Source organism: Stappia indica (genome assembly GCF_001696535.1).
GTDB classification, from domain to species: domain Bacteria; phylum Pseudomonadota; class Alphaproteobacteria; order Rhizobiales; family Stappiaceae; genus Stappia; species Stappia indica.
In genome coordinates this window covers 227,380-283,771 of sequence record NZ_MBQE01000002.1, presented here as the reverse complement: position 1 = coordinate 283,771, position 56,392 = coordinate 227,380, and the positions used below count along the sequence as shown (strand labels likewise).

Below are 56,392 nucleotides of genomic sequence, written 5' to 3'. Positions count from 1 at the left end.
AGGCCCGGCTTCGGCAATGGCGGCGATCGATCTGGCAGCGCAGCAAGCAGGCGCCAGCGGGAAACGGCTCAGTCGCGCTCGTTCAGCGAGGCGAAGGTCTTTCCCTCGTCCGCAAGGCGAACCAGCAGCGGTGCCGGTTCCCAGAAGAACGGATCTTCGGCGCTGAGGCGGCGCAGCTCGGCGAGCACCGTGTCGAGGCCCAGCCGGTCCGCATATTGCATCGGCCCGCCGCGCCAACGCGGGAAGCCGTAGCCGGCCAGCATCGTCACATCGACATCGAGCGGGCGCAGCGCAATGCCTTCCTCGACGATCTTCGCCGCCTCGTTGATCATCGCCGCCATGTAGCGCGAGACGATCTCCTCGTCGGTGAAGCTGCGCGGCACGATGCCCTTGGTCTCCCGCTCGGCCGCGATGATCGCCTCGACCTCCGGGTCCGGGCTGCCGCGCCGGGCGCCGGGCTCGTAGAGATAATATCCCCGGCCGGTCTTCTGGCCGAACCAGCCGCGCTCGCAGATGCGGTCGGCGATGCCCACCGTGCGCTCGCGCGGATCGCGCGTCGCCGCCCGCCGCTTGCGCCCGGCCCAGGCGATGTCGAGGCCGGCAAGATCGCTGACGGCGAAGGGGCCCATCGGAAAGCCGAAGGCGACCAGCGCCGCGTCGATCTGGTAGGGGCTCGCGCCGTCCTCGACCATGTAGTCGGCGGCCTTGCGATAGGTGTTGAGCAGCCGGTTGCCGATGAAGCCGTCGCACACGCCGGCACGCACCGCCACCTTGCGCAGCTTCTTGGCCAGCGCAAAACCGGTGGCGACCACATCCGCCGCCGTCTTGTCCGCGACCACCACCTCGAGCAGGCGCATGACATGGGCGGGCGAGAAGAAGTGGAAGCCGATCACGTCCTGCGGCCGCGAGGTCGCCGCCGCAATTTCGTTGACGTCGAGATAGGACGTGTTGGTGGCCAGGATCGCCCCTGCCTTGGCGATCCCGTCGAGCCGCCTGAACACGTCCTTCTTGACGTCCATGTCCTCGAACACCGCCTCGATCACGAGATCGGTTTCGGCGAGCGCCGAGTAGTCCGTCGCGGTGGAGAAGTCGCGCGACAGGATCTGGTCGCGCCGTGCCTCGCTCAGCTTGCCGCGCCGCACGCCGTCGTCCAGCAGCTTGGAGACGATGCCGCGGGCGCGCTCCACGCTCGCCTCGTCCCGCTCCACCAGCGTCACCGGCAGGCCGGCATTCAGTGCTGCGACCGCAATGCCCGAGCCCATCGTGCCGCCGCCGATGACACCGATCGAGGCGACCTCACGCGGGCTCGCCGCCTCCGCTTCCGGGATCTTGGCGACCGCCCGCTCGGCGAAGAAGGCATGGATCAGGCCGGCCCGCTGGTCGGAGGCCATCAGCTCCTTGAAGAGCTCGCGTTCGCGCGCCATTCCCTCATTGAACGGCAGGTCGTAGGCCGCCTCGATGGCGTCGATGGCCACCATCGGTGACATCTGCCCGCGCGCCGACTTCTTCGTCTTCGCGCGCCAGTCGGCGAACAGCGCCTCGTCCTTGGCTCCCGGATCGATCTCGCCCGAGCGCCGGCCGGTCGCCTCGCCATCGGCAAGACGGCGGGCATGGGCAAGGCCGGCGGCCAGTGGGTCGTCCCCGTCGACGACCGCATCGACGATGCCGAGCTTCAGGGCCTCCACCGCGGCCACATGGCGACCGCTGGTGATCAGGTCGAGCGCGGCGGCCGCGCCCGCAATGCGCGGCAGGCGCTGCGTCCCGCCGGCGCCGGGCAGGATGCCGAGCGTCACTTCCGGCAGGCCGACCTTGGCCGAGGCCAGTGCCACGCGGGCATGACAGCCGAGCGCAACCTCAAGCCCGCCGCCGAGCGCCGTGCCGTGCAATGCGGCCACCACCAGCTTCTCGCACGCCTCGATGGCCGCGATCACGTCCGGCAGGAACGGCTCGGCCATCGGCTTGCCGAATTCGCGGATGTCTGCGCCGGCGATGAAGGTGCGGCCAGCGCCGTAGATCACGCCGGCACACGCCTGATCGTCCCCGGACAGCCGCGCGACGGCCTCCGCAAGGCCGGCCCGCACCGCCTGCGACAGGGCATTGACCGGCGGATTGTCGACCGCGATCACGGCAATGCCGTCCTGAACGGAATAGCGTACGGGATCGGTCACGAGGCAACTCCTTGGCATGTGGCTCTGGTCCGCGGCCCGTTCCGGGAGGCGGATTTGGGCCGCAGTTTAGGGAGCGGCCCAACTGTTTCAATCTTAAAATATCTGCGCGCAGACGTCGCCGCGCGCGCCTTACCGCGTGAATGAGATCGCCATGTCGGCAAGCGGAAGTCCGCCAACGCGCGTTTCCCAGCTCTCGCCGGGCGCGACCGGAAAGGCACGCGTCAGCGTGCCCGTCGTCACCACTTCGCCGGCACCAACGGTTGAGGCCAGCGCCGTGTCCGGCAGCCCGTCCACCATCGCCTTCAAGGCACTCAGCGGTCCGCCGAGCACGTTCTCCGCGCGGCCGCTGTCGACCCGCTCCCCGTTGCGGTGGAGATCCAGCGTGAAGGAGGAGAGCAGACCCAGCCATTCGGCCCGGTTCGCCGAGGTGATGGCCGTAAACGGGCGGTGCCGCAGCAGACCGTGCAGGGCGAAGGCGGCAACCGTATCGGCCGCCTGGAACCGCCAGTCCGGATAGACCGACTGGACGATCTCGAAGCCGAGCGCCACGCCGTCGATCCGCTCCAGCAACTGCGCCTCCGAAAGGCCCGCCTCGAGCGGCGCAGCGATCCGGAAGACGATTTCCGGCTCGATCCGCGGCTCCACCAGATGCCCGATGGCCGTTTCCGCCGCCCCTTGCGCGGTCGCCTCCGCCAGCGTCGTGTCGTAGACCGGGCCCCAGATCGGCGCGTGCACGTCGTACTCGTCCCAGATGGTCCGGTTGGTGAAGCCGATCTTCCAGCCGCGCGGGGTCTCACCGCGGGCGATGCGAGCCGCGCGGATTTCGGCCGAGACCTGATAGGCGCGCGCAAGGCCGAAGGCTTTGTCCCCGTCGGTGATCGGCGCGCAGGAGCCCGCATCGCCGACGATCTTCAACAGTGCTGCCGCATGGTTCCTGTCGCCATCCGAAATCTGCAAGGCCGTTCCTCCCGGTTATCCTCGTTGTTCGGCCGACACGATGGCCGCGCGCCGCCCCCATGGCAAGTAGTGTGGCAAGTGGCGTGGCAAGCGCCTCGTCGGGTCGCGAAGCGCTCGCCTTTTCGGCTGCCTGTCGACGCGCTATCTTCGCCACCACGAACGCGTGTTATCCTGAAAGACAACCAGATCCGCTAGCGAAAGGCCCCTTCATGCTGCGACTTCTCCAGGCATTCCTCCTGCTGCTGCCGTTGACCTTGGCGGCGCATGCGGAGGAGCTCCAGATCCGCGACATCGTCACCGGCACCGGCGAGGAAGCCGTGCCCGGCGCCACCGTCACCGTGCACTACACCGGCTGGCTGATGGACGGCACCAAGTTCGATTCCAGCCTCGACCGCGGCGAACCCTTCTCCTTCCCGCTCGGCGCGAGCCGCGTCATCCGCGGCTGGGACCAGGGCGTCGAGGGCATGCGCGTCGGCGGCAAGCGCGAGCTGATCATCCCGCCGGAGCTCGGCTATGGCGCGCGCGGCGCCGGCGGCGTCATTCCGCCGAACTCGACCCTGCGCTTCGAGGTCGAGCTGCTGCGCGTTTCCAAGGCCAATTTCGGCGCGCTCGCCGCCGAGACGGCCCGCGGCTGAAGACATGCGACCGGCACCCGCAGCGGTGCCGGTCGACTTTTCGCAGGTCCGAACTTTCCGGATTGTCGTTTCAGATCAGTCTTTTGCCGCGCCGTCCGCGGCCCGCAGCAGGGCAACCGCCCGCCGCATCCGCTGCACCGACGTCAGATGCGCCAGCAGCGCGTAGATGCCGAGCCCGACGGCAATCGTCGAGGCCGGCGCGATCCCGGCAAGCGACAACGCCCCTGCAACCAGCAGCATCGCGCTGAGAAAAATGATCCGCTCCAGCCGCTCGAAGAAGTCCGGCCACGCCTCGTTGCGGATCGGGATCTCGATGGCCGTGCGTGCCTTGGCGTAGCTGGTCAGCACACCGCCGGAGAAAGCCAGCAAGGCCAAGGCCCAAAGGTCGTTGACGGCCGCAAGGGCAGCCAGCACCGCCAGCTCCTGGTAGCGGTCCACCATCGCATCGAAATAGCCGCCGGACTTGGTGCACATCGAGCGCCGCCGCGCCACCGCCCCGTCCAGCGCATCGAACGCGAAGGCGAAGGCCAGCGTTAGGCCGAAGACCGCCGGATTGCCGTGCCACAGGTAGAGCGCCGAGGTCAGGCAGATCAGGACGAGCCCCGTCGCCGTGACCTGGTTCGGCGTCATCCCCATGCGCACCAGCGGGGTCGCCATGCTCTCCCAGAGCGGGTCGATATGGCGCTTGAACAAGCCGTCGATCATTGGCACGGTTCCGTTTTCGTCAGGATAATTAGCGATATAGAGAAATCAGCTTCGGCCGGTGCCGGTCGAGCAGCGCAGCCCGCCGGTCGGCCCGCGCCACGCCTTCGCCCTCAGGGTCGTAAGTCAGCGCCTCGCCCTGGGTGAGGGTCGCGGCGGCGGCCTCGACGCTCGGATACCAGCCGAGGCCGGCCGCGGCGATGGCGCCCGCTCCCCGCACGCCGGCAAGGCGCGGCTGGCGCACCACGACCTGCAGCTTCAAGGCATCGGCCAGCATCTGCGCGAAATGCGGGTTGACCGCACCGCCGCCGACCAAAGGCAGCGGCAGGCCGGTCTTCAATCCCTTCTGCCGCGCCACCTTGCTGAGCGCCCAGCGCATGTTCAGCGCAACGCCCTCCAGCACCGAGCGCAGCAGCGCGTTGCGGTCGTGGCCGACGGAAAGCCCTGTAAAAACACCGCGCAAGCGGTCGTCATCGACCGGCACGCGCTCGCCGGCAAGCCAGGGCACGAAGAGCGGATCGCTGTCGCGCAAGGGACCGATGCCCGCATAGAGCGCCTCGAGCGAGGCGTCGTCGTCGCGTGCCGCGCCGCTCTCCCCGCCGCCGAACAGCCGCGCGGCCCAGGCAAAGGCGGACCCGGCGCTTTCCTGCGTCGCGATCAACAGCGGCCGATAGTTCACGCTGGAGGATATCGTGGCGTAAGAGTGGAAAATATCGATCCTTCTGGAGGGGAAAAAGCCGCTGAGCCACGCGCTGGTGCCGGCATAGGCGTGCAGTTCCCCGTCTCCGGTCGCGCCCGAGCCGATGGCGGTTGCCACCACGTCGCCCGCCCCGGCGATCACCGGCAGGCTGGCGGCAAGGCCGAGCTCTGTCCCCGCCTGCGGCAACAGGCCGCCGACGGTATAAGTTCCGTCGACGATCTCCGGCAGCCGGTCGAGAGGAATGCCGAGCCGGCCGGCGAGATAGGGCGACCAGCCTTCCCGGCCAGGCCGCGTATCCATCATCCAGGTCAGGTTGGCGCTGTCGGCCGTGGTGACGAAACGCCCCGTCGCCCGGTGCAAAAGCCAGTCCTTGACGTCGAGCAGCCGGGCCGCCGCATCCCACACCTCCGGCTCGTGCTGCTTCAGCCAGAGCATCTTGGCCGGAGGATCCATGCCGTTGTGCGAGGGCGCGCCGTTGGCGATGCGCGTCCAGGTGTACAACTTGTCGAACCGGTAGCCGGCGAGCGAGGGAAATCCCCCGTTCATGGCCCGCGACAGGGAGCCGGCCCGCTTGTCCAGCCAGACGATGGCCGGGCGCAAGGGGCGGCCCGAAAGCTCGACCGGAATGACGCCGCACATCTGCGCGCAGAAGACGAGGGCCGAGGCGCGCGCGGATAAATCGGGGATCTGCGCGGCAAGATCGGCGATCCCCTCGCGCAGCGCCGACCACCAATCCTCGGGCTCCTGCTCGGCCCGGTCGGGCCCTGGCAGGCTCAAGGGGTAGCGGCGCGTTGCCGTCGCAATGGCGGAAAGGCTGCGGTCCAGCGCCGCGATCTTGACGCCGGACGTGCCGAAATCGGCGGAAATGATCAGGCCGTTCTCATTGGAGCCCGGACCTTTTCCCCCTGCTGCGCTGTCGCCGATCACCTGCCTGCCCCAAGCTTCATGCGGGGGAATTGCCCCTTCGCCGGCAACGGGTTTATAGAGTCCGCGACCAAATGAGAACCGGGAAACGCGCGCAGTGCGCTCCCGCAACCGCGTGCCTCGAGGGCCGGATGATCGCAGCAACGGGGCGGGGACAGGCCGAGGACAAGGGCGAGACGGTCGATATCGTCTACACTTGGGTGGACGACAGTTTCCCCGGTTATCGCGAGTTGCTGGCCACTCATGCGGGCACCGCGCATGACAGCAATCCCAACCGCACCCGCGACAATCTCGAGCTTTTGCGCTACTCGCTGCGCTCGCTCGACGCGCATGTCCCCTTCGCCCGCAAGATCTACCTGCTGAGCTGCCGGCCGCAGATCCCCGCTTGGCTGGACACGGATCACCCCGACCTCGTGGTGGTACATCACGATGACATCATGGCGCCGGAGATCCTGCCGACCTTCAACTCCTTCGCCATCGTCAGCCACCTGGCGAAGCTGCCGGGCCTGTCGAGGAGATTCCTCTACTTCGAAGACGATATGCTCGCCTTTTCCCCGCTGAAGCTCGCCGACTTCCGCGGACCGGACGGGCGGACGAAAGCATTCCTGACGGGGAAGGCCTCGCCGGTGCTGGCAGGCCTCGACCCGGAGCGCGCAAGCCCCTGGAACCTGGCCATGGCCAATGCCAACCGCTTGCTGGAACAGCGTTTCGGCCCCGGACGGCGGCGCTATCTCGCCCATGGGCCGCAGCTGATCGACGCTGCGCTGTTCGAGGAAATGTGCGAGGAATTCAGCGCAGTGATCGAGGCGACGCGGGCAAGCCGCTTCCGCGCCGGCCACAACGTGCCGCCGGAATACCTCTACCCGCACTTTGCCGCGGAAAGCGGCCACGCACACGCCGTTTCCCCGGCCGAGACCCGGCGCGCGATGGGCTATGCCTCGCTGGAAAACTTCCTGCCCTGGACCTTCGCGCAGCTTCGCTATCTGGAATGGGCGAAACCGCTGGCGGTGACGCTGAACGACAGCTTCGGCACGGCGCCGAACCCGCGCGTCGTCGCCCATATGCGCCGCACTCTGGAGCGCTGGTTCCCCGTTCCTTCCCGCTTCGAGAAGCGGGGATAGGGGCTCACGAGAGGCCGAGCGCCTCGCGGTAAAGCCCAGCAAAGACAGGGCCCGTGCCGCGAATGTCCGCACCTTGCGCGCGGGCATCGGCCCATGCGGCGAGGCGCTCGCGGGCCGGCCTGTCCCCGGCAAGGGTGACGATGCGCTGCGCCAGCGCGCTGGCATCGCCCGGCGGCACCAGCAGCTCCGCGCCCTCCCCGCTCATGACGCTGGCATAGCCGTCATTCGCCGCCGCGACCGGCAGGGCGCCCGCCGCCATCGCCTCGACCAGCACAAGGCCGAAGCTCTCGCCGTAAGGGGCGGGTGCGGCGAAGATATCCGCGCCCCCGACCAGGGCACGCGCGGTGGCATCGTCCGGCCGGTCGACAAGGCGGATACGTGTCCCGTGAGGGAGGACAAGCGCCTGCTCGACAAGGGGCCGCAACTCGCCGCCACCGGCAATCGTGAGACGGGCCTCCGGCAGTGCGGAGGCGATCTGCGGCCATGCGGCCAGCAGCACATCGAGCCCCTTGCGCGCCTCGAACCGCCCCAGAAAGACGATCTCAAGGCCTTGGTTCTGCTTGGCCTTTCGTGCCTGGCGCCAGGGTGCGAGATCGACCGACGGGGGCACCACCTCCACCCGCGCATTGCGCGCGGCCTTGCCCAGATGCGGCAGCGGTGTCGGCGAGGGAACGACGACGATCCGCGAGTGCGAGAGGAAGTGGCGGGCGGTGAGACGCAGCACCCGCGCGGCGAGGCCGGAGGCATCCGCTGCCGGAAGCGTCGCATGGAAGGTCGTCACGGTCGGCAGCTGCAATCCCCGCCAGACCTGCCAGGCGACAAAGGGCGTCCAGGGCGTGTGCAGATGGACGAGATCGGCGCCCCAGTCGCGCAACTCGGCAATGAGCCGGCGGCGCTCGGCCCTGAAAGCATAGCTCACCTCGAAGCGGGTGCCGAACATCGACACCATCCGCGACTTGCCGCAACACTCTGTTCCGACTGCGCAAATTCCATCCGGTGTGGGCGGCGCGACGATGCGCACCTCGTGCCCCTCGCCCCGCAGCCACTGCGAAAGGTCGCGCACATGCGACTGGACGCCGCCGGGCCGGGCCATCGCGTAAGGGAGGATCTGGACGATCCTCATGCAGCGTCGCCCGGCCAGTTGCGGAAACTTGTCCACACCGCATCCCCGACATCGAGCAGGGCATAGAGCAGAACGAAGATCACCATCGCCGGCACGACGCCTGCGAGAGCCGCGATTCCAAAAAAGATCGGCAGGGCACCGCTCATCCCCGCCAGTGCGCGCTCGGCAAGGACGACAAATCCCCCTTGTGCCGAATGCCCGAGGGGCGCCGCCGTGCCGGGTGCCACTGAGGCGGGACGCGCGTCCCGCACCACCCTTGCATAGAGGCGCAGCCATGCCGCCGCGACCGCCACGACGGTCCAGAACAGGCCCGTCCCCTCGTCTGTCCCGGCCATCCGGTCGGCGACGATGCCGATGCTGGTGTAGAACAGGCCCCACTGCGCCATGTCGATGACGAAATCGAGCGCCGCGCCCTTCGAGGAGCTGCGGCCCGTCGCCCGTGCCAGCCCGCCGTCGACGCAGTCGAGGATCTGGAAGGCGACGGCCAAGAGCACTGTGGCCAGGGCGGCGGCCCCCGGCGGCAACAGCAGGGCGGCGAGCGGCATCGCCAGCGCCACCGGAAGCGCGGCCAGCGTCACCGCCGTCGGAGACATCCCCGTCGGCACCAGCCGCGCGACCAGCCACAGGCTGGGCAGGCGGTACAGCACCGCCACCGCCCAGTCGCTGACGAGCTCGCTGCGGAACCTCTCCCGGCGGTACTCCCGCCAGAGGGTACGAAACGTCGGATCCGGCTGCATGATGTCCAGTTGGTCCCTGCGTGCCTGCGCCCTCGGCCCTCCAGCCAGCCGGCTATTGCCCGCGGCCCGGCGCTCCCCTATTAGTGGACCGCCTTTATCACATTCCGGTCGATCCATGCCCACTATCAAAGCAGTTTTCCTGGCCGCCGGTCGCGGCGTGCGAATGGGCGAGCGCGGCCAGATGACGCCCAAGGGCCTGATCTCGCTCGGGACCCAGAGCTTTCTGGAAGACGCGATCGACACGCTGGCGATGCACGGCATCACGGATATCCGCGTCGTCACCGGCCATCTCGCCGAGCATTACCGCGAGCTGGCGGCAAGCCGCCGGCCCTCGCTCGACCTGCAGCACAACGGCAACTTCGCCACCAAGGGCTCGCTGCAGAGCCTGATGGTGGGGCTGGAGGGGCTGGACGGCCCCTGCCTTGTCCTCGAATCCGATCTGGTGTTCGAGCCGCGCGCCGTCGCCGCCGCCATTGCCGAGCCGGAGACGCCTGCGCTGCTCACCTCCGGCAAGACCGGGGCGGGCGACGAGGTGCATGTGTGGATCGACGACCGCTCCGGTCGGCCCTGCCTGCGCGACATGTCCAAGCTGATCGACCGCTGGCACGACGCGCCTTACGGCGAGCTGGTCGGCCTGACCTACCTGACGGGCGAGGCGGTGGCGCGGATGCAGGAGATCGGCCCGCAGTTGATCGCCCTCGACCCGATGGCCGACTACGAGAGCGGCGTCGTCGAACTGGCGCAGAGCCAGCCGGTCATCGTGCCGCGGATCGACGATCTCGCCTGGGCCGAGGTCGACAACGAGGCGATGCTCGCCCGGGCCGCCGAACAGGTTTATCCCCGCATCGAGGCGGCGCGCCGGAAGGGCTGATCCCCGCCCGAAATTTTGAGACGGATTTTGCAAAATTCCGTCTCGAAATCGCGAAATTTCGAGACGGCCTGCGCAAACCGCTCAATGCGGCCGCGACAGCATCCGCTGCGCCACGAGCACCCCGACGAGCGCCAGGACAATCGACAGCCAGCTGCTGGTGAAACCGGACAGGACCCCGATCTCACCCATCGCCCAGGAGACCTTGGTCGCGACCAGGGCGAGATATCCCGCAAGCGCCAGAACGAGGATACGCAGCGGCGCGACGACGCGCCCTGCCCCCGCCACCGGAGCAAGGCTCGCGCCCAGCAGCGCGTAGGCGCCGGGAAGGAAGAACGCCGCCCAGCGCCGCCACAGCGCCGCGTCGACATCCGGCCCCTTCAGCGGGTTGGTGTCGCGCGCCAGCACCTCGAGCGGGGCCTGCGGCAGGTAGAAGGCGGCGATGTCGTAAAAGGAGAGCACCTCGGGCACGATGTCGAGCCGCAGCTCCAGGCTCGGATACTGGCTGATGAGGTAGAGCGAGGTCTGGGCGTAGGCGGGCGGCGCGCCGTCGCGGCGCGACTGGTCCTCGCCGGGCAGGCGCGCCCACAGGTCGACATCGGTGAAGCGCCAGAAGCCGGGCCGGTCGGCCGGCACGCCGTGGCGCGCGACGATCACGTCGCGAAGGTCGCCGGCGACCACCCCGCGATAGAGCTCGACATCGGCAAGCTCCGGCGCGGCGCTGCGGATCACCCGCGCCTTCAGCACCGCGCCGTTGACGACGAACCAGCTCGGCTCGCCGAGATCGCCGTCGGCAAAGCGCCGGCCGTAGCCGCCGAGCTGCAGCTCGGCCTGGGCGAAGACCGCCGCCGGCCGCCACCAGCGCTCCAGCGAAAACTGCAGCGCGCCGGTGACCAGCGCGAACAGGCAGACCACCAAGAGCGTCTGGCGCGGCGACCAGCCGGCCGCGGCGATCACCGTGGTCTCGCGGTTGAACAGGCGCATCAGCTCGGCCGCGAAGACGCCGATGAAGCAGGCGACGGGAAACAGCCGCGTTGCGATGTCGACCGCGCGGTAGCCAAGATAGGTCGCGACCAGAAGAACGCGCGAGCGCCCCAGCTCGTCGGCCCGCGCCAGCACCCCGTCGAGCGTCTGCGCCAAATCGATGGCGAAGGCGACGATCAGGAACATGGTCATGACCAGCGCCGCCGCCTTCAGGTGCGTCGCCAGGATCCGTCGGCCGATCAGCCCGAAGACGGGCGTGCGCCGCCGGGCTGCCGGCAGGGCGCCGGACGCGAACAGAGGAAGGGCGGAGCCGGGCGCACGCATGGGTCAGGCCCGCTCGTTGACCGGGCGCAGCAGCACGGCGGCGCGGGCGCGAATGCCGGCGAGTGCGACCAGCAGCACCAGCAGGGCAGCGGCAAGGCCGACCATCGCCAGCGCCTGCGGCTGGTCCGCCGCCAGTCGGCCGAGAGCACCGCGCAAGACGATGTCGAAGGCGAGCAGCGCACCGCAGGCAACGGGCAGCGACAGGAAGCCGAAGACGCCGCGCCCGGCGAAGACGCAGGCGAGCAGCGCCAGCAGCGGCGCGACGAAGACGGCAATCGCCCGCGACAGGCGCTCGCCGGCGATCTTCAGCGCCTCGCGGCCGGTCTCGCCGGCGGCCTGGCCCTCGCTCAACGCCTCGAACACGGTCCATTCCTCGGCGACGTCGCTGCGCAGGGCATGATTGAGGATGTTGTCGAGGCTGACCGGCAGCGACACGTTCTCGACCTTGACCTGGGGGAGCGCGGGAATGTTGGCGACGTCCGGCCGGCCGACGGCAAAGAGGTTCGGCCCGCGCCCCTGGCGCAGCATGCCGGCGCCCTCGCGCGTCTCCACCCGGACGAAATCGTAGGCGATCACCCGGCCGAGCCCGAGGCTGTAATTGCCCTCCTCGTCCGGCCCGGCGAGCTTCCAGTCGGCGGCCTGGGTGACGCGCCAGCGGCCCGCCTCGCCCGGCTGGTGGACGAAGAGGCTTTCGTGCGGCGGTGTGACGGAAGTGTCGGACAGGGCCGCGAAGGTCCGCCCGCGAATGGTCTCGACCAGGGTGCCCTCGCTCGGCCCGGTGATGCGGGAAAACAGCAGCTCGCTCTTGAGCTGGAAGATCACGGTGCGGGTGGCATTGCGGGCCAGCGGGTCGATGACGCCGGAGACCGCGAGGCTGGCAAGAAAGGCGAGCGCGCCGAGGGAGAGCGCGACGCGCACCGGCAGACCCCAGGAGACGCCGGCCGCCGACAGGGCGACCAGCTCGCGCTCCTCTCGCGCGGCGACGAAGGCGAAATAGCCGCCGATGACGCAGGCCAGCGCCAGCGCGAAGTCGAAGATCTCCGGCGAGGTGAGGCCGAGAACCGCGAGCGCGTAGAGCAGGTTGCCGCCATTGCCCAGCACCTCTTCGAGGATGCCGGTCAGCTTCTCGGCGAGGAACACGACCTCGATGATGGCAACGACGAGCACCACCCGGCCGAGCACGCGCGCGAACAGGGACCGCGCGGCGAGAGAGGCAAGCGGTCTCACCTTACCCCGCACTCCGTCCGGCAGATCGCCCCGTTCCGCATGTCGCCCTGCATCGCTCCTCGTCGCAATTCATGCTATGGCCCAGCCCGCCGGGCAGGCTCTCTGCGTCGGCGGTTCCGATTCCGATCCTCATCATAGGCCGGCCGCAATGTCCCGTCTTGTCCATAAGCCGAGCCAGCGGCTCGGCCATGTCCTGGCCCTGTCCTTCGGCGCCGGCCTGTCGCCGGTCTGGCCGGGAACGGTGGGCGCCGTCGTCGGCCTCGTCCTGGCTGCCGGCCTTGCCATGCTCTCCGTGCCGCTGCAGATCGCCGGCCTGGCCGCCCTGTTCGTCGTCGGCGTGTGGGCCTCCGGGGTCGTTGCCGACGCAACCGGAACCGAGGATCCGCAGATCGTGGTGATCGACGAGAGCTTCGGCGCCGCTGCCGTGGTGCTGGCGCTGCCGGCCGAGCCGCTGTGGTGGATCGCCGGCTTCGTCGCCTTCCGCGCCTTCGACATCCTCAAGCCCTTCCCGGTGAACTGGGCGCATGACAAGGTGACCGGCGGGATGGGCATCATGCTGGACGATGCCGCCGCAGCGCTCTACGCGATCCTGGTCCTGTGCCCCATCGCCTGGTTCCTCGCAAGCTGACGCAGCTTACGGGGCAAGGCGCAGCAGGGCGACCAATGCCGGGCCGGCGATCAGCCAGGCATCGACGATGTCGAGCAACCCGCCCTGGCGCGGCAGCACCTGCGGGTAGTCCTTGACGCCCGCGGCGCGTTTCAGCCGCGAGCCGGCGAGATCCCCGACCACCGCGGCGACCGCAATGACGGCGGCGGCCGCCAGCGACAGGCCGAGCGACCAGCCGAGCAGCAGGGGACCGGCGACCGCCGCCGTCAGCGCCAGCATCGCCGCGCCGACGGCAAGGCCCTCGACGGTCTTGCGCGGGCTGAGCCGGGGGAACGCCGGATGCCGGCCGAACAGCTTGCCGCCGAACAGGGCGTAGCTGTCATAGGTTTCGACCAGCAGGAAGGCGAGCACCAGCACGCCGGCATTGGCCGGCTCGATGCCGACGGCGACGAACAGCGCCAGCGGCAGGCCGGGAAACAGCAGCACCTCGCCGGCAAGGCGCGCGGTTCCGACCGTCCCGCCGGCACGCAGGTGCCGCCGCCAGGCAACGCTGGCCGCCTCATAGGCGACGCGGACCGCAAGCCCCGCCAGCGCCATCGACAGGACCAGCCCGCCGGCAACGAAGGGCCCGAGCCCGCCGCCGACGATCACCAGTTCCGTGCCGTAGACCGGCCAGAGCGGCCGGGCCTGCGGCGCCGTCGCCGGGACGAGGCTGCCGAGCGCCAGCAGCACGCCGCCGATGGCAAGGCAGACGAGAACGGCAAGCGCCGCGATGTCGAGGGGAACGAGGGCCGGCATCATGGAGGAAGGCGTCATGAGAGCCGAGCTCAGTCCCGGTGCGAGCGGGCAACGCGCGCCTGCCACAGGCGCAGGGCCGGCGACAGCAGGCTGTGACCGCGGGCGAGCAGCTGCATCTGCAGGCCGGGCGCAACGGTGAAGCGGCCCTTCTCGGCGGCGAGGATGATCTTTTCCGCCACCCGCTCGGCCGGCCAGAGGCCGCCGCCTGCGGTGATCGCCTTGGTGGCCGCCGGCTTGGTCTCGTTCTCGGCGACCAGCTGCGGCGTGTCGGTGTCCGGCGGATAGGCGAGCGTCACGGAGATGTCGCGGTCGGCAAGCTCCACCCGCAGGACCTCGGCAAGGCCGCGCATGGCGAATTTCGAGGGCGCATAGGCGCCGTAGCCGTAGATGCCGAAGAAGGCCGCACCCGAGGAGACGAAGATCATCCGCCCGCCGCCCGCATCCGCCATGGCAGGTGCAAGCGCATGGGCGACATGCAGCGCACCGAGATAGTTGGTGCGCATCTGCATCAGATGATCGTCGAGCGGCTGTTCGAGAAAGCGGCCCGGACGGGCAACGCCGGCATTCATCACCGCCCAGCGCGGCACGCCGAGCTCGGCGGTGATACCGGCGACGGCCTCGCGCGCCTGGTCGGCATCGCCGACATCCGCAGTGCGCACCGCGATGCGCGCCTGCGGAACGGCGGCGGAGATCTCGGTGCGGGCGGCTTCGAGTCGCTCGGCCCCGCGCGAGACGAGGGCGAGGTCGAAGCCCTTGCGCGCCAGCGACAGGGCCATGGCCCGGCCGATGCCGCTGCTGCCGCCGGTGATCAGGGCGACGGGACGCCCGGCGGCGCCGAGCAGTCCTGCCCCCGTCGCGGCGGCCGCCATGGTCAGGCCGCCTCGCCGTTGGCGAAGGCGAGCAGGCGGTCGTAGCCCTCGGCATCCTCGATCTGCAGCGGCGGATGCTTGAACAGGAACGCGCTTGCATCCTCGACCGGGCCGGCAAGGCCGCGGTCGGCGGCGATCTTGGCGCAGCGGATGGCGATCAGGGCCATGGCCGCGGCATTGGGGGAATCCTCGACTTCCAGCCGCATCTCGACATGGGTGCGCACGCCGCCGAACAGCCGGCCCTCGAGACGGACATAGGCGACCTTGCGGTCGTTGAGCCACGGCACGTAGTCCGACGGGCCGATGCGGATCTCGCTGTCGGAGAGCCGCGCGTTCATCGCGGTCTGCACGGCCTCGGTCTTGGACTCCCGCTTCATCGCCAGGCGGTCCATGTCCATCATGTTGAGGAAGTCGGTGTTGCCGCCGACATTGAGCTGATAGGTGCGGTCGACCTTGACGCCGCGCATGTCGGCGAGGCGGGCGAGTGCCCGGTGGGTGATCGTCGCGCCGAACTGCGCCTTGAAGTCGTCGCCGACGATCGGCACGCCGGCGTCGCGGAAGCGCGCGGCCCAGACCGGATCGGAGGCGATGAAGACCGGAATGCCGTTGACGAAGGCGCAGCCGGCTTCCAGCGCGCATTCGGCGTAGAACTGCGTCGCCTCGACCGAGCCGACGGGCAGGAAGTTGATCATCACGTCGGCCTTCGCCTCGCGCAGGGCGGCGACGATGCCGGCCTTGTCGAGCGCCGGCGCGCTGGAGACGACGAAGCTGCGGTCGGGCGCCTGGTTGCGCATGAAGGCGGAAACGCCGTCGAGATCGGGGCCGCGCAGCACCGGCGCGGTCATGCCGCCAAGGTCCTTGTGGAAGATCTCGGTGCAGTTCGGCAGGGCAACGGCCGCCTCGCCGACAGTGCGTCCGACCTTGCGCGCATCGACCTCGAATGCGAGCACGATGTCGACGTCTTCCGGCCGGTAACCGCCAAGCACCGGGAACGGCACGCCCACCGCCTCGTCGCCCAGCGCCCGGCAATAGGCCACGCCCTGGACCAGCGAGCTTGCGCAATTGCCGGCACCGACAATCGCGGTGCGGATCGTTTTCGCGGAAGAAGCGCTCATACTGTCTGGTTACCCCCGAACCCTGCCCGGACGGGCTCGCCGTCCGCTCAATTGGATGCTTGCTGCCGGCCTCGCCGGCGCGGCAAGCGTTACTCGATCTCGATCCGTTCGACCAGCGGCTTGCCGCTGTCCGCGTCGTGCCCCATCACCAGCACCTCGCGCACGCTCGGCATCAGCCCGCTCTCGTCGACATCGGCATAGGCATAGGCCATGCGCATGGTGCGCCCGCCGACGGGAAGCAGAAGCTCGGCCCGGCCCGGCTCGACCAGGCGCAAGGTCGCCGGCCGCTCGGAATAGGACACGATGTGGATGCGGAAGACGTCCGGATCGCTGGTGGCGCGCGAGCGCACGCCGAAGGCGAAACTGTCCTCGATCATCTTCAGCGGCAGCTGCTCGCCGGTCGTGTTGAACCGGCGCCAATAGGCGACGAGCGGCTCGCGCGGGTCGAGCTTGCCGTCCTGCGTGAAGCGGGCGGCATAGACCACCGTGTTGGCGTTGCTGGAGCGCTGAAGATAGAAGACCTGGCCCGGATCGCTGGGCACCGGAAATTCCGGCCGCACCACCGGCAGGGTCGCGACCTCGCTGACCACCGAGCCCCGCGCCTTCTGCCCGGAGCCGGGCGTGATGCGGGTTCCCTCGATGGCCTGCGCCGCCGGCGACAGGGCGACAAGCGCGGCAAGAAGCAAACCCGTGAGGCGAAGCGAACGCCCGGCAGGGGTCGTCCGCGGTTGATCCGGCTGGATGCCGGCCCGTTCGTCAGCTGTCATGGCGATGCCAACTCCGCTCGGTGCGCGCCCCGTGCCCCGATTGTTCCGGCCCGGCCGGCGTCAGGCGCCGGCGACGGCCTGTTGCAGCAGCTCCGCCTGCGCCGAACCCTCGCCATGGGCCACCGCGGCGGCAATGGCGATGGCCTTGTCCATCTGCTCGTGCGTATGGGCGGCCGACAGGAAGAAGCGGATGCGCGGCTGGTCCTTCGGCACGCCGATCTGGACGATGGGCGGGGCGTAGACGCCCTGCTCCAGCAGCGCCTGCGAGGCGATCATCGTCTGCATCGGGCTGGAGAACAGGATCGGCACGACACCGCAGCCGATGGCCGGCCCGGTGTTCAGCCCCATGGAGCGGGCATGATCGCGGAAGTAGAGCGAGTTCTCGTGCAGGCGCGTCACGCGCTGCGGCTCGGCCTTGAGCTGCGTCAGCGCGCCATGGGCGCTGCCGAGCGTCGCCGGCGACAGGCCGACGCTGTAGACGAACCCCGGCAGGGTGAAACGCAGCCAGTCGATGACGCCCTGCTCGGCGCAGATGAAGCCGCCGGAGGAGACGAAGGACTTGGACAGGGTCCCGACGGTCAGCTCGATGCGGCGCGGGTCGATGTCGAAATGCTCGCACAGGCCGCGGCCGGTGGCGCCGAGCACGCCGTAGGAATGCGCCTCGTCGACGAGCAGCCAGGCGTCGTGCGCCTCCTTCATCTCGACCAGCCGGGGCAGGTCGGGAATGTCGCCGTCCATCGAATAGAGGCCTTCGACGACGATCAGCACGTTGCGGTACTGGCCGCGCACCTCTTCGAGCTGGCGCTCGAGATCGTCGAGGTCGTTGTGGTTGAAGACCCGATGGTCGTAGCGGCCGTTCTTGGCGCCGACGAAGATCGAGTTGTGGGCCAGCTCGTCGATCAGCACGAGATCGCGCGGGCCCATCAGGAAGTTGATGAGCGAGACGTTGACCAGATAGCCGCTGACCAGCGACATCACGTCACCGACGCCGAGGAAGTCCGCCAGCTCGCGCTCGAAGGCGCGGTGGCCGGCACGCTCGCCGCCGACGAGGCGCGAGGCGCCGACGCCGGTGCCGAGCCGGTGCAGCTCGGTGCTCGCCGCCTCGATCACGTCCGGATGGTTGCTCAGGCCCAGATAGTCGTAATGGGCGAAGCTGATGAAGGGGATGCCGTTGCGCTCGCAGATCTCGCGCTGCTGGTCGACGGGGAGGAAATACGGATTGTGCTGCTCGATGATCGCCTTGCCGGCCAGACGAAAGCGGCGCTCAGCGACAACGGAAAAGCTCGGCCGATCAGGCTTCATTCTTGCTTACCCCCAAGCCCGAACCAGGATCGAAGACCGTTCGAGCTGTCTCAATTTATCAGGAGCCGACACCTGCAGCACAGTCGGCGCGCCTCGGATGGCGACTTGCAGGACATGTCGAGCCCGGCTCCCATATTTCCGGGCAGTCGTCGAGGTCATCGGCATTCCGGCACGGGTGGTACAATGGCGGGCGACTGCCTGCTTGTCCTGCAAGCCCCCTTGCAAGGAGCAGTCTGCCGCCAAGCCCCCACTCAGACGGAAATCGCTAAATAACCGAAAGGTTGGAAACTGTCGAGTAAGCCGACGAAGGGAGAGGGGTGATACGGACGCGGGCCGTCTGCCCGCCGCCCCGAAAGCGCCCGCGGGCGAGCGGGAAAGCCCCCCGGCACGGTGCTGCCGCCGACAGGGGCATCTCGTAACGGAACCTCGCCGGAGCCGTGCTGCGGCAGGACCGGTCCGGACCTTGCGTCTCCACCGGTTTCGCAAGCAAAAGCGCCGGTCGGCACCGCGGGCCGGCCGCATCGGCGGCGCGGGCGGGCGCTGCGCGCATCGCTGCCGGAAGGCGATAACGTACGAAACCGCAACCGGTTCCCGCGCAAGTCCAGATCAGCGGATCAATTTCTGTTTCAGCTCTGTCACAACTGCCTCAGCCGCCGCGAGGAAGCGCTCGATCATGAGAGAATCGATGGCCCCGATCGTGCCGACGCGGAAGGTTCCGAGCGCCTTCATCTTGCCCGCGTAGATGGCAAAGCCGCGCGATTCCAACGCATCGTAGAAGGCGGAAAAGTCGTACCAATCCTCCTGCGGCTCCAGGAAGGAGACGATCACCGGCGCCTGCAGCGCAGGATCGAGCGCCGGGGAAAAGCCGAGGCGGGCCATGCCGGCGATCAGCGTGTCGCGGTTCGCCGTGTAGCGGGCGAGCCGGGCGGCGGGACCGCCCTCCTCCTCAAGCTCCTGCAGGGCCTCGTGCAGGGCCGCGACCACATGGGTCGGCGGCGTGAAGCGCCACTGGCCGTCGCCGGCAAGGGCACGCGCCTGATCCTCCAGATCCAGCGCCAGCGAGACCGAGACGCCGCGGCGGGCGGCGAGTTCGTCCGACCGGCAGACCACGAAGGCAAGGCCGGGAACGCCCTGCAGGCACTTGTTGGAGCTGGCCGCGAGCGCCGAGATGCCCCAGCCGCTGATGTCGACGGCAATCGCGCCGAAACTGCTCATGGCATCGACCAGCAGCCGCCGACCGGCGGCCCGGACCACGGCGGCGATCTCCTCAAGCGGATTGAGCAGGCCCGAGGTCGTCTCGCAATGGACGATGGCCACAGCCGCAATGCCGGGATCGGCGGCGAGCCTTTCGGCAAGCGCCGCGGGATCGTGCGCCTCGGTCTCCGCGACCTCGACCACGTCGCAGGGGCGGCCGAGCCGACGGCAGATCTCCGCCATGCGCCGGCCATAGGCGCCGTTGACCAGCAGCAGCAACTGCTCGTCGGGACGCAGCATGCTGCCGAGCATCGCCTCGACCGCGAAAGTGCCGCTGCCCTGCACGGGAACGCAGACATGCTCGCCCGGCCTGCCACCGGCCAGATCGCGGACACGCTCCAGAACCTCGCCGGCAAGGCGGGTGAAGGCGGGATCGCGCGAGCCCCAGTCGCGCAGCATCGCCGCCTTGACCCGGTCGCTGGTGGTCAGCGGGCCGGGCGTCAGCAGGACGGGGCCTGTGGATGCGCTCATGCGGCACCGGTGAGATGGGCGCGGAAGCGCCGGGCGACCTCGCGCGGGGCGACGGTCGGACGGCCGAGACCGGCGACCTCCTCGGCGGCGACCTTCACATGCACGAAGCGCGGTCCCGGCACGGCGAGCGCCGCATCCAGCGCAGCTCCCGCCTCGGCAAGGCCGCTGGCGCGCGCGGCGAAACGGTAGCCGCAGGCCGCCGCGACCGAAGCGAAGTCCACATGCGCGGAGACCGTCGCCTGGCCGCCGGTCGACAGGTGCCGGCCGTTGTCGAGCAGCACATGGGTGTAGCGGGCCGGCGCCTCGGCGCCGATGGTCGCCATGTTGCCGAGCTTCATCAATGCCGCGCCGTCGCCGTCCAGCACGGCGATCTCGCGCTCGCAGTTGAGCGCGGCGCCAAGGCCGATGGCGCTGGCCCCGCCCATGGAGCCGACGCAGTAAAGATGGCCCGCATGGTCCTGAAGGGTGAAGAGCTCACGCCCGGTATGGCCGGTGGTGGCGACAAGGCCGGCGCTTTCGGGAAGCTTGTCGCGCAGCAGCGCCAGCACGTCCATGCGGCGCGGCAGGCTCGCCCCGCCGCCGAAGTCGACCGGCGCAACGCGCGGTGCCGGCTCGGCCCGCGCCTCGTCGAGCGGACGCGGCGCGATGGCGCCCTTCGGCTGCACCAGCCCGACCGGCTGGCCGGTCGCACGCATATGGGCAATCGCGCGCGACAGCACCGGCTCGATGTCGGCGGCTGCAAGCGGGAACGGCTCGCCATGGACACCGGCGAGCGCAAGGAGCTGCGGCGTGATCTGGCCCATCAGCTCGTGCTGCGGCTCGTCCTTCACCCCCGGCTCGCCGCGCCAGGTGGCGATCACCAGCGTCGGAATGGCGAAGGGATGGTTGAGCGAGGTCAGCGGATTGACCGCGTTGCCGAGCCCGGAGTTCTGGAACATCACCACCGTCTCGCGGCCCGCGCACCAGGCGCCGGCGGCAATGGCCACCGCCTCGCCCTCGCTGGTCGCGCCGACATAGCGGGCCTCGCGGTCGGAGATCACCGCGTTCATCAGGGGCGTCAGGAAGCTGCAGGGCACGCCGGTGAAGAAGTCGATGCCCTGGCGCTTGGCCGCGGAAAGAAAGTCGCCCGCCTCGATCATCGCCCGTCTCTCCCTGCCGCCCGATCAGACCGCATCGCGCGCCTGCGCCAGGTCCATGAGGTCGTTCACGTTTCGCCAGAAGCCGGTGACATAGACGATGCCGATGCGCTCGCCGGCCGCCGCCATGCGGGTCAGCACCGCGCCGAGATCGGCGCCGGCAAGGCTACCCTCGGCTGCCATCTCGTCCAGCGTGCGGCGCAGGCGGGCAGCGCCCGCCGCACTCGCCCGCATCAGGCCGACCCACTCGCCGTCGCCGCCCTCACCAACGAAGCCCTTGAGCAGCGGCGTCTCGGCGTCCGGATCGAGATCGTCGGAGAAGGGAAGCGTGCAGGCGACCGCGTCGCGGCCCGCACGGCCCGAAACGCGCGGATCGACCGCCAGCACGATGTCCTCCTCCCGGTCCTCCAGCATCGCCAGGAAGAACGGACGGTAGAGAATGTCGCCATAGGAGACGATAGTGTCGCCCTCGCCGAGCGCCAGCGACAGGGACTGCGCCTCGCCGCTGGTCTGGTACTCCGTGTTCTCGACCAGCGAGATGCCCGGCGCCTCGACCGCATCCGCCTTATAGCCGACGACGACGCGGATATCGGCAACGCCGTGGCGCGTGAGCGCCTCGACCTGGCGGCCGAGCAGCGAGGTGCCGCGCACGGGCAGCATGCATTTCGGCCGGTCGAGCGTCAGGTCGCCGAGCTCCTCGCCGCGCGTTGCGGCCAGAACGATGGCGCGGCGCGGCGCGGTGGCGGCAAGATAGCGCTTCTCCGCCTCTTCCAGCTCCTGCGAACCGGCGAGCGAGAACACGTCGCCGAGCGGCGCCACGTCGCTTTCGACCTCCAGCAGGGTCTGGTGCTCTTGCAGGGCCGCGCAGGTGTCGCGCATGGCGCGGATCGAGGCGCGCAGGTTGTGGTTCGCCCAGATGATCATCGAGGCGCCGGCCTCGCGCAGCTTCTCGGTCGGCGTGCGGTAATACTTGGTCGGGATCAGGATCACCGGCGCCCGGTCGCCGAACTCGCGGCAGAATTCGATGATCTCGTCCGCGGTGCTCTTCTTGGAGTGGATGACGATGGCATCCGCCCCCGCATCCGCATAGGCATGGGCGCGTTTGAGCGCTTCCTCGAGGCCCCGGCCGGCGATCAGCGCCTCGACCCGGGCGACGATCTGGAAGTCCGGATGGCTCTGGGTGTCCTTGCCGGCCTTGATCTTCCCGCAGAACTCGTCGATGTCGGCGAGCGGCTGGTTCTCGCCCAGGAACGAGTTGGTCTTGGGGAAGATCTTGTCCTCGATGCACACGCCGGCGATGCCGCGATCGCACAGCTTGGCGACGAAGCGGCGGAAATTGTTGAAATTGCCGTAGCCGGTGTCGCCGTCGACAAGGATCGGCAGGCTGGAGGCGTCGGCCATGTATTCCAGCATGTCGAGCACCTGGGTCCAGGATAGCTCGTTGTTGTCGCGCACGCCGAGCGCCGCCGACATCGACAGGCCCGAGGCCCAGATGCCCTCGAAGCCGGCTTCCTCGACGATCTTGGCGGACAGGCCGCTATGCGCCTCCATCAGGAAGGCGAGATCGGGACGCTGCAACAGCTCGCGCAAGCGGGTGAACCTGGAGACCGGCGCCGATGCGCGGTCGAGTGCGACGTGCTTTTGCAAAACAACTCCTTTCGGCCGGCCTGCCGGCGCCCGTTCGTAAGGCGGCTCATTGGTAGCGAAGCGCCCGCCAAAAGAAAAGACGGGGCGAGAGGCCCCGTCCGTTTCTGCACCGGACGTCTGCCGGGGAAACGCCCTCAGGCGTTGACGTCGACGACGACGCGCCCGCGCACCTCGCCGGCAAGGATCGCCTTGCCGAGCTCCGGCAGGTCGGCAAGGCGGGCCGGCACCACCATCCCGTCGAGCTTGTCCATCGGCAGGTCCGCCGCGATCCGCGACCAGGCCCGCACCCGGTCCTCATAGGGGCGCATGACGGAATCGATGCCGAGCAGGTTGACCGCCCGCAGCAGGAAGGGAACGACGGTCGCAGGCAGGGCCGCCCCGCCCGCCAGCCCGACGGCGGCAACCGAGGCGCCGTATTTCATCTGCCCGAGCACCCGCGCCAGCATCGCCCCGCCGACCGCATCGACGCAGCCCGCCCAGGTCTCGCTCTCCAGCGGCCGCTTGACCGTTTCGGCGATGTCCGCGCGCGCAACGATGCGCGAGGCGCCCAGCCCCTTGAGATAGGCTTCCGTCTCCGGCCGGCCGGTCACCGCCGCGACCTCGTGGCCGAGCCTGGCAAGGATCGCGGTCGCGACCGAACCGACGCCGCCGGCCGCCCCCGTCACCAGCACCGGGCCGCCTCCCACCTTCAGCCCGTGATCCTCCAGCGCCATCACCGCGAGCATGGCGGTGAAGCCGGCCGTGCCGACCGCCATGGCATCGCGGGTGGTGAGGCCCTGCGGCAAGGGCACCAGCCAGTCGGCCATCACCCGCGCCTTCTGCGCATAGCCGCCCCAGCGCACCTCGCCGACGCGCCAGCCGGTCAGCACCACCTTGTCGCCGGGCGCATAGCGCGGATCGGAGGAGGTCTCGACCGTGCCGGCAAAGTCGATGCCCGGCACATGCGGCCAGGCGCGCACCAGCCCGCCGCCGGAACCGAGGCACAGCCCGTCCTTGTAGTTCAGCGTCGAATACTCGACCGCAACGGTGACGTCGCCCTCCGGCAGACGGTCTTCCGTGATCGCCTGGACCCCGGCCGATACGGCCCCCGCCTCGTCCTTGTCGACGACCAGCGCGTTGAAGCTCATGGCTTTCCTCCCCTTGAACCTGTCTTTCATCTCTCCGCCCATTGGTACCGGCCAACAGCAAGGATGAAAAGCGGCGCGGCGACGCGGGCACGCCTCTACCTGCCGGCTTGCGCGACGGGGCGGGCCCAGGCTAGGCGGGTTGCAAGCCCGATTTACTGTGAACTCGTCGGGCTGGTGTCATGCCGCAATCTCCGCCCAAGGTGGAGTATCAAAAGACTGGTTTGTAGGAGGCTTAGCTCGTGGTGATATCGTAGTCCTGTTTTTTGGTATTGAGCGTCGCCTCGACCTCATTGGGGAAATCGCCAGCCGCTAGTTCAAAAAGAGCCTTTATCTCCGTCACGGGTATTCGCCAAATAAAGTCATCTTTGTCATAGTCAGAAACGACTAGGCAGTCGCTCCAGTTGCGACTTTTATCTTGCAAAAGAAAGCAAGTTCGGGCGTGGATGAACTGGTTAGCCACATAGGCCGGCGCCTTTCGGCGAGACGCCTCCTGTCTCAAATCGTACAGACGTTCCAAGTCGGTATGATTGAGGGCAGTAACCGACTTACCCGTTGATACGAAAAACAAGTAATCTGGCGCTTAGTGGTGCGGGAGGACACTTTATTTATTTCGATCAACCGCCGCACGATGAAGAATCCCACCGCAATGTCACGCTCAACGATGGCACAGGTTCGCTCTGTCCGACGTGGAGGTCTCGACATTTGCCGCAGTGACTTGGCAATCTGGCCGAGATACTCTTTCCAGTAAATGCTCTCGATCATAGCGAAATCCTCAAAATTCGCAGCCAGCCCAAACTAATCTTCAAGAAAAAACAATTTCATCCGTGACATCAGCAATCATGAGATGCATTTCAGCCATCCTAGGTTCAGCTATCTAGCAAAGACAACACTCGCCATCCCGTTCTGTCCCCTACTGGGCGGAATAGGATTTCTACCGCTTGTCATTGGACGCATGGCGATGCCGGGGCTATGACCGGGGGAAGCCTGCTGCTCTTCATGATGAAGGAAAGCAGGACAGACGTTCAGGAAAGAAGGCGTTTCCCGATCATGACCGCCCCGCTGTCGCATCTGCGCGTGCTCGATCTCTCCCGCGTCCTGGCCGGCCCCTGGTCGACGCAGGCGCTGGCCGACATGGGCGCCGACGTCATCAAGATCGAGCGGCCCGGCAGCGGCGACGACACGCGCGGCTGGGGCCCGCCCTTCGTCGCGGACGGGGCGGCGGCCGGCGAGAGCGCCTATTTCATGGCCGCCAACCGGGGCAAGAAATCCGTCGCCGTCGACATCGCCAGCGAGAGGGGGCGCGCGCTGATCATCGAGCTGGCGAAGAAGTCCGACATTCTGGTCGAGAACTACAAGGTCGGCGGGCTGAAGAAATACGGCCTCGACTACGACAGCCTGTCGAAGATCAATCCCGGCCTGATCTACTGCTCGATCACCGGCTTCGGCCAGACCGGGCCTTACGCCCAGCGCGCCGGCTACGACTTCATGATCCAGGGCATGGGCGGGCTGATGTCGGTGACCGGCGAGCGCGACGCGCTGCCGGGCGGCGGGCCGCAGAAGGCGGGCGTCGCGCTCGCCGACATCCTGACCGGGCTGAACGCCACCATCGCCATTCTCGGCGCCCTCGCCCACCGCGAGCGCACCGGCGAAGGCCAGCATCTCGACATCGCCCTGTTCGACGTGCAGGTCGCCTCGCTCGCCAACCAGGCGCTGAGCTATCTCGTCTCCGGCACCTCGCCCGTGCGCATGGGCAACGCCCACACCGCCATCGTGCCTTACGAGGTCTTCGCCAGCTCCGACGGCCACCTGATCCTCGCCGTCGGCAATGACGGCCAGTTCGTCCGCTTCTGCGAGGTCGCCGGCCGGCCGGAGCTGGCCGCCGATCCGCGCTTTGCCGTCAACCGCGACCGGGTCGCCCACCGGGAGATCCTGGCGCCGATGGTCGCCGAGATCATCAAGACGCGCACGACCCGCGAGTGGATCGCCGACCTGGAGGCCGCCGCCGTGCCCTGCGGCCCGATCAACACCATCGCCGAAGTGTTCGAGGAGCCGCAGGCCAAGGCACGCGGGCTGATGAACCCGGCCCTGCCGCATGGCAGCGGCGGAACCGTGCCGGGCGTCGCCAGCCCCTTGCGCTTCTCCAAGACGCCGGTGAACGACAAGGTCGCCCCGCCGATGCTGGGCGAGCACACCCGCGAAGTGCTGGCCCGAGTCCTCGGCCTCGACGAGGCCGAGCTCGACGCGCTGGAGGCGGGCGGGGCCGTGCAGTCGCGCAAGGGCTGAGGCCCGCCCACGTCTTGAACAAATTTTGAGCACATTTTTGCCGCGATGCACAATTGTGCAATTTCATTGTGCGCTGCGAAATCGGCCAGCGCGCGGGGCGGCTGACGCTGCGTTCCCCGCAAGTCGCGGCGTTTCCGGCATTTTTGCGCCGCAAACGGCGCTCGCGCCAAACTGGCACGCATCTTGATTTTCCTTGTCGTGGCTCTTCCTCCCGGGGAGACGCGACAGAGGGGAAACAGATGACAATGTTCAGCAAGAAATTCTTCGCCGGCATGGCGCTTTCGGGCCTGATGGCCACCACTGCCGTCACCGGCGCCTTCGCCCAGGAGGAGACCATCAAGGTCGGCATCCTCCACTCGCTGTCCGGCACCATGGCGATCTCCGAGACGACCCTCAAGGACGTCATGCTGATGCTCATCGAGGAGCAGAACAAGAAGGGCGGCCTGCTCGGCAAGAAGCTCGAGGCCGTCGTCGTCGATCCGGCCTCCGACTGGCCGCTGTTTGCCGAAAAGGCCCGCGAGCTGATCCAGGTGAACGGCGTGTCCGCCGTGTTCGGCTGCTGGACCTCGGTGTCGCGCAAATCCGTGCTGCCGGTCTTCGAGGAGCTGAACTCGCTGCTGTTCTACCCCGTCCAGTACGAGGGCGAGGAAAGCCAGCGCAACGTCTTCTACACGGGTGCCGCGCCGAACCAGCAGGCCATTCCCGCCGTCGACTACCTGATGAACGAGGAAGGCGTCGAGCGCTGGGTGCTGGCCGGCACCGACTACGTCTACCCGCGCACGACCAACAAGATCCTCGAGGCCTACCTCAAGGCGAAGGGCGTCGCCGAGGAAGACATCATGATCAACTACACGCCATTCGGTCATTCCGACTGGCAGACGATCGTGTCCGACATCAAGGCCTTCGGCTCGGCCGGCAAGAAGACCGCCGTGGTCTCCACCATCAACGGCGATGCCAACGTTCCCTTCTACAAGGAACTGGGCAATGCCGGCATCAAGGCCGAGGACATCCCGGTCGTCGCCTTCTCGGTCGGCGAGGAAGAACTGGCCGGCCTCGACACCGGACCGCTGGTCGGGCACCTGGCCGCCTGGAACTACTTCCAGTCCGTCGACACGCCGGTCAACGGCGAGTTCATCGAGGCGTGGAAGGCCTATATCGGCGACGACAAGCGCGTCACCAACGATCCCATGGAGGCCCACTACATCGGCTTCAACATGTGGGTGAAGGCGGTCGAGAAGGCCGGCACCACCGATCCGGATGCGGTGATCGACGCCATCGTCGGCGTGTCCGTGCCGAACCTGACCGGCGGCTACTCGGCGATGATGCCGAACCACCACATCACCAAGCCGGTGCTGATCGGCGAGATCCAGGAAGACGGCCAGTTCGAGACCGTGTGGGAGACCTCCGGCCTCGTCGTCGGCGACGCCTGGTCCGACTATCTCGACGGCTCCAAGGACCTGATCGCCGACTGGCGCAAGCCCTTGAACTGCGGAAACTTCAACACTGCCACGGGCAAGTGCGGCGGGTCGGGCAGCTAAGCGCCCACCTTCCGCAACCAGAGGGGGAGGGAGGCGGGCGCAGATCTGCCTCCTCCTTACCCCTCCTCTCCTACCGCATGCCGCACCCCAGCCCGGACGGTCCCCCGTGAACGTAAACGCATACGCCCCGCGCTCTCTCCCGGCCCTGTTGCTGGCCATGCTGCTGGCCCTGCTGCCGCTGGCGCTGCTGTCCTCGGCAGCGGGCGCGCAGGACAATGCCGCCCTGCGCCCGCTCATCGATGCACTCGGCCAAGGCTCGTTCGGCGACACGGAGAAGCAGGTCTCGGCTCTGGCCGCCACCGGCGATGCCGCCGTGGTGCCGGCGCTGGAAGCGCTGACCAACGGCGATCTCTATGTGCGCAAGGCCGACAAGGCTGTGGTGATCGGCAAGCGCGCGGGCGGAAGCCTTGCGCTGACCGATCCGCTGACCGGCGAGGCGCTGGAAAGCACTGCGACCAGCGCGCTCGACAAGATCCGCGTCAACAATCGCCTGCGCCGCACGATCCGCGCAGCGCTCGGCGGGCTGACCCTGCGCGCCGCGGATGCGACCACCCGCCGGCAGGCGGCAGAAGCAATCTTCAAGGCGCAGGATGCGGAGGGCATCGAGGCGCTGGACGCGGCGATCGAGGCCGAGACCAATCCGGGCGTCGCGAAGCTGATGCGCGAGGCGCGTGCCGCCGCCGTGCTCGCCTCCGACCGCCCCACCGAGGACAAGATCGCCGCCATCGGCACGCTGGCCGAGCGCGGCGACCGCGACGCCCTGTCGATGATCACGGCGGTGCAGAACAGCGAGGCGAGCGACCTGCACGAGGCGGCAGGCGCCGCCCTTGCTCGCATCGAGAAGCTGCAGGCGGCCTGGGACACGGCCCGCAACGTCTGGTTCGGCCTGTCGCTAGGCTCGGTGCTGCTGCTCGCCGCCATCGGCCTTGCCATCACCTTCGGCGTGATGGGCGTCATCAACATGGCCCATGGCGAGATGGTGATGCTGGGCGCCTACACCACCTTCATGGTGCAGAACCTGTTCCGCACCCACGCGCCCGACCTCTTCGACTATTCGCTGCTGGTGGCGCTGCCGGCCGCCTTCCTCGTCGCCGGCCTCGTCGGCGTCGGCATCGAGCGCGGCATCATCCGCTTCCTGCACAACCGCCCGCTGGAAACGCTGCTCGCCACCTGGGGCGTCTCGCTGATCCTGCAGCAGGCGGTGCGCTCGATCTTCGGCCCCACCAACCAGGAGGTCGGCAACCCGGCCTTCATGTCGGGCGCCTTCGAGATCGGCCAGCTGACGATCACCTACAACCGGCTGTGGATCCTCGTCTTCGCGCTGACGGTCTTCGCCGCGCTCTTGATCGCGATGAAGTTCACCCGCTTCGGGCTGAACGTGCGCGCCGTCACCCAGAACCGGCGCATGGCCGCCTCCATGGGCATCCGCACGCCGCTGGTCGACGCGCTGACCTTCGGCCTCGGCTCCGGCATCGCCGGCATCGCCGGCGTGGCGCTGTCGCAGATCGACAACGTCTCGCCCAATCTCGGCCAGTCCTACATCATCGACAGCTTCATGGTCGTGGTGTTCGGCGGTGTCGGCAACCTGTGGGGCACGCTGGTCGCGGCCATGAGCCTCGGCGTTGCCAACAAGTTCCTGGAGCCCTTCGCCGGCGCCGTGCTGGCCAAGATCCTGGTCCTCGTCTTCATCATCCTGTTCATCCAGAAGCGTCCGCGCGGCCTGTTCGCGCTGAAGGGCCGGGCGGTGGAGGCATGAGCCCCCGTCCCGCCCGCATCCCGCGGAGCCGCCCGTCATGATGGTTCGTTTCCTTGCCGGCGGGTTGACCGGCACCCGCCTCGCCATGCTGGCGCTGCTTCTCGCAGCCGCGGTGCTGGTGCCGGTGCTCAACCTTGCCCTGCCCACGGATCACCCGCTGCACGTGCCCACCTATGCTGTGACGCTGATGGGCAAGTACCTGACCTACGCGCTGCTGGCGCTGGCGCTCGACCTCGTGTGGGGCTATTGCGGCATCCTCTCGCTCGGCCACGCGGCGTTCTTCGCCCTCGGCGGCTATGCCATGGGCATGTACCTGATGCGGCAGATCGGCACGCGCGGCGTCTATGGCGACCCGGTGCTGCCCGATTTCATGGTGTTCCTCAACTGGAAGGAACTGCCCTGGTACTGGAGCGGCTTCGACGCCTTTCCCTTTGCGATCGTGATGGCGCTGGCGGTGCCGGGGCTGCTGGCCTTCGTCTTCGGCTGGTTCGCCTTTCGCTCGCGCGTCACCGGTGTTTATCTGTCGATCATCACCCAAGCGATGACCTATGCGCTGCTGCTCGCCTTCTTCCGCAACGACATGGGCTTCGGCGGCAACAACGGCCTGACCGACTTCAAGGACATCCTCGGCTACTCGGTACAGTCGGACGCCACCCGCGCCGGGCTCTTCGCCGCCTCGGCGCTGGCGCTGGCGGCAAGCCTCGTGCTCGCCATCGCCATCACCGGCTCGAAGCTCGGCAAGGTGCTGATCGCGGTACGCGACGCGGAAAGCCGCACCCGCTTCCTCGGCTACCGGGTGGAGCACTACAAGCTGTTCGTGTGGACCGTCTCGGCGATGATGGCCGGGCTTGCCGGCGCGCTCTACGTGCCGCAGGTCGGCATCATCAATCCGGGCGAGTTCGCCCCGGCCAACTCCATCGAGGCGGTGATCTGGGTGGCGGTCGGCGGCCGCGGCACCCTTGTCGGCCCGATCATCGGCGCGGTGCTGGTCAACTTCGCCAAGAGCTGGTTCACCGCCGCCCTGCCCGAGATCTGGCTGTTCGCGCTCGGCACGCTGTTCGTCGCGGTGACGCTGTTCCTGCCCAAGGGCATCCTCGGCCTTGCCGCATCGCTGCGCGCCCGCCTGCCGAAGCGCAAGGACAAGACCTCACCGGCGGACGTGTCGGCGGGTGCGCCCATCGCCCCCGCCCCCGCTCTTGCCCGCAACCAGGCCGCGGAGTGACACGATGACAGCCACGGGCTCCCTGCTCTATCTCGACGGCGTCAGCGTCTCCTTCGACGGCTTCAAGGCGCTGAACAACCTGTCCTTCCTCATCGGGCGCAACGAGATGCGTGCGATCATCGGCCCGAACGGCGCCGGCAAGACGACGATGATGGACGTCATCACCGGCAAGACACGGCCGGACACCGGCACGCTGCTGTTCGGCGAGAAGCTGGACCTCACCCGCCACGACGAGGCGGAGATCGCCGGCTTCGGCATCGGCCGCAAGTTCCAGAAGCCGACCGTGTTCGAAAGCCACACGGTGGAGGACAATATCGCGCTGGCGCTGAAAGCCTCGCGCGGGCCCTTCGCCACGCTGTTCCACCGCCGCGAGCGCGAGGAGAGCGCGCGCATCGACGCGCTGCTGGAGCTGGTGCGCCTCGACAGCCGCCGCGACGACCTTGCCGGCGACCTCAGCCACGGCCAGAAGCAGTGGCTCGAGATCGGCATGCTGCTGGCGCAGGACCCGCAGCTGCTGCTGATCGATGAGCCCGCCGCCGGCATGACCGATGCGGAAACGGCGGCGACCGCCGACCTCCTGCGCGACATCTCGAAGAGCCATTCGGTCGTCGTCGTCGAGCACGACATGACCTTCGTGCGGGCGCTCGACGTCAAGGTCACTGTGCTGCACGAGGGCTCGGTGCTGGCGGAAGGCTCGCTCGACCACGTCTCGTCCGACCAGAAGGTCATCGACGTCTATCTGGGCCGTTGATCGTGGAACGCGCAATGAACTGTGGCACTGCAACCGTCTTGCCGTTTATGTATCCCTCGGTCGAGGGAACCGGACAGGAGACGGATGATGCCTCTATTGGGCCTTCTCGCAACGATCGCCGTGGGTGTGGCGGTCTGGTACTGGCGACTGAAAATGCTCCGCGAAGCGGGGAGCGAAGTGATCGATTCCGTCGAGCGGATGCGCGGCGCCTACAAGCGCAAGCAGTTCCGCAAGAAGGTCGAGGACGCGCCGCTGGCCTCCATCGAGGACCCGGTGATCGCCGCGGTGACCTTCTACTTCTGCCTGGCGAAGGAAAAGCCCGCCCACAAGGACGAGGCGAAGGCCGTCATCCGCGAAGGGATGCAGGGGATCGTCCCGCCCGGCGACATGGACGAGCTGCTGATCTTCTGCGACTGGATCGCCCAGAACGTCATCAATGCCGACGACCCGGTCCAGCGGTTCCACAAGCTCTGGAGAAGCCGTCTCGACCAGGGCGAGCTGCACCAGCTGATCACCATCGCCCGGGCGGTCTGCGACGTGGGCGGGGGACCGGACGAGGAACAGGCGCGGGTGCTGCAGCTGTTGAACCGCAAGCTGCTGAACTGACGCACAAGACCGTAATGGAGGTTGCATGCTGAACGTTGAGTCCATCGACCTCCATTACGGCGCCGCACAGGCGCTCAAAGACGTCAGCCTGAGCGCGGAGGTCGGCAAGGTCACCTGCGTGATGGGCCGCAACGGCGTCGGCAAGACCTCGACCCTGCGGGCGATCGCCGGCCAGCAGCCGATCTCGGCCGGCAGCGTGCGCTGGGAGGGCGAGGACATCTCGCGCCTGACGCCCTATCAGCGGGCGCGCCGGGGCATCGCCCTGGTGCCGCAGGGGCGCGACGTGTTTCCGCTGCTCAGTGTGCGCGAGAACCTGGAGACCGGCTTTGCCGTACTGCCGCGCGGCCAGCGGCGGGTGCCCGACACGGTGTTCGAGCTGTTTCCCGTGCTCAAGGACATGCTGTCGCGGCGCGGCGGCGACCTGTCGGGCGGCCAGCAGCAGCAGCTGGCCATCGGCCGGGCCATCGTCATGCGCCCGCGGCTTCTGATCCTCGACGAGCCGACGGAAGGAATCCAGCCCTCGATCATCAAGGATATCGGCCGCGCGATCTCGTTCCTGCGCGACACCGGCGAGATGGCCATCGTGCTGGTGGAACAGTATTTCGAGTTCGCCCGGGACCTGGCCGACCGCTTCGCCGTGATGGACCGCGGCGAGGTGATGCTCGCCGGCACCCGGGACGAACTGGAGGAGAGCGCGGTGCGCGCCCACCTCACCGTCTGACGGGAGCCCTGCTCAGCCGCGGCCGATATAGGGCATGGTCGTCGCCATCACCGTCATGAACTGGACATTGGCGTCGAGCGGCAGGCTCGCCATGTGTAGGACGGAGCTCGCGACATTCTCGGCCGCCATCACCGGCTCGGCCCGCACGCTGCCGTCCGGCTGGGCAACGCCCTCCTGCATCCGCACCGTCATGTCGGTCGCCGCATTGCCGATATCGATCTGGCCGCAGGCGATGTTGAACGGGCGCCCGTCCAGCGAGATCGAGCGGGTGAGGCCGGTCATCGCGTGTTTGGACGCCGTATAGGCGGCCGAGCCGGGACGCGGCACATGGGCGGAAATCGAGCCGTTGTTGATGATCCGTCCGCCCTGCGGGTCCTGCGCGCGCATCATGTTGAAGGCGCCGCGCGCGATCAGGAACGCGCCGTCGAGATTGACGGACATCAGCTTGCGCCATTCCTCGAAGGAAAGATCGCCGATCGGCTTGCCGAGAACGGTGGTGCCGGCATTGTTGAAGACGACGTCGAGCCGCCCGAACGCATCGTGCAGGGCGCCGAACAGGTCGTCCACCGCCGCCGGCTCGCTGACGTCGCAGGGAACGCAGAGGGCACCGGCCGAATCGACGCCGGACATGGCCACGGTCTCTTCCAGCTTGTCGCCGCGGCGCCCGGTCAGCACCGTGCGATAGCCCGCCTTGAGAAAGGCGATGGCGCAGGCACGGCCCACGCCCGCGCTCGCACCCGTCACCAGCGCCACGTTTCCTGCCCGCTCACCCGTCATGGCCATGCCGTTCCTCCGCTGAAAGCCATTGCATCATTGCAGGAACAATGGACGGGTCAGCACGGAAAAGGCAAGCCGCAAGGGCACTTGGCACGAAGGTTTGGCGCGGGCGGCGGCTTCGCCTTACGCGAAATTACGGGCGATGACGTAGCCGACCGTAGCGGAAAAGCCGGTGACGAACGTGCCCCAGGCGATATCGACCAGGGTCACGGCCACCGGCCAGTCGCGCAAGGTAGCAAGGTTGGTGAAGTCGTAGGTCGCATAGGCGAAGAAGCCGAACAGGCAGCCGTAGAGCGCCGCATCCTGCCAATTGCCCGAGCGCAGCGCCGGGGCGACCGCGAAGATGACGATGCCGACCACGTAGACGAGGTAGAAGGCGCCGGCGACCGCGAAATTCACCTGGTCGGCCATCAGCCCGGCAAGGCGCTCGCGGTAGAAGGAGCCCGCCACATGCCCCAGCCAGACGTAATCCAGCGTCAAGAAGATCAGCGCCGTGGCGCCATAGGCGATCGCGTACGACATGTCCGGGGCCTTCCTGTTGTCCACATGGCGTTAAACGCAGGATTGAAGCGACCGGTTCACCTTGCGGCCACAATGCGGGGGCTCAATCGCAACTTCCTTGCGCAAAGCACCCGCTGCCCTCTTCACACAGGATTGGAATTATTCTAAACTGCGTGCAATTGATCGCTTCGCGAAGGTCGAAGCGACCGTGACGGTGCGGCCGCAGTGGCGCACGCGGAAGACAAGGAGAGCATCGAATGAAAGGCAGCGCAAAGGTTATCGAACGGCTCAACGAGGCGCTGTTCCTCGAGCTCGGCGCGGTGAACCAGTACTGGCTGCACTACCGCATGCTTGACGACTGGGGCCTGACCAAGCTGGCCAAGAAGGAGCGTGCTGAGTCCATCGAGGAGATGCAGCACGCCGACAAGCTGATCGAGCGCATCCTGTTCCTGGAGGGTCATCCGAACCTGCAGAAGGTCGCGCCGCTGCGCATCGGCCAAGACGTCAAGGAAGTGCTGGAAGCCGACCTTGCCGGCGAGCACGACGCCCGCACCTCCTACGCCAAGTCGCGCGACATCTGCCACGACGAAGGCGACTACGTCTCCATGAAGCTCTTCGAGGAGCTGCTGGCCGACGAAGAGGGCCATATCGACTTCCTCGAGACCCAGCTGGAGCTGCTGGAGAAGATCGGCGTCGAGCGCTACTCGCTGCTCAATTCCGGTTCGGCCGACGACGCCGAGTAATCGGCTCTCCGCACCGCACTGCTTCAAAGCCGTCGCGCCTCCCCGGCGCGGCGGCTTTTTCATGCCTGCGCAAAGACACGTGTTCGCACAAAATATTGCAACCAACGATAGAGGGTCTGCCCTATCCTGCCCGTGGTCACCAGACGGGAGGACGGCATGGCATTCGCATCCGGTTTCGATTTTTCCGAGGCACGCGACGCGCTGGCGCTGTCGCAGGCGATCTACGGCGCGCCGGCGATCCCGGTGCCGACGCCCGATCCCGCAGCACTCGGCTGGTCGCTGGTCGACGAGCTGTCGCCCTCCGGCCCGACGCTGCTCGACAACCTGTGGCAGGTCTGGAAAAGCAGCGCGCATCCGAACCGCTACGCCGTGGTGGTGCGCGGCACGGTCGACACGGACGCCAGCATCCTCGCCGACCTGCTGTTTCCGCTGGTCGATGCGCGGCTCGACCTGAGGCTCGAGATCGGCGGATCGCAGCTCGACATTCCCTTCCATCTCGCCCGCGACGAGACGGGCAGCGCGGTCGTCGCCGGCACCCATCTCGGCTTCACGCTCAGCCTGCTCCTGATGCTGCTGACCACCGACCGGCCGCTGCTGGCGAGCCTTGCCCGCCTGTCGCTGCTGCCGGGGACCGAGCTGCTCGTCACCGGGCACAGCCAGGGCGCCTCCATCGCAACGCTGCTGACCTCGTTCCTGCGCCACGCCGGCGGTCCCTTTGCCGGCTTGTCAAACCTCTCCGTCAAGACCTACGTGCTGGCCCCGGCCAAGCCCGGCAACGACCATTACGCCGCCGACTATGCCGGGATCGCCGGCATGGCGGGCTTCGGCTGGACCATCGCCAGCACGCAAGGCTGGGTGCCGCAGGTGCCCTTCACGCTGCAGGGGCCCGGCGACCTCAACACGCCCAATCCCTTGCGCGCCTATGCCGGTGAACCGATGCCGGACAGCGATCCGCGGGTCGCGGCGATGGCGCTCACCGCGGCGATGGCTTCAGACGCTGCGCTGGAGCAGGCGCTGGCCCATGCTGGCGAAACGGTCGCGGAGCTGAAGGCCGGGCTTGGGACCATCCGCCTTGCGCCCGAGCCGTTCATGACCGGCGGTACGGTGCTGCCGCCGGTTTCCGGGACCGTTCTGGCACCGACGCTCGACACGGTGCTGTCGCGGGTGCAGCGCTCCCTCGACTACGCGCCGGCCGGATCGCTGGTGCCGCTGTTCGCCCGGCCCGGCGGCAACCCCGCCGACCCGAAGGACTTCTTCTGGCAGCACCATCTCGGCAACTACTGGATCTACCTGCAGGAGCAATACGGCGGCGTGTGAACCGCGCTGCCGCCTCCCCCGGCGCTTGCAAGGCGGGCCATGCAGCGGCACTCTTGCGCCCGGCGCAATCGCGCCTTCGGGAGGATCATCACACATGCACGCCCATCGTTCGGCACTGGCGCTCGGTGCCTCGCTTCTCGTCTCCACCGTTCTTGTCGCCGGAAGCGCGCAGGCCGCCTGTCCCGACGATGCCGCAATCGACGCCTTCCTGGCCGCGCGTGCCAGCGCTGCCCCGACCCCGCCGCCGGTCGCGGCCGGTGGATCGATGGCGGATGCCCTGTGCGCTCAGGACAAGATCCTCGCACGCCTGGAAACAGATCTCGGCCCGGTGGTCGGCTACAAGGCCGGCCTCACCTCGCCCAAGTCGCAGGAGGCTTTCGGCGTGACGGAGCCCGTCTTCGGCACGCTGCTTGAGGGCATGATCATCAAGGGGAACGCCACCGCCCGCCCGGCGGAGGCGGTGCGCGCGCTGTTCGAGGCGGATCTGGTCGTCGAGATCGCCGATGCCGCCGTCAACGACGCGACGACGCCGGAAGAGGTGCTGGCCCATATCGCCGGCGTGCGCCCGTTCCTGGAGCTGCCCGCGCTCGTCGTCGGCAAGGACGACAAGCTCGACGGCCCGGCCATCACCTCGATCAATGTCGGCGCGTGGAAAGGCGCGATGGGCGAGCTGATCGAGATCCCGCAAGGGGCCGAGGGCGTTGCCATGCTCGCCGACTTCACCGCGAAACTGACGAATGACGCAAACGGCGAGACCCTGTCGGCGGCGCCCGGCAAGGCCGTGCTCGGCCACCCGCTGAACGCGGTCAGCTGGATCGCCGGCGTGCTGAAGGCGCAAGGCAAGGCGTTGAAGCCCGGCGATCTCGTCTCCGTCGGCTCCATCGGCCCGCTGCATCCGATGAAGCCGGGCCTGAGCGTGACGCTGACCTACGAGGGACTGCCCGGCACGCCGAAGATCGGCGCCCGGTTCGAGTAAGGGCAACACGCCGTCAACACCCGCTCCGCTGTCGTCCCGCACGAAGCGATGCGGAGATGCGGGACCGGAGAGCCGGGGGGCGTGTGTGGCAGCACTCCGAGTTGGCGCCGCGCCGCCGTGGCTCGCCGATCCCGGTTCTGCGCTACGCTTGACCGGGATGACGTCAGAGAGAGAGGCATGATCTCGCATCCCCTCTGCGGTCACCCCGGCCAAGCGCAGCGCGCGCCGGGGCCTATTCGTTCCCAGAGCGGCGGCGCTCCTCGCACCGCCCCTCCCCGATCAGCCCTTCTTCTTGTTGAAGGCCGCCGCCAGCGCCGCAGCCATGGCCCCGTCGCCGCCACCGCCCTGCGAGGGACGCGAACCGCCAGAACCGCCGGAGCCACCACCGCCGGGCCCGCCGCGACGCGGGCCGCCGGGCCCGCCCTTCGGCCGATCGCCGCCACCATCGGGACCGCCGCGCGGCCGGTCAGAAGCATCCGCGCCGCCGTCCTTGCGCATGGTGAGACCGATGCGCTTGCGCGCCATGTCGACCTCCACGACCTTCACGCGCACGATGTCGCCGGCCTTCACCACCTCCGCCGGATCGCGCACGAAACGGTCGGCGATCTGCGAGACATGCACCAGGCCGTCCTGATGGACGCCGATATCGACGAAGGCGCCGAAATTGGTGACGTTGGTGACCGTGCCTTCCAGCACCATGCCTGGGCGCAGGTCGCTCATCGTCTCGACGCCGTCGGCAAGCTTTGCGGTCTTGAACTCCGGACGCGGATCGCGGCCGGGCTTCTCCAGCTCAGCGAGGATGTCGCGCACCGTCGGCAGGCCGAACGTGTCGTCGGCAAAGCGCGAGGCGTCGAGCCCCTTCAGCAGCGACGCATTGCCCATCACCTCGGACAGCGGCCGGCCGCAGGCCTGCACGATGCGGGTGGCCACCGGATAGGCTTCCGGGTGCACGGAAGATGCGTCGAGCGGATTGTCGCCGCCGGGAATGCGCAGGAAGCCGGCGCACTGCTCGAAGGCCTTGGGCCCGAGCCGCGCAACCTTGAGCAGCGCCTTGCGGTCGCGGAACGCGCCTTCCGCCTCGCGGTGCGCCACGATGGACTCGGCAAGGCCGGCGGAAAGGCCGGACACGCGGGCGAGCAGCGCCACGGAGGCGGTGTTGAGGTCGACGCCGACCGCGTTCACCGCATCCTCGACCACCGCGTCCAGCGCCTTCGCCAGCTTGGTCTGGTTGACGTCGTGCTGGTACTGGCCGACGCCGATGGACTTCGGCTCGATCTTGACGAGCTCGGCCAGCGGATCCTGCAGGCGGCGGGCGATGGAGGCCGCGCCGCGCAGCGAGACGTCGACGCCGGGCAGCTCGCGCGCGGCCAACTCGCTCGCCGAATAGATCGACGCGCCGGCCTCGTTGACGATCACCTTGATCGGACGGTTCGCCGGCGGGATCTCGCCGAGCAGATCGGCGACCAGCCGGTCGGTCTCGCGGCTCGCCGTGCCGTTGCCGATGGCGATGAGCGAGATGCCGTGCCGGGCGATCAGCGCCTTGAGGGCCGCCATTGATCCCACGATGTCGTTGCGCGGCTGGAAGGGGTAGATCGTCGTCGTCTCGACCAGCTTGCCGGTGGCATCGACCACCGCCACCTTGACGCCGGTGCGGATGCCGGGATCGAGGCCCAGCACCGTCTTGTGACCGGCGGGAGCGGCCAGCAGCAGGTCCTTGAGATTGCGGGCGAAGACGTGGATCGCCTCTTCCTCGGACTTCTCGCGCAGCGCGTTCATCAGGTCGAGTTCCAGATGCAGCGCCAGCTTGACCCGCCAGGCCCAGCGCGCTGTCTCCGCCAGCCAGCGGTCGGCCGGCCGGCCCCGGTCCTCGATGCCGGCGGCCCTCATCACCATCAGCTCGACCGGCTTGAAGGTGCCCTGAGCGTCCTCGTCGACGGCGAGTTCCAGCGCCAGAACGCCCTCGTTGCGCCCGCGCAGCAGCGCCAGCGCCCGGTGGCTCGGCACGTCGGCCCATTTCTCGCGATAGTCGAAATAGTCGGAGAACTTGGCGCCCGCCTGCTCCTGGCCCTCGACCACGCGCGAGCGCAGCACCGCGCCCGAGGTCATGTGCGAGCGCAGCCGCCCGACCAGCGCCGCATCTTCCGCAAAGCGCTCCATCAGGATCTGCCGCGCGCCGTCCAGCGCCGCCTTGGCGTCCTCGACGCCCTTTTCCGCGTCGACGAAGCGCGCCGCCGTCTCCTGCGGGTCATGCGAGGGATCGCCGATCAAGAGGTCGGCCAGCGGCTCCAGCCCCGCCTCGCGGGCGATCTGCGCCTTGGTCCGCCGCTTCTTCTTGAACGGCAGGTAGAGATCTTCCAGCTGCGCCTTGGTCTCGGCCGCGTGGATGCGCCCGGCCAGCGCGTCGTCCAGCTTCCCCTGCTCCTCGATGGAGCGCAGGATCGCGCCGCGCCGCTCCTCCATCTCGCGCAGGTAGGTCAGCCGCTCCTCGAGCCGGCGCAGCTGCGTGTCGTCGAGACCGCCGGTCGCCTCCTTGCGGTAGCGGGCGACGAAGGGAACCGTCGCCCCGCCGTCGAGCAGCTCCACCGTGGCAGAGACCTGCTCCGGCCGGCAGACCAGCTCCGCCGCGATGGTGCGGGCGATGCGGGCGGAAATCTCCGGCGGCAGCGCCGTCTTTGCGGACGCGGGACGGGAAGCCGGAACGTCCGGCGCGAAGGAGGAAAGATCGGTCATTTTGCGTGCCTGTCGACGAAATCGGGCCGCCGGCAGCGAGCCGGCCGGCGGGGCGCGAACCTTACGCGCGCTGCGCGCGCCGCGCCAGTATGAGGCGCGAAGACACACGGCCGGAAGTGGAAAACCACGCGAGTGAGGCGGGACTGGGGCCCAGGCTCTAGCCCATGCTCGAGCCCAGGCTGAGGCTCGCGCTCAGCGCACCACGGTGATGCGCTGCGCGGCGCGGGTCACCGCCGTATAGAGCCAGCGGTCGCGATACTCGCGGAAGGCCCAGCTCTCGTCGAACAGGACGATGTCGTCCCACTGCGAGCCCTGCGCCTTGTGGACGGTGAGCGCATAGCCGTAGTCGAACTCGTCGGAGCGGCGCTTGAGGGCGTAAGGGATCTGGTCCGCGCCCTCCTCGAACAGGCCCGGCAGCACCTTGACCTGCACCCGGCCCTTGCCGGCGGCCTCGTCCTCCGGGCGCACGTCGAAGCGCAGCGTGTTGCCCTTGGACGGGCGCAGCCGCTCGACGGTCCACAGCCCGCCGTTGAGCAGGCCCTTGGCCTTGTCGTTGCGCAGGCACACCAGCTTGTCGCCGACCGCCGGCATCGGCGTCGTGTAGCCCTTCAGCTCGCGGATGCGGCCGTTGTAGAGCCGCCGTGTGCGGTTGGTGCCGACCAGCACCTGGTCGCTGGCCAGGATCGAGGCGGCGTCGATCTCGCGGCGCGAGATGATGCGGCTGTCGCCGTAGCGGCCCGGCTCCAGCTCGCCGCCCTCGCGGATCAGCATCGACATGTGGACGATCGGGTTGTCGCGCGCCTGGCGGTGCACCTCCGACAGCATCACGTCGGGCTCGGCCTCGGTGAAGAAACCGCCGCCCTTGACCGGGGGCAGCTGCGCCGGATCGCCGAGCACCAGAACCGGCGTGCCGAAGGACAGGAGATCGCGGCCGAGATCCTCGTCGACCATCGAGCATTCGTCGATGACGATCAGCTTGGCCTTGGAGGCGATGCTGTCGCGGTTGATCGAGAAGCTGAGGCTTTCCTCGTCGTCCTCGGTCTCGTCCTTGCGCCCGCGCGGCCGGTAGATCATCGCGTGGATGGTGGTGGCGTCGTCGCAGCCCTTCTGGCGCAGCACATGCGCTGCCTTGCCGGTGAAGGCGCCGAAGGCGACATCGCCGTTGATGCCTTCCGCCAGATGACGGGCGAGCGTCGTCTTGCCCGTGCCGGCGAAGCCGAACAGGCGGAAGACCTGCTTGTCTTTCGATTTCAGCCAGCGCGCCGTCTCGTCGAGCGCGTGCTGCTGCTGGGGCGACCAGTCCATGAAGCGAATCGGATCCCGAGTTGGTTCGCTTCCTTCCTACAGTCTTCGCGCCCGCCTGTGCACCCGCTTAAGCCGGGCTCACGGGCGCGGGTAGAGCTTCACCCCCGTGCCGGTGACCGAAAAGCCCGTCATGTAGGGGTCGCGCTCGTCCAGCGTGATGGTGGAGGTGCCGGTCTTCACCGCCCAGCCCTCGATGGTGGGCACGATGGCCGGCCGGCCGCCGACGGTGGTCTCGGCTTTCACCCCGCCGGTGAACAGCGAGCCGATGACGCTCTCGTGCACGAAACGGTCGCCGACCTTCAACCGGCCCCGCGCATGCAGCTGGGCAAGGCGGGCGGAGGTGCCCGTGCCGCAGGGGCTGCGGTCGATGGCCTTGTCGCCGTAGAAGACCGCGTTGCGCGCATCCGCCCCCGGCTGGGTCGCCGGGCCCGTCCACTGGATGTGGGTGATGCCGCGGATGCGCCCGTCTTCCGGATGCACCATCTCGTACGCCTCGTTGAGCGCGATCCGAAGCGCCGGGCTGATCGCCACCAGCCGATCGACATCGATGGCGCCGACGCCCGGGAAATTCTCCTGGGGCTCGATGATGGCGTAGAAATTGCCGCCATAGGCAACGTCGAAGGTCAGCCGGCCGAGCTCCGGGCAATCGATCTCGAGATCCTGAGCGGCAAGGAAGGAGGGCACGTTGGTCAGCCGCACGGAGGCGACATGCTCGCCCTCCATCTCGTAGTCGGCCAGCACCAGGCCGGCGGGCGTTTCCAGCCGCGCCTGGCCGGGCGTGCGGGGCACGAGAAGCCCCTCCTCGATCGCCATGGTGACGGTGCCGATGGTACCGTGGCCGCACATGGGCAAGCAGCCGGAGGTCTCGATATAGAGCACGCCGATGTCGCAATCCTCGCGCGTCGGCGGGTAGAGGATCGAACCGGACATCATGTCGTGGCCGCGCGGCTCGAACATCAACCCGGTGCGGATCCAGTCGTAGCGCTCAAGGAAATCCGCCCGCCGCGCCAGCATGCTGTCGCCGGCCAGGTTGGGTCCGCCGCCGGCGACGAGCCGCACCGGATTGCCGCAGGTATGTCCGTCGATGCAGAAGAACGTATGCCGCGCCACGGCTGCCTCCTCGAGAAAAGAACCCAGACTTCAAACAACCCAGACTGTCAGAACCTGTCGACCGCATAAGGGGCAAGATCGACGGCCGGCCGCTCGCCGGCAATGAGCGCGGCGACGAGGTCGCCCGTAACCGCCGCCTGCGTCAATCCGTGATGGGCATGGCCGAAGGCGTGGATCAGGCCGGGCACACGGCGGCTTTGCGAAATCACCGGCAGGCTGTCGGGCAGCGAGGGCCGGAACCCCATCCAGCGCTCGCCGGTCTCGGCCCTGAGCTTCGGCACCACCTTGCCGGCGCGCGCCACCAGTGCATCGACCCGCCGCCAATCGGGCGCGGCCTCGAGCCCGCCGAACTCCACCGCCCCGCCGATGCGCAGGCCCTTGGCCAGCGGCGATAGCACGAAACCGTAGCCGGCCAGCATGATGAAGCGGCGGAAGGAGACGCCCGGGTCGGGCACCGTGATGTTGTAGCCGCGCTCGGTGTCGAGCGGCACGTCCTCGCCGATGCCGGCGGCAAGCCGGCGCGACCAGGCCCCGCAGGCGAGCACCACATGCGGCGCGCGGCGCACCGGCCCCTCGCGCATGCGCAGCACGACACCCTGGCTGCAACGGGTGATCGCCGCCACCTCGCCGCGCTCGATGGTGCCGCCGCGCCCGCGCACATGGGCGGCGAGGTCGAGGCACATACCGTGCGGGTCGTCGACCTGCACCCAGCCGGGAAGGAAGGCGCCACCGGCGACCGTCGGCCCGAGATCCGGCTCCATGTCGCGCAGCTCGGGACCGCTCAGCTCGCGCACCTCGATGCCGTGGTCGCGCTGCAGCTGCCAGCCGGCCTGTGCCCGCGCGATCTCCGCCGGCTTGTCGAAAACGTCGAGACAGCCCTCGCGCTTCACTCGGTGAAGCGTCCCGCTCTCCCGCCACAGCCGCTCCCAGGCAGGCAGCGCGGCGGCATTGAGCGCGGCGATGGCACCGATGGAGCGGCGCCAGGCGGCCGGCCGCGAGGCCTGCACGAAGCGCAGCATCCAGGGCAGGATGGACAGGGCATAGGAGGGGCGGATGGCGAGCGGCCCGAGCGGGTCGAGCAGCCAGCCCGGCGCCTTGCGCCAGATGCCGGGCGAGGCGAGCGGGGCGACATCCGTCCAGGCGATGCCGGCGGCATTGCCCCGCGAGGTGCCGCTGCCCGGCTCGTCCCGGTCGATCACGGTCACCGCATGGCCGCGTTCCAGCAGCGCCGCCGCCGTGGCGAGGCCGATGATGCCGGCCCCGATGATGGTCACTTCGGAGCTGTCGCCCATGCGTCCTTCACGCCCCAATAGATCCTGTCGCCGAACCTTGGCCGGACCCGGCCGGTGCTGCCCGCCGCCTCAGAGCGCCGGCAGCTGCGGCCGCGTGTCCAGCGCGGCGCGAATGATGCCGTCGACCCGCTCGGCCTCAGCACCCGACAACGCCATGCGCGGTGCGCGGCATCGGTCGTTGGAGCCGATGGCATGCACTTCGGCGCGCTTGATGTTCTGCACCAGATTGGTCGAGACATCGAGATCCAGCAAGGGGCGGAACCAGCGGTAGATCTCCCGCGCCTCCTCGATGCGGCCGGCCTGCGCCAGCTTCCAGATCGCCACCGTCTCCTTCGGGAAGGCGACGACGAGACCGGCGACCCAGCCGGTGGCGCCCATGACGAGGCTTTCCAGCGCCAGATTGTCGACGCCGGTGAAGACGTCGAAGCGGTCGCCGAAGCGCGAGATCACCTCGCTGACGCGGCGGATGTCGTCGGTGGATTCCTTCATCGCCACGACCAGCGGCTCGCCGGCCAGCTCATCGAACATGTCCAGCGTCACGTCGACGCCGTAGGCGACCGGGTTGTTGTAGATCATCGACGGCAGGCCGGACCCGCGGATGACCGCGAAAAGATGCGCCAGCGTCTCGTGCGGGGCCGAGCGATAGGGCACGCCCGGCAGCACCATCAGGCCGTCGGCGCCGGCCTTTGCCGCGGCCTGCGCGGCGGACACCGCGCGGCGGGTGGAGCTTTCGCACACGGTCATCAGGACGGGGCGGCTGCCCGCGACGGATTTGGCCAGCTTGAAGATCTCGAGCTTTTCTTCTCCCTCGAGCGCCATCGCCTCGCCGAGCGAGCCGCAGACGATCAACCCGTCGACACCCGCCTCGACCTGCAGCGCGAAGCAGCGCTCCATCTCGGCCATGTCCAGCCGGTCGTCGCTGGTGAACTTGGTCGTTACCGCCGGAAACACACCGCGCCACATGATCGAAACTCCCTTGCCGCCATCTGATATATCAGTTGTCGAACGCACATTCCCACGCACCTTCCCTTCTGTCAACGACTGATATATCAAGGAGGAGAAGCGAGAGGAGATGTCATGACCGCCAGCCCCGCCGGAGGCGAACGCGCCGCAGACACCGCTGGGCTCGGCCCCGCCAGCCAGGAGGGCGAGGAAAGCCGGGCGGCCCGCGCCTATCGCGCGCTGGAGGAGCAGATCGTCACCCTGCGGCTGGCACCGGGCACGGCGATGACGGAAAGCCGCATCGCGGCGCTGCTGGACATGGGCCGCACGCCGATCCGCGAGGCGATCCAGCGGCTGGCCTGGGAAGGGCTGGTGACGATCCGCCCGCGCCTCGGCATTCTGGTTGCCGACATCAACCCGGCCGACTTCGCCCGGGTGCTGGAAACCCGCCACGCGCTGGAGATCCTGCTGACCGGCTCGGCCGCCCATCTGGCGAGCCGCGACGAGCGCGACCGGCTGGGCGAATGCGCCCGCGCCATGCGCGACGCTGCCGCCGCCGGCGATGTCGACGCCTTCCTGCGCGAGGACAAGACCTTCGACGAGATCGTCGCGGTGGCCGCGTGCAACCCCTTCGCCGCCCGGGTGGTGGCACCGCTGCAGACCCATTCGCGGCGGTTCTGGTTCCGCTATTTCGGCGAAAGCGACCTCAACTCCGCCGCCTGGCACCATATGGAGCTGATGCAGGCCATCGCCTCGGGCGACGTCGCCCTCGCCCGCTCCCGCGCCGACGACCTGATGCACTATCTCCGCCGCCAGGCGATGACGCTGACCGGCGGGTTGGAGAGGTAGGGGGGGCCGCCGTGAACCCCGAAGGCCACTGACCCGGAGCAGATTTCAATGACCCTCGAAATCCACACTTCCTGAACCCGCTTCAGAGTGCGCAAATGTCAGAGAAATATAGCCGCCATCAATCAGGAAGTGTCTCTTCCAAATGATAGAGCGCCATGCGGATATTATTATCTAGATAAACAAAAGTATCCACCCCATTGTCCAACCCTAGTCTGCGATATGTATACATAAATATATACGTCTCATTTTCTGATATATTCAATTCCCAGGCAACGCCTTTTTGAAAATTATCACTTATTACACCGACAAGGGGTTCTTTCGAATTATTTATATACTCAACGATTCTCTTGGTAATCTTCTTTATAAATTTCGGAACCGCACCTTCATTTAGTGCAGACTCGTAGGAACCAAGTTCGCCCATGGCATACATCTTCAGTTCACTTAAGACCGTATATGGTAACCCCTTACCGTGATCAATGAATGTCCACCGTACGATCCAAGTTTACTCAGAGTATTTATTATCTTTTTCCTTCCAATCATATGCGAAGTCAGTGAAGAATTCTGGTTTCTCAACGCGTGAAAGCGTGGGATTGGAAATTCGCGCGAGGCTTCTGTCGACCAACGAGAATGCTTTGTCAGGGTCTTTACGAAAGTCGGCATATAGCTTATCACGCAGAAACAGTGGGAGTTGGCAATCGTCGATTACGCAAGGCATGACAATCGTTTGTCGCTCTTCTAATTCCCTTACTAGACCCGCATTCAGTTCCCTTTTGCACCAAGCAGACTCCACTGAATTCTTAGATATAATCACGAGGATGGCGCTCGATCCTGTTAGATTTTCTTCAATCTTAGATGTTAGTGAATCGCCGACATTGAGCTCCCAGCGGTCCATCCAAACGTGATGTTTGGCTCGAACTAAGTTCGCGGCCAACGTGTCGACGAAGTCACTATCTTGGTGATTGTAGCTGATAAATATTGGCATATTCGCAGATCCACCTCCCAACTTTACTGCAGCCTCGCACATTTCAGGGTCGGTGGACAATTTTGACTTCCAGCCCGTACCACCCGCGCCCCGCAACTCGCAATTCATCCCATTAGGAAATTTCAATTACGCGCAATAATATTACGCGAAGGGACGATTTTGACAATCGCCACGTTGTCGGCACCAAAGGCGGAACTCGGCACCACGGATGACGCCGACGACGCAATGCTCAGCGCAAAAATTCACGAGACGCAAGCCAACCTCGAACGGGTTCTTGCTACGACATCTAAGTCCAATTCGAAACCGTACCTGCCGACCTAGAAGCGGCAGTGAAGATGCAAGCGTCGCGCCTTTCGAGAACCGCGAAGTCACCGTTACGGGCATTGCGTTGCGCCTGGTGCCGAATGCGTTGGCGACATCCTGAGAGAGCAACGCTCTTGTGGCTGGCACGAATAAAGACGCGGCCGCATCGTCAAGGCGCTGCGATCAATCCCGCGCGCCGTCAGGCGGGAGGCGCAAGCCACGATCGACAAGGGCGAACGAGATGGCGAACCGCGTTCGGCAAAGCGATCAAGGAGGAGTTAACAAAATGAGCGAAGTAAGTTTGGCTGCAGAGCACGTTGCCGTGACCCACATGCGAATTCATGGGCCGAAACGAGCGCCTGAAGCGGTTTCCGCGTGTTCTGGTCGGGCGAGGCGCAAACGGTTTGCGACTAGCGACTGCATTGAGAGCAGCGAATTATCTTTGCACCCTCCACGTATGGATCCGCGAAAATTTTTTGTTACTTGCAATTCCATCGCTGGTGAAATCAACCGACACTAAAGGATGTCTCCGAAATTCAAAACGATCCCGAGCGCATCTTTAGCGTACTACCCCGGCAACGCCGCGAGCAGGGCCTTGCCGGCTTCCTCGATATGGGTGCGCAGGATCACTTCCGCGGCGTCCGCATCGCGGCGACGGCAGGCGGCGAGCAGCTCGCGGTGCTCGCGGTCGGAGCGCACCGCATAGTCGAGCTGGCGGATGGCGATGCGAAGGTAGCGGTCCGCCGCATCGTGCAGCAATGAGATATGCGCGAGCAGGCGCGGGCGGCCGCAGGCCTCGTACAGCGTCATGTGGAAGCGCTTGTTGAGCGCGCCGAACGCCTCGATCGGCGCGGTTTCCAATTCGCCCTGGATGCTTTCCGCCCGGTCGATCCGGCTTTCGGTCAGTTCGGGGATCGCATGGCGCAGGGCAAGGCACTCGGCCAGCACCCGCATCTCGTGGATCTCGGCAAGATCGCGCGCGTCGATGGCCGCGACGCTGGCGCCGCGATTGCGGACCATCTCCACGAAGCCTTCCGCCTGCAACAGGCGCAGCGCCTCACGCACCGGCATGCGGCTGACGCCGTAGGCCTCGGCAATCGTCTCCTGGCGCAGCGGCTGGCCGGCGGCAAGCTCCCCGGAAATGATCCGCGCGCGCAGCCGGTCGGCGACGGACTGCGTCTGGTCGCGGCCCTTGGGGTCTGATGTCCGCATCCCCTGCCCGCTGTCTCCCGATCCGCTCACGGTGATGACCTCTTGCCTGTCCCTTTGCCCGCCCCGAAGGGCGGGACGCGGGCCTTGCCGCGACTCAGGCCCCTCCTTCGATGCTCTCGACAATTGACATAGCCGGTGAGGTTCTGCATTCAATATCTTAAATTGGATCCAATAAGGAGAATCGTATGACAGTTTCTCGCCTGCGCCACATCCCCGGCATCAATGTCGACAAGATGGGCAATGCCGCCGATGCGCTCGGTGATCCGGACATGCTGCGGCTGGAGAACCTCGACACGGACATCGCCCCGCCCCGTGCCGCGCTGGAGGCGACCCGCGTCGCAGTCGATGCGGACGAGGCCAACAGCTACCTGCCGTTCCTCGGCATCCACGCCTTGCGAGAGGCGGCCGTCGCCCGGATCAAGACCGACACCGGCGTCGCATATGATCCGGAAGGAGAATGCATCGTCTCGGCCGGCGGCCTTTCCGGCATTCTCAACGTGCTGCTGGCGATCCTGGAACCGGGCGACGAGGTGATCATCACCGATCCGGCCTATGCCGGCCTGCTCAACCGCATCCGCCTTGCCGGCGGCGTGCCGCGCCTGGTGCCCTTGAAGGTGGCGGAGGGCGGCTGGCGGCTGGACCTTGAAGCGCTGGCCGCTTCCCGCTCCGACAAGACGCGCGCGGTGCTGACCATGAGCCCGTCGATGCCGTCGGGCATCGTCCACAACCTCGAGGAATGGCAGGCGATCTGCGATCTGGTGCGGCAGACGGGCGCCTGGCTGGTGCATGACGCGGCGATGGAGCGGATCCTCTACACCGATGCGCCTATGCTGCATCCGCTGCAGTTTCCGGACATGCGCGAGCGCACGGTCACCGTCGGCAGCGTCTCCAAGGAATACCGGATGATCGGCTGGCGCGTCGGCTGGATCGTCGGCCCGCGCGAACTTATGAACGATGTCGGCCTCGTCAGCCTGTCAAACGTCGTCTGCCAGGTCGGCATCGGCATGCCGGGCGCGGCCGCCGCGCTGACCACCGATGACGACGGCGTAGCGGAGGCGACCGCCCGCTGGCGCGCCCGGCGGGACCTGATCCTCGACGAGCTCGCAGACCTGCCCTGCGTCAGGCCCGATGGCGGCTGGTCGCTGCTGATCGACACGGCGGCGCTCGACCTGCCGCCGGAGCGGGCCTCGGCGCTGCTGCTGGACAAGGGGCGGATCGCCGCCACGGCGATGACCGGCTGGGGCGCGCCGGACCAGGCCGGGCGCTACCTGCGCCTCGTCTTCGCCAACGAGCCGCGCGCCCGCCTCGCCGGCATCCGCGAGCGCTTCCGCGCCGCCTGGGGGATGTGAGGCGGCAGCGCTAGAGCCGGGTCTCGATCTCGCGGGAAAGATGTCCGGCAACCTCGCGCAGGAGCGCGGGCGGGCCGAGCTCGGCATCGCCGGCAAGGCCGAGATAGGCCCGGCGCGCGGCGCGCAGCACCTCGCCCGTGCGCGCACCAAAGGCAGCGGCGGCCGCTTCCGCCGCCTCGTCCTTGGACAGGAAGGCGCCGGAGCCGGCGGTCCACCACATGCGCGCCAGCGTCAGAAGGACGTTGCGCGCGTCTCCGTCCAGCCCTTCGAGCAGCCCAGGGAGCAGTTGGCGCATCGCCTCGCGGACATGCGGGATGACGATCTCGGGCAGCAGGTCGGTGGCAGGGGGCCCGGCGAGCGGCACCGCCTGCCGGCGCGCCTGCGCCAGAACCAGCGTGTGCTCGGGATCGGTGAGCGGCTGCGGCACATCCCCCGCCGCGAAGCCCGCGCGCAGCCATTCGCCATAGACGAAGCTGCTCTCCATCGCCGCGGACGGACGGGAAAGAGCCGAGCGGTCGAACAGCATCAGCTCGATGCAGCGCGGCCCGCCGACGGGGGCGGGATAGGGCGCCGAGATCCGCAGCAGGGCATCGAGCAGCCGGCGGCGCGCAGATGCGCCCGGCGGGCGGTCGACAACGGCGAGGAGATCGAGATCGCTGTGCGGGCGCAGGCCCCCGGCAACGGCCGAACCATGCAGGTAGAGCCCGGCAAGCGGCATGTCCGCCTCGCCCTGCAGGAGAGCGAGAACCGCGCGCGTCTGGTCCGGAATTTCGCCGTCATCGCCCATGGCCCGCCCCAAAACGACAAAGGCCCCGCCGCATGGCAGGGCCTTCGATCAAAACTCAAGACCTCAGTCGCAGGGAAGGCCGGCTCAGGCCGCCTTCTCTTCCGGCTCGCGCAGCACATAGCCGCGACCCCAGACGGTCTCGATGTAGTTCTTGCCCGACGTGGCGGCTGCCAGCTTCTTGCGCAGCTTGCAGATGAACACGTCGATGATCTTCAGTTCCGGCTCGTCCATGCCGCCGTAGAGATGGTTCAGGAACATCTCCTTGGTGAGCGTCGTTCCCTTGCGCAGGGAAAGCAGCTCCAGCATCTGGTATTCCTTGCCGGTCAGATGCACGCGCTGGCCGGAAACCTCGACCGTCTTGGTGTCGAGATTGACCACCAGGTCGCCCGTGGTGATGACCGACTGGGCATGACCCTTCGAGCGGCGCACGATCGCATGGATACGCGCCACGAGCTCGTCCTTGTGGAACGGCTTGGTCATGTAGTCGTCGGCGCCGAAGCCGAGGCCGCGAACCTTGTCCTCGATGCCGGCGAGGCCGGACAGGATCAGGATCGGGGTCTTCACCTTGGACACGCGCAGCGTCCGCAGGACCTCGTAACCCGACATGTCGGGCAGATTGAGATCCAGCATGATGATGTCGTAATCGTATAGCTTGCCGAGGTCGATTCCTTCCTCGCCAAGATCCGTCGTGTAGACGTTGAAATTCTCGGACTTGAGCATCAGCTCGATGCTCTGCGCCGTTGCGCTGTCATCCTCGATCAACAGGACACGCATGCCAATCCCCTATGTCTGCCTATCCTGGGCAAGCCGCGCCGGCCAGTACGCTCCCGGTGCTAAGGACTGCGGTTAACCTCGACTCACTGTGTGAGACAATGGTTAACAAATTCTGATTCACACCTGCAAGCGCCGATGAGGCCAGTTTGGAAAACTTTTCCAAATGCTTGAAAATTCAATGGAAATCCTTTCCATAAAATCTTCAAGCGTCACGTTAACAAGCCGCTATAAACGACTCAGGTGACTCAACCTCTACGCCGGACGCGGGACCCAGGATGGCTCGCCATCCAGAACCCTCGACATTAAGATTAACCAAACTTGTAAACGATAGGTTACCGTATCCTCGCTTTCTGGGACCTTCTTTACCGAGCCTTGAGGATCAGATGGACCCGCTCTTTGCCGAACTCGAAGCCCTGATGCCCGCCGAGATCTACGGTCGGGTGGTCGCCGTGCAGGGCCTCCTGGTCGAGGTTGCCGGCCCCGTACACGAAATGAGCGTCGGTGCCGTGCTCGCCGTGGAGAGCGGGGAAAACGGCCCCGCCGTGCCGGCCGAGGTGGTCGGCTTCCGCGACGAACGCGCGCTGTGCATGCCCTTCGCCGGGCTGGAAGGCGTGCGGCTCGGCTGCCGCGCCGTGCTGACCGCGCGCGAGAGCCTCGCCCATCCTTGCGACGGCTGGCTCGGCCGCGTGGTCAACGCCATGGGCGAGCCGATCGACGGCCTCGGGCCCCTGCCCGCCGGCGGCGTACCGCGGCGGCTGCGCACCAACCCGCCGGCAGCCGGCGAGCGCGGCCGCGTCGGCCCGCCGCTCGATCTCGGCGTGCGCGCGCTCAACACCTTCGTCACCTGCTGCGAGGGCCAGCGCATGGGCATCTTCGCCGGCTCGGGCGTCGGCAAGTCGGTGCTGATGTCGATGATCGCCCGCAACATGGCCGCCGATGTCGCAGTGATCGGCCTGATCGGCGAGCGCGGCCGCGAGGTACAGGAGTTCATCGAGGACGACCTGGGACCGGAAGGCCTTGCCCGCTCGGTCGTCGTCGTCGCCACCTCCGACGAAAGCGTGCTGATGCGGCGGCAGGCGGCCTATCTGACCATGACGGTTGCCGAGCATTTCCGCGATGCCGGGCGCAATGTCATGTGCATGATGGATTCCGTCACCCGCTTTGCCATGGCCCAGCGCGAGATCGGCCTGTCCATCGGCGAGCCGCCGACCTCCAAGGGCTATACGCCGACCGTCTTCACCGAGCTGCCCAAGCTGCTGGAACGCGCCGGACCGGGCCGGCCGGGATCGGGCTCGATCACCGGTCTCTTCACAGTGCTGGTGGAAGGCGACAACCACAACGAGCCGGTCGCCGACGCGGTGCGCGGGATTCTCGACGGCCATATCGTCATGGAGCGCGCCATCGCCGAACGCGGCCGCTATCCGGCGATCAACGTGCTGAAATCGGTGTCGCGCACCATGCCGCGCTGCGTGCCGGAGCCGGTCCAGCCGGTGCTGCGCAAGGCACGGGCGCTGATGGCCACCTATTCGGACATGGAGGAGCTGATCCGGCTCGGCGCCTATCGCCGCGGATCGGACCCGGTGGTGGACGAGGCCATCGCCCGCCACGACCGGCTGGAGACGTTTCTCGGCCAGTCGAAGGGCGATGCAAGTACGATCGGCGCAGGCTATAATGAACTTGCCAACCTTTTGGAAATGACTCTCGCTTAAGTTGGCCTGCGCAACGGGAGTATTGAGTAATGAAGTCGCGTGAGAGTCTCATTCGCCTGAAGCAGTTTCAGGTCGACGAGCGCCGTCGCCAACTGGCCCAGATCGAGTCGATGGTCGACGAGTTCAAGCGCATGGCGCGCGAGCTGGACGACCAGATCCTCGCCGAGCAGGAGCGTGTCGGCATCACGGACGTGGGGCATTTCGCCTATCCGACCTTTGCCAAGGCCGCGGCCCAGCGCCGCGACAACCTGCTGAACTCCGCCGAGGAGCTGAACGGCCAGCTGGAAGCTGCCCGCGAGGACCTGCGCGAGGCGCTGGAAGAGCTGAAGAAGTTCGAGCTGCTGGAAGAGCGCGACCAGATTCGCGAGCGCCAGGAGCGCGATGCGGCCGAGCAGGACGCCCTCGACGAAGTGGCGGCACGCCGCAAGAGCCGGATCTGACCGGCGTCTTTTTCGTGGCCGCGCAAGCAGGACGATGCGGGCCGGCGCCCATTCTCCTCGACCCGTTCCAAGGGGCCCGCAGCGCGGGCCCTTTTGCATTTGCGCTCCCTCGCCTTGCGTGGGATAGCAGCGCCCATGTGGACGATACGAGACGCAGGCGCAGGCGAAAGCGCAACGGCCATCGCGATCTGGCAGCGCGCCGTCGCGGCCACCCATGACTTCCTCTCCCCCGAGGACTTCGCCGAGATCAAGGAGATGGTGCGCGGCTTCCTGCCCGACGTGCCGCTGACCTTTGCCGTCGATGCGGACGGCACGGTGGCCGGCTTCATGGTGCTGAGCGAAGGGCATCTCGACGCGCTGTTCATCGACCCTGCCGCCCATGGGCAGGGCGCGGGCCGCGCGCTCGTCGCCCATGCGCTGGCGCAGTTTCCGCGCGTTGTGACCGACGTCAACGAGCAGAACGCAGGTGCCGCCGCCTTCTACGAGCGCCTCGGCTTCACCATCACCGGCCGCTCCGAGCGCGACGACCAGGGCCGCCCCTATCCGCTGCTGCACCTGGTGCACGAGGCAGGCGCAAGTCCGGCGGCAACCGCCGAAATGCAGGGCGGCTGAGCCATGCGCCTGCTTCTCGCCCTGCTGCTGCCGGCCGCGACGACCTGCTTCATCCTCGGCCTGACGCTGCCGCTGCTGGAGCTGGAGCGGCTCTATTTCCTCACCGACCGTCCGGCGCTGCTCGCGCTCGTCGCCGGCCTGTGGCGGGAGCAGGAAACCCTGCTGGCGGTGGTGGTGGGGCTGTTCTCCATCGCCTTTCCGGCGGCCAAGATCCTCGCCCTGCATGTGGCAGCGATCGCCGGTCGCTCGGGGATCGGCCATGCATTGATGCATGCGCTCGGCAAGTGGTCGATGATGGATGTGATGCTGGTAGCGCTGGTCGTCTTCGCGGCCAAGACCAGCGGCCTTGCCTCCGCGACCAGCCTGCCGGGCCTGTGGTTCTACGCTTCGGCCACCGTGATGACGGCGCTGGCCGCCGCCATCGTCTCGCGTAGCCGCTGAACGGGCACGCTCAGGAGAGCAGGGCGCCGTTCGGCCGGTGGCTGCGCGGCTGGCTCTTGCCACCGCCACCGCCCGGCGAGGCCGCCCGGGTCCGGCGATAGGCATCGAGCCAGCGCATCGCCTGGGTCTCGGGAATGCCGAGGTGCTTGCAGCGCAGATGCGCCAGCGCCAGGAACACCTGGTCCGACGTGCCGGAGACCCGGCACAGGCCGATCAGCTCGTCGATGCCGGCCTGGTACACCGCCCGCTGGACGGCGGCGACGCTTTCGCCGGTCTGGCGCGCCAGCAGCTCGAACGCGTCGCCCGTACGCCCTTCGGCCAGCAGCACCAGGAGGATCGAGCCGAAGCCGTACTTGCCCTCCTGCACCAGGCGCCAGGCCTCGTCGACGTCGCAGGATTCCATGAAAAGATTGTACCTGCGCCGCAGCTCGTCGCTGTCCGCCTCGGGCGTGGTCAGGTCGCCCGGATCCGCGCCGCTGAGGATCGCCTCCAGCCGCACACGGGTCGAGGCGTTCACATGCGGGATCAGCCACTCGCAGATCAGCGGCGTCAGGTCGCCGCGTGCCGCCATGCTGGAGCGCAGGGGCGTATCGGACAAGGAGCGCTTGGCCAGCGTCCGCAGCGCCCAGTCCGACAGGCCGCTGCGGCGATTCTCGGCAACCGCACGCCAGACCTTGGTCGGCCCGCGCTCCACCAGGGCATCCGACACCCGGCCCGGCAGTGCCTCGCGCCGGGCGACGGCCAGGAGATGGCTCTCGGGCATGCGCCGGGCGATCTTGACGAGATCGGCCTCGGTCAGGGCCGGGCTCAGCTCCAGCATCGGCGTCGCCACGACGATCTCGTCGGTTGCGAGCCGGTAGGCGATCTGATGCGGCGTCTGGCTCCACGGTGCCATGCGCTGCGACAGGCGCGCACGCTCCTTCAGCTCGGCCCCGTCGAGCAGCTTCATGATGATGTCGCAGAACAGCCGCAGCTCTTCGTCGCTGTGCTCGCCGACGCGATCCAAAAAGAGATCGGCAACGCGCTGCAGCAACCTGCAGCGCGCCTCGCGAGTCGGGTTGCGAGCGAGCTTCAACAGTTCGTTGAGCATCCGGTGTCCTTTTGCGGCTCTTTCAGCCTGACACGTTCCGGTTACCAATCCCTTGCCGGACACGGCAGGATCGCAGGCTTGATTCAATGCTGATATATCAGTAGTCGAGTAGACGGCGGGCTACGCTGGCCTGCCATGTGCCCTTTCGTTCCCGACGCGCTGGAGACACCCATGCCGAACGGTCATCACCTCGTCGCCGGCGACTGGATCGCCGGACCCGGCGCCTTCCACGCCCTCGACCCCGCCACCGGCGAGCAGCTCGCCCCCGCCTTCGCGGAAGCCGACGAAGCTCTGGTCGATAAGGCCGTACGCGCGGCGGAGGCCGCCTTCCCCGACTATGCCGCCCGCCCGGTCGCCGAACGCGCCGCCTTCCTGCGCCGCATCGCCCGCGAGATGGAGATCGACGGCGAGGCCATCGTCGCCCGCGCCATGCGCGAGAGCGGACTTCCCGAAGCGCGCCTGACCGGCGAACTCGGCCGCACCACCGGCCAGTTGCGCTTCTTCGCCGACTGGATCGAGGCCGGCCACTGCTTCGATGCCCGCATCGACACGGCGCAGCCGGAGCGCAAGCCGCTGCCGCGCCCCGACATCCGCTCGATCCTGCGCCCGCTCGGCCCCGTTGCCGTGTTCGGCGCCTCGAACTTCCCCCTCGCCTTCTCCACCACCGGCGGCGACACGGCATCTGCCCTGGCCGCCGGCTGCCCGGTCGTGGTCAAGGGGCACCCGGCCCATCCCGGCACGGCCGAGCTGGTGGCACGCGCCGTCGCCGCAGCGATCCGCGCCTGCCACATGCCGGCCGGCACCTTCTCGCTGCTGCAGGGCGCAGGCCACGCCTCGGGCGCTGCCCTCGTCGCCCATCCGCTGATCTCGGCCGTGGGCTTCACCGGTTCGCTGCGCGGCGGACGTGCGCTCTTCGACGTCGCGGTGTCGCGGCCGCAGCCTATCCCGTTCTACGGCGAGCTCGGCTCGATCAACCCGGTCTTCGCCCTGCCGGCGGCGCTCACCGCGCGCGCGGCAACGCTCGGCGCCGACTGGGCCCGCTCGCTGACGCTGGGCACCGGCCAGTTCTGCACCAATCCGGGCGTCGTGGTGGCGCTGGAGGGCGACGGGCTGGAGGCGTTCCTGAATGCTGCCGACGACGTGCTCGCCGGCGTACCGGCGCAGGCCATGCTGACCCCCGGCATTGCCGGCGCCTATCGCCGGGCCGTCGACGCCCGCGCCGGAGATGCGGCGCTGTCGAAGCGCACGGCCGCTGCGTCTGCCGGAGAGACACCCGGCGGTTGCCACGTCACTCCGGCGGTCTTCGAGACGACAGCCGCCGCGTTCCTCGCCTCGCATGCGTTGCAGGAAGAGGTCTTCGGACCGGCAGCGGTGGTCGTGCGCTGCCGCAGCGAGGAGGAGCGCCTCGCCGTCGCCGCCGCGCTCGAGGGCCAGCTGACGGCAACGCTGCTGATGGAGCCGGGCGATGCCGGCGACATGGCGACCGCCCGCCAGCTCGTTCCCGTGCTGGAGCGCAAGGCCGGACGGCTGCTGGTCAACGGGTTTTCGACCGGCGTCGAGGTCTGCCATTCGATGATGCACGGAGGCCCCTATCCGGCCTCCACCGACACCCGCTCCACCTCTGTCGGGTCGCGCGCCATCCTGCGGTTCCTGCGGCCCGTCGCCTATCAGAACCTGCCGGCGGAGCTGCTTCCCGAGGGGCTTGGCGACG

Annotated in this window: 52 protein-coding genes (1 of these 52 cut by a window edge); 21 read left to right on the top strand and 31 right to left on the bottom strand. The window is 67.9% G+C overall.

The window, feature by feature from the left end; genetic code table 11:
• Nucleotides 1–68: 68 nt before the first annotated feature.
• Both BBX35_RS09270 and BBX35_RS09265 read right to left on the bottom strand, forming a co-directional pair.
• On the bottom strand, nt 69–2,186 hold the full coding sequence (locus BBX35_RS09270; RefSeq protein ID WP_067218934.1) for a 3-hydroxyacyl-CoA dehydrogenase NAD-binding domain-containing protein: 2,118 nt from the start codon (nt 2,184–2,186) through the stop codon (nt 69–71).
• Between the two features lie 111 nt (nt 2,187–2,297).
• A complete protein-coding gene (locus BBX35_RS09265; RefSeq protein WP_067218931.1) occupies nt 2,298–3,125 on the bottom strand; it encodes a 2-keto-4-pentenoate hydratase in 828 nt (275 codons plus the stop codon).
• Between the two features lie 209 nt (nt 3,126–3,334).
• On the opposite strand from BBX35_RS09265, the gene BBX35_RS09260 reads away from it, so the two are divergent.
• Complete coding sequence (locus BBX35_RS09260) at nt 3,335–3,760, top strand: FKBP-type peptidyl-prolyl cis-trans isomerase (protein WP_083206162.1); 426 nt, start codon at nt 3,335–3,337, stop codon at nt 3,758–3,760.
• A 75-nt stretch (nt 3,761–3,835) separates the two neighbouring features.
• Here the strand turns inward: BBX35_RS09260 and BBX35_RS09255 are convergent, their stop codons facing one another.
• Together BBX35_RS09255 and BBX35_RS09250 are read right to left on the bottom strand one after the other, a co-directional pair.
• Complete coding sequence (locus BBX35_RS09255) at nt 3,836–4,465, bottom strand: CDP-alcohol phosphatidyltransferase family protein (RefSeq protein ID WP_067218929.1); 630 nt, start codon at nt 4,463–4,465, stop codon at nt 3,836–3,838.
• 28 nt (nt 4,466–4,493) lie between these two features.
• Nucleotides 4,494–6,089: a xylulokinase gene (locus tag BBX35_RS09250; protein ID WP_067218927.1), complete on the bottom strand. Its 1,596-nt coding sequence runs from the start codon at nt 6,087–6,089 to the stop codon at nt 4,494–4,496.
• A gap of 128 nt (nt 6,090–6,217) precedes the next feature.
• Between BBX35_RS09250 and BBX35_RS23400 the strand changes: the two genes are divergently transcribed.
• A complete protein-coding gene (locus BBX35_RS23400; protein ID WP_067218924.1) occupies nt 6,218–7,207 on the top strand; it encodes a stealth conserved region 3 domain-containing protein in 990 nt (329 codons plus the stop codon).
• Between the two features lie 4 nt (nt 7,208–7,211).
• Here the strand turns inward: BBX35_RS23400 and BBX35_RS09240 are convergent, their stop codons facing one another.
• Nucleotides 7,212–8,330, bottom strand: a complete 1,119-nt coding sequence (locus BBX35_RS09240; protein WP_171901417.1) for a glycosyltransferase family 4 protein — start codon at nt 8,328–8,330, stop codon at nt 7,212–7,214.
• A complete protein-coding gene (locus BBX35_RS23395; protein ID WP_067218919.1) occupies nt 8,327–9,067 on the bottom strand; it encodes a CDP-alcohol phosphatidyltransferase family protein in 741 nt (246 codons plus the stop codon). Before BBX35_RS23395 ends, BBX35_RS09240 begins: the two co-directional genes overlap by 4 nt.
• Before the next feature lie 115 nt (nt 9,068–9,182).
• Between BBX35_RS23395 and BBX35_RS22785 the strand changes: the two genes are divergently transcribed.
• Nucleotides 9,183–9,938 (top strand): phosphocholine cytidylyltransferase family protein, encoded by a 756-nt coding sequence (locus BBX35_RS22785; RefSeq protein ID WP_171901416.1) that lies wholly within the window; start codon nt 9,183–9,185, stop codon nt 9,936–9,938.
• 81 nt (nt 9,939–10,019) lie between these two features.
• Here the strand turns inward: BBX35_RS22785 and BBX35_RS09225 are convergent, their stop codons facing one another.
• Nucleotides 10,020–11,243 carry an LptF/LptG family permease gene (locus tag BBX35_RS09225; RefSeq protein WP_067218914.1) on the bottom strand — a complete coding sequence of 408 codons (1,224 nt, stop codon included), beginning with the start codon at nt 11,241–11,243 and terminating at the stop codon, nt 10,020–10,022.
• 3 nt (nt 11,244–11,246) lie between these two features.
• Nucleotides 11,247–12,470, bottom strand: coding sequence for an LptF/LptG family permease (locus BBX35_RS09220; protein WP_067218911.1), 1,224 nt, complete (start codon nt 12,468–12,470; stop codon nt 11,247–11,249).
• 148 nt (nt 12,471–12,618) lie between these two features.
• Between BBX35_RS09220 and BBX35_RS23635 the strand changes: the two genes are divergently transcribed.
• A complete protein-coding gene (locus BBX35_RS23635) occupies nt 12,619–13,098 on the top strand; it encodes a phosphatidylglycerophosphatase A family protein (RefSeq protein WP_067218909.1) in 480 nt (159 codons plus the stop codon).
• Between the two features lie 6 nt (nt 13,099–13,104).
• Here BBX35_RS23635 and BBX35_RS09210 read toward each other — a convergent pair whose 3' ends face one another.
• The 10 genes from BBX35_RS09210 to BBX35_RS23630 all read right to left on the bottom strand — a co-directional run bounded on the left by BBX35_RS09210 (nt 13,105) and on the right by BBX35_RS23630 (nt 24,023).
• The gene (locus tag BBX35_RS09210) at nt 13,105–13,893 is read right to left on the bottom strand and encodes a phosphatidate cytidylyltransferase (RefSeq protein ID WP_067218906.1); all 789 of its coding nucleotides are present in this window, start codon (nt 13,891–13,893) and stop codon (nt 13,105–13,107) included.
• Nucleotides 13,894–13,904: 11 nt separating this feature from the next.
• Nucleotides 13,905–14,744, bottom strand: coding sequence for an SDR family oxidoreductase (locus tag BBX35_RS09205; protein ID WP_067218903.1), 840 nt, complete (start codon nt 14,742–14,744; stop codon nt 13,905–13,907).
• Between the two features lie 2 nt (nt 14,745–14,746).
• Complete coding sequence (locus tag BBX35_RS09200; protein ID WP_067218901.1) at nt 14,747–15,859, bottom strand: inositol-3-phosphate synthase; 1,113 nt, start codon at nt 15,857–15,859, stop codon at nt 14,747–14,749.
• Between the two features lie 89 nt (nt 15,860–15,948).
• Entirely contained in the window at nt 15,949–16,626 is a 678-nt protein-coding gene (locus tag BBX35_RS09195) for a DUF4833 domain-containing protein (protein ID WP_083206157.1), read from the bottom strand.
• A 60-nt stretch (nt 16,627–16,686) separates the two neighbouring features.
• Nucleotides 16,687–17,928 carry an aminotransferase class I/II-fold pyridoxal phosphate-dependent enzyme gene (locus BBX35_RS09190; RefSeq protein ID WP_083206156.1) on the bottom strand — a complete coding sequence of 414 codons (1,242 nt, stop codon included), beginning with the start codon at nt 17,926–17,928 and terminating at the stop codon, nt 16,687–16,689.
• 606 nt (nt 17,929–18,534) lie between these two features.
• A complete protein-coding gene (locus tag BBX35_RS09185) occupies nt 18,535–19,653 on the bottom strand; it encodes a 2-aminoethylphosphonate--pyruvate transaminase (RefSeq protein ID WP_067218896.1) in 1,119 nt (372 codons plus the stop codon).
• Nucleotides 19,650–20,792: a phosphonopyruvate decarboxylase gene (gene aepY, locus BBX35_RS09180; protein WP_067218893.1), complete on the bottom strand. Its 1,143-nt coding sequence runs from the start codon at nt 20,790–20,792 to the stop codon at nt 19,650–19,652. Before aepY ends, BBX35_RS09185 begins: the two co-directional genes overlap by 4 nt.
• A 24-nt stretch (nt 20,793–20,816) precedes the next feature.
• The gene (gene aepX, locus BBX35_RS09175) at nt 20,817–22,436 is read right to left on the bottom strand and encodes a phosphoenolpyruvate mutase (RefSeq protein ID WP_067218889.1); all 1,620 of its coding nucleotides are present in this window, start codon (nt 22,434–22,436) and stop codon (nt 20,817–20,819) included.
• 134 nt (nt 22,437–22,570) lie between these two features.
• Complete coding sequence (locus BBX35_RS09170; RefSeq protein ID WP_067218887.1) at nt 22,571–23,563, bottom strand: MDR family oxidoreductase; 993 nt, start codon at nt 23,561–23,563, stop codon at nt 22,571–22,573.
• Between the two features lie 232 nt (nt 23,564–23,795).
• Entirely contained in the window at nt 23,796–24,023 is a 228-nt protein-coding gene (locus BBX35_RS23630) for a hypothetical protein (RefSeq protein ID WP_067218884.1), read from the bottom strand.
• A gap of 587 nt (nt 24,024–24,610) precedes the next feature.
• Between BBX35_RS23630 and BBX35_RS09160 the strand changes: the two genes are divergently transcribed.
• From BBX35_RS09160 to urtE, 7 genes are all read left to right on the top strand, one after another.
• The gene (locus tag BBX35_RS09160; protein ID WP_067218882.1) at nt 24,611–25,846 is read left to right on the top strand and encodes a CaiB/BaiF CoA transferase family protein; all 1,236 of its coding nucleotides are present in this window, start codon (nt 24,611–24,613) and stop codon (nt 25,844–25,846) included.
• A gap of 245 nt (nt 25,847–26,091) precedes the next feature.
• Entirely contained in the window at nt 26,092–27,384 is a 1,293-nt protein-coding gene (gene urtA, locus BBX35_RS09155; RefSeq protein WP_067218879.1) for an urea ABC transporter substrate-binding protein, read from the top strand.
• A gap of 157 nt (nt 27,385–27,541) precedes the next feature.
• Complete coding sequence (gene urtB / locus BBX35_RS09150; RefSeq protein WP_067218876.1) at nt 27,542–29,140, top strand: urea ABC transporter permease subunit UrtB; 1,599 nt, start codon at nt 27,542–27,544, stop codon at nt 29,138–29,140.
• Between the two features lie 37 nt (nt 29,141–29,177).
• Nucleotides 29,178–30,362 (top strand): urea ABC transporter permease subunit UrtC, encoded by a 1,185-nt coding sequence (gene urtC / locus BBX35_RS09145; RefSeq protein WP_067218875.1) that lies wholly within the window; start codon nt 29,178–29,180, stop codon nt 30,360–30,362.
• 4 nt (nt 30,363–30,366) lie between these two features.
• The gene (gene urtD, locus BBX35_RS09140; protein WP_067218873.1) at nt 30,367–31,113 is read left to right on the top strand and encodes an urea ABC transporter ATP-binding protein UrtD; all 747 of its coding nucleotides are present in this window, start codon (nt 30,367–30,369) and stop codon (nt 31,111–31,113) included.
• A gap of 84 nt (nt 31,114–31,197) precedes the next feature.
• On the top strand, nt 31,198–31,719 hold the full coding sequence (locus tag BBX35_RS09135; protein WP_244271599.1) for a hypothetical protein: 522 nt from the start codon (nt 31,198–31,200) through the stop codon (nt 31,717–31,719).
• A gap of 25 nt (nt 31,720–31,744) precedes the next feature.
• Nucleotides 31,745–32,440 (top strand): urea ABC transporter ATP-binding subunit UrtE, encoded by a 696-nt coding sequence (urtE, locus tag BBX35_RS09130; protein WP_067218871.1) that lies wholly within the window; start codon nt 31,745–31,747, stop codon nt 32,438–32,440.
• A 12-nt stretch (nt 32,441–32,452) separates the two neighbouring features.
• Here the strand turns inward: urtE and BBX35_RS09125 are convergent, their stop codons facing one another.
• Nucleotides 32,453–33,217: an SDR family oxidoreductase gene (locus BBX35_RS09125; RefSeq protein ID WP_067219924.1), complete on the bottom strand. Its 765-nt coding sequence runs from the start codon at nt 33,215–33,217 to the stop codon at nt 32,453–32,455.
• A 123-nt stretch (nt 33,218–33,340) separates the two neighbouring features.
• Nucleotides 33,341–33,739 carry a DUF2177 family protein gene (locus BBX35_RS09120; protein ID WP_067218868.1) on the bottom strand — a complete coding sequence of 133 codons (399 nt, stop codon included), beginning with the start codon at nt 33,737–33,739 and terminating at the stop codon, nt 33,341–33,343.
• A gap of 236 nt (nt 33,740–33,975) precedes the next feature.
• Between BBX35_RS09120 and bfr the strand changes: the two genes are divergently transcribed.
• The 3 genes from bfr to BBX35_RS09105 all read left to right on the top strand — a co-directional run bounded on the left by bfr (nt 33,976) and on the right by BBX35_RS09105 (nt 36,754).
• A complete protein-coding gene (gene bfr / locus BBX35_RS09115; RefSeq protein WP_067218865.1) occupies nt 33,976–34,461 on the top strand; it encodes a bacterioferritin in 486 nt (161 codons plus the stop codon).
• A gap of 156 nt (nt 34,462–34,617) precedes the next feature.
• Nucleotides 34,618–35,778, top strand: a complete 1,161-nt coding sequence (locus BBX35_RS09110; protein ID WP_067218862.1) for a lipase family protein — start codon at nt 34,618–34,620, stop codon at nt 35,776–35,778.
• Between the two features lie 94 nt (nt 35,779–35,872).
• Nucleotides 35,873–36,754 carry a 2-keto-4-pentenoate hydratase gene (locus BBX35_RS09105; RefSeq protein ID WP_067218860.1) on the top strand — a complete coding sequence of 294 codons (882 nt, stop codon included), beginning with the start codon at nt 35,873–35,875 and terminating at the stop codon, nt 36,752–36,754.
• Between the two features lie 279 nt (nt 36,755–37,033).
• Here the strand turns inward: BBX35_RS09105 and BBX35_RS09100 are convergent, their stop codons facing one another.
• The 5 genes from BBX35_RS09100 to BBX35_RS09080 all read right to left on the bottom strand — a co-directional run bounded on the left by BBX35_RS09100 (nt 37,034) and on the right by BBX35_RS09080 (nt 44,154).
• On the bottom strand, nt 37,034–39,484 hold the full coding sequence (locus BBX35_RS09100) for a Tex family protein (RefSeq protein ID WP_067218857.1): 2,451 nt from the start codon (nt 39,482–39,484) through the stop codon (nt 37,034–37,036).
• A gap of 192 nt (nt 39,485–39,676) precedes the next feature.
• On the bottom strand, nt 39,677–40,789 hold the full coding sequence (locus BBX35_RS09095) for an ATP-dependent DNA helicase (protein ID WP_067218856.1): 1,113 nt from the start codon (nt 40,787–40,789) through the stop codon (nt 39,677–39,679).
• Nucleotides 40,790–40,867: 78 nt separating this feature from the next.
• Nucleotides 40,868–41,899, bottom strand: a complete 1,032-nt coding sequence (locus tag BBX35_RS09090; protein WP_067218853.1) for a 4-hydroxyproline epimerase — start codon at nt 41,897–41,899, stop codon at nt 40,868–40,870.
• A gap of 47 nt (nt 41,900–41,946) precedes the next feature.
• Nucleotides 41,947–43,191 (bottom strand): NAD(P)/FAD-dependent oxidoreductase, encoded by a 1,245-nt coding sequence (locus BBX35_RS09085; RefSeq protein WP_067218850.1) that lies wholly within the window; start codon nt 43,189–43,191, stop codon nt 41,947–41,949.
• Nucleotides 43,192–43,260: 69 nt separating this feature from the next.
• Nucleotides 43,261–44,154 (bottom strand): dihydrodipicolinate synthase family protein, encoded by an 894-nt coding sequence (locus BBX35_RS09080; protein ID WP_067218847.1) that lies wholly within the window; start codon nt 44,152–44,154, stop codon nt 43,261–43,263.
• Between the two features lie 114 nt (nt 44,155–44,268).
• Between BBX35_RS09080 and BBX35_RS09075 the strand changes: the two genes are divergently transcribed.
• Nucleotides 44,269–44,982: a GntR family transcriptional regulator gene (locus BBX35_RS09075; protein WP_083206155.1), complete on the top strand. Its 714-nt coding sequence runs from the start codon at nt 44,269–44,271 to the stop codon at nt 44,980–44,982.
• Nucleotides 44,983–45,100: 118 nt separating this feature from the next.
• Here BBX35_RS09075 and BBX35_RS23390 read toward each other — a convergent pair whose 3' ends face one another.
• From BBX35_RS23390 to BBX35_RS09070, 3 genes are all read right to left on the bottom strand, one after another.
• On the bottom strand, nt 45,101–45,403 hold the full coding sequence (locus tag BBX35_RS23390; RefSeq protein ID WP_141687840.1) for a hypothetical protein: 303 nt from the start codon (nt 45,401–45,403) through the stop codon (nt 45,101–45,103).
• 81 nt (nt 45,404–45,484) lie between these two features.
• Entirely contained in the window at nt 45,485–46,024 is a 540-nt protein-coding gene (locus BBX35_RS22775; RefSeq protein WP_171901415.1) for a toll/interleukin-1 receptor domain-containing protein, read from the bottom strand.
• An 810-nt stretch (nt 46,025–46,834) separates the two neighbouring features.
• Entirely contained in the window at nt 46,835–47,479 is a 645-nt protein-coding gene (locus BBX35_RS09070) for a GntR family transcriptional regulator (protein ID WP_067218845.1), read from the bottom strand.
• A 185-nt stretch (nt 47,480–47,664) separates the two neighbouring features.
• Between BBX35_RS09070 and BBX35_RS09065 the strand changes: the two genes are divergently transcribed.
• On the top strand, nt 47,665–48,828 hold the full coding sequence (locus tag BBX35_RS09065; protein ID WP_067218842.1) for a pyridoxal phosphate-dependent aminotransferase: 1,164 nt from the start codon (nt 47,665–47,667) through the stop codon (nt 48,826–48,828).
• Between the two features lie 10 nt (nt 48,829–48,838).
• Here BBX35_RS09065 and BBX35_RS09060 read toward each other — a convergent pair whose 3' ends face one another.
• Together BBX35_RS09060 and ctrA are read right to left on the bottom strand one after the other, a co-directional pair.
• Nucleotides 48,839–49,615, bottom strand: a complete 777-nt coding sequence (locus tag BBX35_RS09060; protein WP_067218840.1) for an aminoglycoside adenylyltransferase domain-containing protein — start codon at nt 49,613–49,615, stop codon at nt 48,839–48,841.
• Between the two features lie 84 nt (nt 49,616–49,699).
• On the bottom strand, nt 49,700–50,389 hold the full coding sequence (ctrA, locus tag BBX35_RS09055; protein WP_067218837.1) for a response regulator transcription factor CtrA: 690 nt from the start codon (nt 50,387–50,389) through the stop codon (nt 49,700–49,702).
• A 383-nt stretch (nt 50,390–50,772) separates the two neighbouring features.
• Between ctrA and fliI the strand changes: the two genes are divergently transcribed.
• The 4 genes from fliI to BBX35_RS09035 all read left to right on the top strand — a co-directional run bounded on the left by fliI (nt 50,773) and on the right by BBX35_RS09035 (nt 53,591).
• Nucleotides 50,773–52,098: a flagellar protein export ATPase FliI gene (gene fliI, locus BBX35_RS09050; protein WP_067218835.1), complete on the top strand. Its 1,326-nt coding sequence runs from the start codon at nt 50,773–50,775 to the stop codon at nt 52,096–52,098.
• A 29-nt stretch (nt 52,099–52,127) separates the two neighbouring features.
• A complete protein-coding gene (gene fliJ, locus BBX35_RS09045; RefSeq protein ID WP_067218833.1) occupies nt 52,128–52,538 on the top strand; it encodes a flagellar export protein FliJ in 411 nt (136 codons plus the stop codon).
• Between the two features lie 135 nt (nt 52,539–52,673).
• Nucleotides 52,674–53,150 (top strand): acetyltransferase, encoded by a 477-nt coding sequence (locus BBX35_RS09040; RefSeq protein WP_067218830.1) that lies wholly within the window; start codon nt 52,674–52,676, stop codon nt 53,148–53,150.
• 3 nt (nt 53,151–53,153) lie between these two features.
• Nucleotides 53,154–53,591 carry a paraquat-inducible protein A gene (locus BBX35_RS09035; RefSeq protein ID WP_067218828.1) on the top strand — a complete coding sequence of 146 codons (438 nt, stop codon included), beginning with the start codon at nt 53,154–53,156 and terminating at the stop codon, nt 53,589–53,591.
• Nucleotides 53,592–53,601: 10 nt separating this feature from the next.
• Here BBX35_RS09035 and BBX35_RS09030 read toward each other — a convergent pair whose 3' ends face one another.
• On the bottom strand, nt 53,602–54,681 hold the full coding sequence (locus tag BBX35_RS09030) for a DUF2336 domain-containing protein (RefSeq protein ID WP_067218825.1): 1,080 nt from the start codon (nt 54,679–54,681) through the stop codon (nt 53,602–53,604).
• A gap of 171 nt (nt 54,682–54,852) precedes the next feature.
• Between BBX35_RS09030 and BBX35_RS09025 the strand changes: the two genes are divergently transcribed.
• A protein-coding gene (locus tag BBX35_RS09025) for an aldehyde dehydrogenase (NADP(+)) (RefSeq protein ID WP_067218823.1) crosses the window boundary here: on the top strand, nt 54,853–56,392 show its 5' portion. It continues 41 nt past the right edge of the window; the window shows 1,540 of its 1,581 coding nt (coding positions 1–1,540); its start codon is at nt 54,853–54,855; the stop codon falls past the right edge of the window.

Coding starts and splice junctions, on each gene's coding strand:
- BBX35_RS09270 (WP_067218934.1), bottom strand. CDS start 2,186: ATGCCAAGGAGTTGCCTCGTGACCGATCCCGTACGCTATTCCGTTCAG.
- BBX35_RS09260 (WP_083206162.1), top strand. CDS start 3,335: ATGCTGCGACTTCTCCAGGCATTCCTCCTGCTGCTGCCGTTGACCTTG.
- BBX35_RS09255 (WP_067218929.1), bottom strand. CDS start 4,465: ATGATCGACGGCTTGTTCAAGCGCCATATCGACCCGCTCTGGGAGAGC.
- BBX35_RS23400 (WP_067218924.1), top strand. CDS start 6,218: ATGATCGCAGCAACGGGGCGGGGACAGGCCGAGGACAAGGGCGAGACG.
- BBX35_RS09240 (WP_171901417.1), bottom strand. CDS start 8,330: ATGAGGATCGTCCAGATCCTCCCTTACGCGATGGCCCGGCCCGGCGGC.
- BBX35_RS23395 (WP_067218919.1), bottom strand. CDS start 9,067: ATGCAGCCGGATCCGACGTTTCGTACCCTCTGGCGGGAGTACCGCCGG.
- BBX35_RS22785 (WP_171901416.1), top strand. CDS start 9,183: ATGCCCACTATCAAAGCAGTTTTCCTGGCCGCCGGTCGCGGCGTGCGA.
- BBX35_RS09225 (WP_067218914.1), bottom strand. CDS start 11,243: ATGCGTGCGCCCGGCTCCGCCCTTCCTCTGTTCGCGTCCGGCGCCCTG.
- BBX35_RS23635 (WP_067218909.1), top strand. CDS start 12,619: ATGTCCCGTCTTGTCCATAAGCCGAGCCAGCGGCTCGGCCATGTCCTG.
- BBX35_RS09210 (WP_067218906.1), bottom strand. CDS start 13,893: ATGACGCCTTCCTCCATGATGCCGGCCCTCGTTCCCCTCGACATCGCG.
- BBX35_RS09205 (WP_067218903.1), bottom strand. CDS start 14,744: ATGGCGGCCGCCGCGACGGGGGCAGGACTGCTCGGCGCCGCCGGGCGT.
- BBX35_RS09200 (WP_067218901.1), bottom strand. CDS start 15,859: ATGAGCGCTTCTTCCGCGAAAACGATCCGCACCGCGATTGTCGGTGCC.
- BBX35_RS09195 (WP_083206157.1), bottom strand. CDS start 16,626: ATGACAGCTGACGAACGGGCCGGCATCCAGCCGGATCAACCGCGGACG.
- BBX35_RS09190 (WP_083206156.1), bottom strand. CDS start 17,928: ATGAAGCCTGATCGGCCGAGCTTTTCCGTTGTCGCTGAGCGCCGCTTT.
- BBX35_RS09185 (WP_067218896.1), bottom strand. CDS start 19,653: ATGAGCGCATCCACAGGCCCCGTCCTGCTGACGCCCGGCCCGCTGACC.
- aepY (WP_067218893.1), bottom strand. CDS start 20,792: ATGATCGAGGCGGGCGACTTTCTTTCCGCGGCCAAGCGCCAGGGCATC.
- BBX35_RS09170 (WP_067218887.1), bottom strand. CDS start 23,563: ATGAGCTTCAACGCGCTGGTCGTCGACAAGGACGAGGCGGGGGCCGTA.
- BBX35_RS09160 (WP_067218882.1), top strand. CDS start 24,611: ATGACCGCCCCGCTGTCGCATCTGCGCGTGCTCGATCTCTCCCGCGTC.
- urtA (WP_067218879.1), top strand. CDS start 26,092: ATGTTCAGCAAGAAATTCTTCGCCGGCATGGCGCTTTCGGGCCTGATG.
- urtB (WP_067218876.1), top strand. CDS start 27,542: ATGCTGCTGGCCCTGCTGCCGCTGGCGCTGCTGTCCTCGGCAGCGGGC.
- urtC (WP_067218875.1), top strand. CDS start 29,178: ATGATGGTTCGTTTCCTTGCCGGCGGGTTGACCGGCACCCGCCTCGCC.
- urtD (WP_067218873.1), top strand. CDS start 30,367: ATGACAGCCACGGGCTCCCTGCTCTATCTCGACGGCGTCAGCGTCTCC.
- BBX35_RS09135 (WP_244271599.1), top strand. CDS start 31,198: ATGATGCCTCTATTGGGCCTTCTCGCAACGATCGCCGTGGGTGTGGCG.
- urtE (WP_067218871.1), top strand. CDS start 31,745: ATGCTGAACGTTGAGTCCATCGACCTCCATTACGGCGCCGCACAGGCG.
- BBX35_RS09125 (WP_067219924.1), bottom strand. CDS start 33,217: ATGACGGGTGAGCGGGCAGGAAACGTGGCGCTGGTGACGGGTGCGAGC.
- BBX35_RS09120 (WP_067218868.1), bottom strand. CDS start 33,739: ATGTCGTACGCGATCGCCTATGGCGCCACGGCGCTGATCTTCTTGACG.
- bfr (WP_067218865.1), top strand. CDS start 33,976: ATGAAAGGCAGCGCAAAGGTTATCGAACGGCTCAACGAGGCGCTGTTC.
- BBX35_RS09110 (WP_067218862.1), top strand. CDS start 34,618: ATGGCATTCGCATCCGGTTTCGATTTTTCCGAGGCACGCGACGCGCTG.
- BBX35_RS09105 (WP_067218860.1), top strand. CDS start 35,873: ATGCACGCCCATCGTTCGGCACTGGCGCTCGGTGCCTCGCTTCTCGTC.
- BBX35_RS09100 (WP_067218857.1), bottom strand. CDS start 39,484: ATGACCGATCTTTCCTCCTTCGCGCCGGACGTTCCGGCTTCCCGTCCC.
- BBX35_RS09095 (WP_067218856.1), bottom strand. CDS start 40,789: ATGGACTGGTCGCCCCAGCAGCAGCACGCGCTCGACGAGACGGCGCGC.
- BBX35_RS09085 (WP_067218850.1), bottom strand. CDS start 43,191: ATGGGCGACAGCTCCGAAGTGACCATCATCGGGGCCGGCATCATCGGC.
- BBX35_RS09080 (WP_067218847.1), bottom strand. CDS start 44,154: ATGTGGCGCGGTGTGTTTCCGGCGGTAACGACCAAGTTCACCAGCGAC.
- BBX35_RS09075 (WP_083206155.1), top strand. CDS start 44,269: ATGACCGCCAGCCCCGCCGGAGGCGAACGCGCCGCAGACACCGCTGGG.
- BBX35_RS23390 (WP_141687840.1), bottom strand. CDS start 45,403: ATGGGCGAACTTGGTTCCTACGAGTCTGCACTAAATGAAGGTGCGGTT.
- BBX35_RS09070 (WP_067218845.1), bottom strand. CDS start 47,479: ATGCGGACATCAGACCCCAAGGGCCGCGACCAGACGCAGTCCGTCGCC.
- BBX35_RS09065 (WP_067218842.1), top strand. CDS start 47,665: ATGACAGTTTCTCGCCTGCGCCACATCCCCGGCATCAATGTCGACAAG.
- BBX35_RS09060 (WP_067218840.1), bottom strand. CDS start 49,615: ATGGGCGATGACGGCGAAATTCCGGACCAGACGCGCGCGGTTCTCGCT.
- ctrA (WP_067218837.1), bottom strand. CDS start 50,389: ATGCGTGTCCTGTTGATCGAGGATGACAGCGCAACGGCGCAGAGCATC.
- fliI (WP_067218835.1), top strand. CDS start 50,773: ATGGACCCGCTCTTTGCCGAACTCGAAGCCCTGATGCCCGCCGAGATC.
- fliJ (WP_067218833.1), top strand. CDS start 52,128: ATGAAGTCGCGTGAGAGTCTCATTCGCCTGAAGCAGTTTCAGGTCGAC.
- BBX35_RS09040 (WP_067218830.1), top strand. CDS start 52,674: ATGTGGACGATACGAGACGCAGGCGCAGGCGAAAGCGCAACGGCCATC.
- BBX35_RS09035 (WP_067218828.1), top strand. CDS start 53,154: ATGCGCCTGCTTCTCGCCCTGCTGCTGCCGGCCGCGACGACCTGCTTC.
- BBX35_RS09030 (WP_067218825.1), bottom strand. CDS start 54,681: ATGCTCAACGAACTGTTGAAGCTCGCTCGCAACCCGACTCGCGAGGCG.